At 68.3% G+C, this 45,384-nt stretch carries 35 protein-coding genes; 15 read left to right on the forward strand and 20 right to left on the reverse strand.

Annotated elements, in window-relative coordinates; translation table 11 throughout:
- Positions 1-856: 856 nt before the first annotated feature.
- The 10 genes from HXX10_RS26210 to HXX10_RS26255 form a co-directional block, all read right to left on the reverse strand.
- Positions 857-1,477 (reverse strand): transglutaminase-like cysteine peptidase, encoded by a 621-nt coding sequence (locus HXX10_RS26210; RefSeq protein WP_296526268.1) that lies wholly within the window; start codon positions 1,475-1,477, stop codon positions 857-859.
- Positions 1,478-1,918: 441 nt separating this feature from the next.
- Entirely contained in the window at positions 1,919-3,205 is a 1,287-nt protein-coding gene (locus HXX10_RS26215) for a hypothetical protein (protein ID WP_296526269.1), read from the reverse strand.
- 85 nt (positions 3,206-3,290) lie between these two features.
- A complete protein-coding gene (locus HXX10_RS26220) occupies positions 3,291-5,240 on the reverse strand; it encodes a GTP-binding protein (RefSeq protein WP_296526270.1) in 1,950 nt (649 codons plus the stop codon).
- A 56-nt stretch (positions 5,241-5,296) separates the two neighbouring features.
- A complete protein-coding gene (locus tag HXX10_RS26225) occupies positions 5,297-6,460 on the reverse strand; it encodes an MBL fold metallo-hydrolase (protein WP_296526271.1) in 1,164 nt (387 codons plus the stop codon).
- Between the two features lie 10 nt (positions 6,461-6,470).
- Entirely contained in the window at positions 6,471-7,886 is a 1,416-nt protein-coding gene (locus HXX10_RS26230) for a hypothetical protein (RefSeq protein ID WP_296526272.1), read from the reverse strand.
- A 234-nt stretch (positions 7,887-8,120) separates the two neighbouring features.
- The gene (locus tag HXX10_RS26235; protein WP_296526273.1) at positions 8,121-8,825 is read right to left on the reverse strand and encodes a FadR/GntR family transcriptional regulator; all 705 of its coding nucleotides are present in this window, start codon (positions 8,823-8,825) and stop codon (positions 8,121-8,123) included.
- A 384-nt stretch (positions 8,826-9,209) separates the two neighbouring features.
- Entirely contained in the window at positions 9,210-9,824 is a 615-nt protein-coding gene (locus tag HXX10_RS26240) for a PilZ domain-containing protein (protein WP_296526274.1), read from the reverse strand.
- A 371-nt stretch (positions 9,825-10,195) separates the two neighbouring features.
- Positions 10,196-11,638, reverse strand: coding sequence for a DUF1254 domain-containing protein (locus tag HXX10_RS26245; protein ID WP_296526275.1), 1,443 nt, complete (start codon positions 11,636-11,638; stop codon positions 10,196-10,198).
- Between the two features lie 149 nt (positions 11,639-11,787).
- A complete protein-coding gene (locus HXX10_RS26250; protein WP_296526303.1) occupies positions 11,788-13,293 on the reverse strand; it encodes a DHA2 family efflux MFS transporter permease subunit in 1,506 nt (501 codons plus the stop codon).
- A gap of 116 nt (positions 13,294-13,409) precedes the next feature.
- Positions 13,410-14,564: an HlyD family secretion protein gene (locus HXX10_RS26255; protein ID WP_296526276.1), complete on the reverse strand. Its 1,155-nt coding sequence runs from the start codon at positions 14,562-14,564 to the stop codon at positions 13,410-13,412.
- Between the two features lie 368 nt (positions 14,565-14,932).
- Between HXX10_RS26255 and HXX10_RS26260 the strand changes: the two genes are divergently transcribed.
- A complete protein-coding gene (locus HXX10_RS26260) occupies positions 14,933-15,652 on the forward strand; it encodes a TetR/AcrR family transcriptional regulator (protein WP_296526277.1) in 720 nt (239 codons plus the stop codon).
- Here HXX10_RS26260 and HXX10_RS26265 read toward each other — a convergent pair whose 3' ends face one another.
- A complete protein-coding gene (locus HXX10_RS26265) occupies positions 15,653-16,228 on the reverse strand; it encodes a PAS domain-containing protein (RefSeq protein WP_296526278.1) in 576 nt (191 codons plus the stop codon).
- A 345-nt stretch (positions 16,229-16,573) separates the two neighbouring features.
- Here HXX10_RS26265 and HXX10_RS26270 point away from each other — a divergent pair, with 345 nt between their 5' ends.
- Positions 16,574-17,308 (forward strand): rhomboid family intramembrane serine protease, encoded by a 735-nt coding sequence (locus HXX10_RS26270; RefSeq protein ID WP_296526279.1) that lies wholly within the window; start codon positions 16,574-16,576, stop codon positions 17,306-17,308.
- 211 nt (positions 17,309-17,519) lie between these two features.
- The gene (locus HXX10_RS26275; RefSeq protein WP_296526280.1) at positions 17,520-17,951 is read left to right on the forward strand and encodes a CBS domain-containing protein; all 432 of its coding nucleotides are present in this window, start codon (positions 17,520-17,522) and stop codon (positions 17,949-17,951) included.
- A gap of 263 nt (positions 17,952-18,214) precedes the next feature.
- Here the strand turns inward: HXX10_RS26275 and HXX10_RS26280 are convergent, their stop codons facing one another.
- Positions 18,215-20,194: a methyl-accepting chemotaxis protein gene (locus HXX10_RS26280; protein WP_296526281.1), complete on the reverse strand. Its 1,980-nt coding sequence runs from the start codon at positions 20,192-20,194 to the stop codon at positions 18,215-18,217.
- Positions 20,195-20,484: 290 nt separating this feature from the next.
- Here HXX10_RS26280 and HXX10_RS26285 point away from each other — a divergent pair, with 290 nt between their 5' ends.
- On the forward strand, positions 20,485-21,723 hold the full coding sequence (locus tag HXX10_RS26285; protein ID WP_296526282.1) for a lytic murein transglycosylase: 1,239 nt from the start codon (positions 20,485-20,487) through the stop codon (positions 21,721-21,723).
- Positions 21,724-21,740: 17 nt separating this feature from the next.
- Here HXX10_RS26285 and HXX10_RS26290 read toward each other — a convergent pair whose 3' ends face one another.
- Complete coding sequence (locus tag HXX10_RS26290) at positions 21,741-22,727, reverse strand: TIR domain-containing protein (protein WP_296526283.1); 987 nt, start codon at positions 22,725-22,727, stop codon at positions 21,741-21,743.
- A gap of 188 nt (positions 22,728-22,915) precedes the next feature.
- On the opposite strand from HXX10_RS26290, the gene HXX10_RS26295 reads away from it, so the two are divergent.
- Positions 22,916-24,730: a thiamine pyrophosphate-dependent enzyme gene (locus HXX10_RS26295; RefSeq protein ID WP_296526284.1), complete on the forward strand. Its 1,815-nt coding sequence runs from the start codon at positions 22,916-22,918 to the stop codon at positions 24,728-24,730.
- A gap of 123 nt (positions 24,731-24,853) precedes the next feature.
- The gene (locus HXX10_RS26300) at positions 24,854-25,120 is read left to right on the forward strand and encodes a hypothetical protein (RefSeq protein WP_296526285.1); all 267 of its coding nucleotides are present in this window, start codon (positions 24,854-24,856) and stop codon (positions 25,118-25,120) included.
- Positions 25,121-25,152: 32 nt separating this feature from the next.
- Here HXX10_RS26300 and HXX10_RS26305 read toward each other — a convergent pair whose 3' ends face one another.
- Complete coding sequence (locus tag HXX10_RS26305; RefSeq protein ID WP_296526286.1) at positions 25,153-26,142, reverse strand: ABC transporter substrate-binding protein; 990 nt, start codon at positions 26,140-26,142, stop codon at positions 25,153-25,155.
- 213 nt (positions 26,143-26,355) lie between these two features.
- Between HXX10_RS26305 and HXX10_RS26310 the strand changes: the two genes are divergently transcribed.
- Positions 26,356-26,802 carry a hypothetical protein gene (locus HXX10_RS26310; protein WP_296526287.1) on the forward strand — a complete coding sequence of 149 codons (447 nt, stop codon included), beginning with the start codon at positions 26,356-26,358 and terminating at the stop codon, positions 26,800-26,802.
- A gap of 119 nt (positions 26,803-26,921) precedes the next feature.
- Here the strand turns inward: HXX10_RS26310 and HXX10_RS26315 are convergent, their stop codons facing one another.
- The 6 genes from HXX10_RS26315 to HXX10_RS26340 form a co-directional block, all read right to left on the reverse strand.
- Positions 26,922-27,977, reverse strand: coding sequence for a fumarylacetoacetate hydrolase family protein (locus HXX10_RS26315; protein WP_296526288.1), 1,056 nt, complete (start codon positions 27,975-27,977; stop codon positions 26,922-26,924).
- 32 nt (positions 27,978-28,009) lie between these two features.
- A complete protein-coding gene (locus HXX10_RS26320) occupies positions 28,010-28,987 on the reverse strand; it encodes an MBL fold metallo-hydrolase (protein ID WP_296526289.1) in 978 nt (325 codons plus the stop codon).
- 350 nt (positions 28,988-29,337) lie between these two features.
- On the reverse strand, positions 29,338-31,536 hold the full coding sequence (locus HXX10_RS26325; protein ID WP_296526290.1) for a tetratricopeptide repeat protein: 2,199 nt from the start codon (positions 31,534-31,536) through the stop codon (positions 29,338-29,340).
- A gap of 759 nt (positions 31,537-32,295) precedes the next feature.
- A complete protein-coding gene (locus HXX10_RS26330; RefSeq protein ID WP_296526291.1) occupies positions 32,296-32,703 on the reverse strand; it encodes a phosphate-starvation-inducible PsiE family protein in 408 nt (135 codons plus the stop codon).
- 273 nt (positions 32,704-32,976) lie between these two features.
- Positions 32,977-33,219: a hypothetical protein gene (locus HXX10_RS26335; protein WP_296526292.1), complete on the reverse strand. Its 243-nt coding sequence runs from the start codon at positions 33,217-33,219 to the stop codon at positions 32,977-32,979.
- 214 nt (positions 33,220-33,433) lie between these two features.
- Positions 33,434-35,560 carry a TonB-dependent receptor gene (locus tag HXX10_RS26340; protein WP_296526294.1) on the reverse strand — a complete coding sequence of 709 codons (2,127 nt, stop codon included), beginning with the start codon at positions 35,558-35,560 and terminating at the stop codon, positions 33,434-33,436.
- Positions 35,561-35,832: 272 nt separating this feature from the next.
- Here HXX10_RS26340 and HXX10_RS26345 point away from each other — a divergent pair, with 272 nt between their 5' ends.
- From HXX10_RS26345 to HXX10_RS26380, 8 genes are all read left to right on the forward strand, one after another.
- Positions 35,833-36,675: an energy transducer TonB gene (locus HXX10_RS26345; RefSeq protein WP_296526295.1), complete on the forward strand. Its 843-nt coding sequence runs from the start codon at positions 35,833-35,835 to the stop codon at positions 36,673-36,675.
- A gap of 45 nt (positions 36,676-36,720) precedes the next feature.
- Positions 36,721-36,918 carry a hypothetical protein gene (locus tag HXX10_RS26350; protein ID WP_296526296.1) on the forward strand — a complete coding sequence of 66 codons (198 nt, stop codon included), beginning with the start codon at positions 36,721-36,723 and terminating at the stop codon, positions 36,916-36,918.
- A 7-nt stretch (positions 36,919-36,925) separates the two neighbouring features.
- Positions 36,926-37,015, forward strand: a complete 90-nt coding sequence (locus tag HXX10_RS26355; RefSeq protein WP_296526297.1) for a K(+)-transporting ATPase subunit F — start codon at positions 36,926-36,928, stop codon at positions 37,013-37,015.
- Positions 37,016-37,025: 10 nt separating this feature from the next.
- Positions 37,026-38,729 (forward strand): potassium-transporting ATPase subunit KdpA, encoded by a 1,704-nt coding sequence (gene kdpA, locus HXX10_RS26360; protein ID WP_296526298.1) that lies wholly within the window; start codon positions 37,026-37,028, stop codon positions 38,727-38,729.
- Between the two features lie 20 nt (positions 38,730-38,749).
- Positions 38,750-40,873, forward strand: a complete 2,124-nt coding sequence (gene kdpB / locus HXX10_RS26365; RefSeq protein WP_296526299.1) for a potassium-transporting ATPase subunit KdpB — start codon at positions 38,750-38,752, stop codon at positions 40,871-40,873.
- A 164-nt stretch (positions 40,874-41,037) separates the two neighbouring features.
- Positions 41,038-41,655, forward strand: coding sequence for a K(+)-transporting ATPase subunit C (locus HXX10_RS26370; RefSeq protein ID WP_296526300.1), 618 nt, complete (start codon positions 41,038-41,040; stop codon positions 41,653-41,655).
- 31 nt (positions 41,656-41,686) lie between these two features.
- The gene (locus HXX10_RS26375) at positions 41,687-44,407 is read left to right on the forward strand and encodes a sensor histidine kinase KdpD (RefSeq protein WP_296526301.1); all 2,721 of its coding nucleotides are present in this window, start codon (positions 41,687-41,689) and stop codon (positions 44,405-44,407) included.
- Positions 44,404-45,090 carry a response regulator transcription factor gene (locus HXX10_RS26380; protein ID WP_296526302.1) on the forward strand — a complete coding sequence of 229 codons (687 nt, stop codon included), beginning with the start codon at positions 44,404-44,406 and terminating at the stop codon, positions 45,088-45,090. The genes HXX10_RS26375 and HXX10_RS26380 overlap by 4 nt, the downstream gene beginning before the upstream one ends.
- The last annotated feature ends 294 nt before the right edge of the window (positions 45,091-45,384 follow it).

A 45,384-nucleotide genomic window follows, 5' to 3' on the forward strand; every position in this document is an offset into this window, starting at 1 on the left:
TGCTTCGCAACAGTCTCGGAATCCTCCGAGTCAATCACCCGGAAACCGTATGAGATGGTTCGATTCCCCGCTCGGCGGGGTCCGCATGGCGGCGCTTCGTGCTCAACGATAGAGGCTATTAATTTGCCGCCCTCACCTCAGCGCTCGAACCGCTGCAGGAAGCCCGCGTTGCGGATCCTCCCCAGAGGTCATACCTTACCCGTGACGAGAGGAACTCGGGTCGATGGCGAACGGAGAGTCGCGCCAGTGGCGCAAGAAACTCAGGCCTGACGAGCGCAAGAGAATCCTAGCGCTGGAAAGCCAGATCAGGGATCTGGAAGCTCAGCTCCTGGTCCTGCGGGCGCAGCGACATCGGATCCAGAACACAGCGACGGTACGCGCCGGTTCCCGCGCCGTAACTCGCAAATCGTCAACAACCATGGTCTGACCAGCGAGCCTTCGGCAAAGAGCCTTACAAAAAAGAGCTTAAACTTGGCCGCCCAAATGAACTGGCGGGACAAGCGATCAGCGGAGAGATACGCCCAAGTCGTGCCGCGCGCCGAGTGGCACCGGGTCGACGTCTTCCGAAGGAGCCGAAGAACAAAAGATGATCAGAATCCCCGGATTTTCCCCACCTCACGCCCATATTCGCGCGTCTTTCATCCCCCACTGTCCACGAACGCGCCTGATATACTATTGAAATCGTACGAAAAACTGGCTCAAAAAGTTGCGGCCGGCTCTTGGGGGAGAGCCGGCCGCGCGCAAACCCGGTCTGGGACGGGGAGGGGTGGGGACGTGACCGGGACTGCGAAACTCCTGTCGTTTAGTCGGGCGTTGCCGGAAAAAGGTTCACCGGCAAAAACTCGTTCAAATCCAGCTACCTGGACGTTGCGGTCGAGACCGCCGGACGGGTGTCTCCGAGCGCCACCCAGGTGTTCGGATCGGACTGCGACTGCCGCTTGACGAAGCGGTAGCCGGTCTCGGTCCAGCCGAGGATCTCGTCGACCTGGTTGTCGAGCACGAACTCGCCCTTGTCGGTCTTGACGGTCAGCACGGCGTGGCCCTCGTCCTTGCGGTCGCGCACCACGGTGATGAGCAGCGCCTCGCGGGGCCAGCCGGCGGCGATCAGCATCCGCCGCTTGAGCAGCACATAGTCCTCGCAGTCGCCGTAGCCGTCGTCCGGATAGGACCACTTCTCGACGACGCCCCAGTGGTCGAGATCCGTCAGGGGCTTGACGGTGTCGTTGACCCAGCGATTGACCCGCACGAGGTCACGCCAGGCGCGCGGCGACAGCACGACGTCGCGCGGGGTGGTCGGGGTCGCCGCGCAATCGCGCGGCCGGTCGGAGCAGAACGACACCCAACCGATCGGCGGGCGGGCGACGTCTTGAACCGAGGCGTAGAGCGGACGATCGAGCGCATCAGCCTGCCCGATCAGCGCGCCGAAGGCCGCTGCGGCCCACACGGCCGCCAGTCCGCGCCTGGGACGAACATTCATTGTTGACCCCTCCCGTCCTCACAGGGTCAACTGTCCCATACAACCTTTGAACCGCCGCTAAGTCGATCCGATAAACTTGAAGCAATACTGGCGTTATACATAACTGTATTTGGCTAAAACGCTCGTATAATTCGTCTAAAATCCGATATACTACAAATCGATTCAAATTTTAACGAATACAAGAATTTCCGTTTGAATTGAATGGCTTGGCGCCCTGCCCCAGCGTCGGCCCGAGGCCGCCCGTCGCGACCACCGGCCTTGCGACCCGCCGATTGTCGGTTCCCCGCAACCATCGCGGGCCGCATTCCAGCCGGTCGGGGCCCGGCCGATTGCCACAGTTTGTTTACCAGGGGTGGAAGTCGATACTCCGGAACCGAACGAGACGAGGAGGTTCGCCCTGAAGGCGCCGCCTCCGGACGTGAGCCCGACACGGCGTGCCGGTCAGGCGCCCCCTCGGGGCTCCTCGAGCCGGTTGAAGGCGGCCTCCACGGCCGACAACAGCGGCGCATAGGCCCGGACGTTGCGCTCGGTGAACCGGCCGATCTCGGTCGAGCAGACGATGAAGACGTTCTTGAGCACGCCGCCCTCGAAGAACGGCACCGCGAAATAGGATCTGATGCCCTTCGGGATGAACAGAACCCAGTCGATCGGCTTGATGCTGCGGGAGGTGTCCTCGACGATCAGGTGGTCGAGCCCGAAACGCACGATGTTCTCGGCGATCGATCCCTCGTACGGAAAGGTCTCGGCCGCCGGCATGGCAAGCGACGGCGCCACGCCGGTGACGACCACCCGGTTCTCGGTGATGAAGATGCGCGACCGCATCACCGCGTCGGCCGGAAGGGTCGCCGGCTGATGGTCAAGGAACGCGCGCAGCAGCGCCGGGATGCTGTCCGCCGCGGCGAACGCTTCGACGGCCGCCGGCGAGGCCTCGTCCTCGGCGAAAATGCCCTCCCCCGACCGGTCGTCGCCGCCGGCCGTCTCCGGCATCAGGGACACCCACAGCATGTTCTGGCTGCGATGTGACAGCGGCCGCACCCGCGCCGCGCAGAGGTGCGGCTCGCCGCGCCCGTCCTGCACGGTCAGCGCCCCGCTCCACTGGCCGTGGAACACCAGGGCCTCGAAGACCTCTGCCGCGGTGACGCCGGCGGACGACAGCAACAGGTCGTCGAAGGCGAGCGCCGCCGGACCCTCCAGTCGCTCGCCGAAGAGCGCGCGGGCCGCCGGATTGGCCAGCACGGTGTGGCGGGTTCGGACGCTGACCAGCAGCACCGGGTTGTCGAACAGCGCAATCTTCTCGTCGAGATCGGCATCCGCGGTCGCGCCGAGAACGAGGTCGACGAGCCCCGAGCACTCCGCCAGCAGCCCGACGCACCGCATGGCGGTGCTGGGATCGGGCATCGCCGCCACCGCGATCCAGCGGATGAGCCCGTCGCCGTCGCGGACCCGGACGATCGTCGCGGCCGGATGCACGCCACGGATCCGATCGACGCAATCGAAGAACCGGTCCTGATCTTCCGCCAGAACCGCCGCACGGGCATGGGCCGGGTTCTTCAGGATCAGTGCCGTCTGCTCGTCCAGCGCACCCCTGCTCCCGCCGCCCAGGAAGGTCAGCTCGTTCTTGCGGACGTCGAGCTGCCAGAAGATCGCCGGTACGCCGCCGAGGGCCGTGGCCCACGTGGTCAGCAGGGCCGAGAGCGCCGGAGCGCCGGTGAGAGATCCGATGTCCACGTCCGAACGGTCCTTCCGAGTTCAGCCGGCAAGATGCCGGCTGCCAGGATAACCGGTCCGGCGATTCCCCGCGCGGCCCCGGCCGTCAGGCCGGCTCCATGCGGAGCGCGGCCGGCGCGGCGTCGGCGACCGGCGCATGCCAATGGGCGTGCAGCGCTTCGGCGTCGAGGTCCTGTCCGATGAAGATCAGGAACGGCGGCCCGTCGTAGACCGACGGGAGAGGCGCGAGCTCGCGCCGGTTCCCGACGCACTGCAACGCTTCCGGGAACGGCGAGTCCGCCAGGTCGACGATTCCCTTGATGCGGAACGCCCGCCCCGGCGAGCTTTCGAGTCGCTCGAACAGAACATCGCGCGACAAGCCGTCCGGCTGGGCCAGGCGAATGGCGACGAAGCCGTCGCCGCGGTGATCGTGCCGGCTGCGAGGCTGGTGGTCGTGGGGGTGGCGATGATCGTGCGCATGATCCCCATGACTGTCGCCATGGTCGTGGTCCGCAGCCCCGCAGCCCTGCGCGGGCGCATCGGGAGTCGCGCAGGCGTCCGCCTCGACCTCGCCGAGCAGCAGCGCCGGATGCACCCGGGCGAAGCTCGTTTCCAGGACCGGCGCCCGCGGATTGAGGCCCCGCATGCGTTCGCGGATCCGTGCGAGGGTCGCCGCGTCGACCAGGTCGCACTTGTTGAGGACCAGGACGTCCCCACCCCTGATCTGGTCGCGGGCGACCGCGGAGGCGTCGAGCGCATCGAGGACGTTGTCGGCATCGACGACCGTCACCAGCACGTCGAGCCTCACGATCCCGGACAACGTGGCGAGCTCGTCGATCAGGTTGAACGGGTTCGCCAGCCCCGTGGTCTCGAGCACGATGCGCTCGGGATGGTAGCGATCGATCAGCCGCTGGGCGCCCTTGGCGAGGCTGCCGGCCAGCGTGCAGCACACGCAGCCCGCGTCCAGGCTCTCGACCGAGTCGCTCTCCTCGACCAGATGGGCGTCGACGCTCGCGGCGCCGAGCTCGTTCTGGATCACGGCGACGAAGGAATCGTGATTGCGGTGGTGCTCGATGATCTGATTGACCAGCGTGGTCTTGCCGGAGCCGAGGAAGCCGCACAGCACAATCAGGCTCGGCCGGCGATCCGCCGCCTCCGGATGAGCCCCCTCCCCCAGCAAGGCATCGAGATCGTCGGTCCGCCACCACAGCGCCGACGCCACCGCGTCGGGGCGCGGCGCGCCGGCGTTCCCCTGCCACAGCAGGGTGCGCTCGGTCCCGCCCAGGCAAAATCGTTCCGGCGGAAGCGACTCGCCGTTCCCCCAGGCGAGCGACTGCAAGACGAGATCGTTGTCGTCGCATGGCCGGTGGCTCCATTCCCCGTCGGCCCCGTGGACGACCTCGCCGGCCGGCCGGGCGTCGCACCTCCACAGCCGCGGCGGCTCGCCGACGCACAGCGTGGCGGCGGCGGCCAGCACCTCGAAGAACTGCTCCGCCAATGCGCGCGCCGGAACGTCCTGCTCGAGGCCGCCGGGCGGCACCACCCAGCCGTCGTCCGCCGCCGGGATGCCGGGCAGCGAAACGATGCGATGATGGTCGCAGGTCTCCAGCGACAGCATGAGAACGTCCTTGCGGACGCCGAGCCCGACCGTCAGGGCGCCGATCGCGAACGGCCCGACCAGCTCCGGATGCGCCGGGAAATCGCGGACCTGCTGCCGATAGTCGTCGCCGGCCACGAGCAGCGCCGTCGCCGGGGCGAGACTCTCGAACACCGGCTCGGCCATGGTCGGAAAGTAGTGAAGACCGATGCGCGCGAACGGCACGTCGCCGGCAAGGTCGCAGCCCTCCGGCATCAGCCCAAAGACTCCCGGCCGACGAGTCAACCGGCAGGTCGATGCACCGCCGAGCTCGGGACAGGCGGCAAAGCCCCGCCAGCCGACCAGCCGCTTGAACCGCGTGTCCAGGCAGGCCCGCGCGAGCGCATTCTGGGCGAGCAGGAGGAGATCGGCGGCCTGCGGCGTCGCCCTGCCGGGCGGCAGGAGAGAACCGGTCTGCATGAAGGCTCCTTCTCGGGGCCGCCGCATGCGGCGGCCCCGCTGGTCCGATCGCGAACTCAGAAGACGATCGTGTCACCGTTGCCGAGATAGTCGGCCGTCTTGGAGCGGAACCGCGCCGTGCCCTTGACGACCGGGTAGCCCCGCTCGACGAACTTGTGCGCCGTGATGACGCCGGTGCAGTGATTGCAGCCGATCTTGTCGAACTCGTACTGCTTCAGCGCGATGACGAGATCGTCGTACTTCGGATCCCAGTCCTCGAACGGCGAGATGTGAAGCCCACCGTAGATGCCGTAGAACTTGTCGTTGTCGTATTTCAGGTTGTTCCGCATGTAGGCGGTGCACTGCAGGATGCCCTGGTGATTGCATCCCGAGATCGACAACAGGCCCTTGTCCTTGATGTTGAAGGCGAGCGACGTCTCGCCGAACACCCGGTTGATGATCGGCACGTCGTACTTGACCACGACCATGCCCGGAATGACCCGCTCGACCGGCTTGTCCTGGATGAAGAGCTTGCCCTTGTGGCCGGTGGCGGCCATGTACTGCAGGCCCTCCTTGTAGAAGCCGTTGTGCGTGTAGATCGGGATGCGGTTGTCGTACTTGATCGGCACCGGCAGGCCCCAGAAGTGGTCCCAGTGCTCGTGCGACAGGAACAGCGCCTCGATCTCGTGCGCCGCCAGCATCTGGTCGATCTTCTCGCGCTTGAACGCCTTGTCCATCCAGTCGAACGACCAACCGGTGTCGAGCAGGTACTTGTGCATCGTTCCGTCGAGCGACTCGACCTCGATCAGGCACGAGAAGCCGCCGGGGTTCTCCGGATGGACGCCGAGCTTGGACTGCAGCGCCCAGGCCTCTTCCAGATCGCCCGGGATCATCTTGCGGATCGACTCGAGGCCGGTCTCGAACGATCCGTTGGCGATTCCCTTGCCGTTGCCGAACGGCGGCCAGCCGATCGTGTACTGGTTCACCAGCAGGCCGCCGGCCGCCTGGATGTCGCCCATCAGGGTGGCGTTGTCGAACCAGCTCGTCTCCGAGATGTTGGTGATCTTGACGCTGCGTACCGCGCCGAACTCCTCGCGGTTGCCGCGCGGAACCGAGGCGAAACGCTTGTAGGCGGCGGGCGAGTACGAGTAGAGGCCCATCGCCCCGATCGCACCGGCGCCGACGCCGGTCGCCGCTCCCATCACGAAGTCGCGACGCGACGTGGTTTTCTGTTCGCTCATGATGACCTCCTCACGTCGAGCCTTCGATGATGGTGATGATCTGGCCGAGCCACGGCAGAATGCTCACGACCAGGAAGTAGACGGCGATGCCGCCGACGACACCGACCGCAAGGCCGTATCCGAGCGCGGGCGACCATTTCACGTCGCGGGCGACGATCACCTGGTGGGCCGCCTCGATCTCGGTCGCCGACTTCGGCACCGCCTTCCAGCCCGGCCAGCCGTCCATGAACCACATGTTGATCAGCATGATGTTGATCAGCCAGATGGTCGGGATCATCGGGAACTGCTGCGGATGCGCGTATCCCTGCTGCACACCGAGGAAGAGGTGCGCCGTCTTGTAGTAGGTGACGTAGAGCACGACCGCCGCCACGATGGTGATCAGCGTGCGCAGGGCGACGTTGGCGGGCCGGCTGAACTTGGTCGGCCAGTTGCCGCAGTAGAAGTTCAGGAACAGCATCGGCACCAGCCAGAAGATCGCCATCTCGCCGACATGCAGCCAGCGCCAGTCTGGCGCCATCAGTCGCTTCGTGCCGCGGATGGTCTCGCCCCAGGCGAGGTCCTGGCCGTAGTAGAGGAAGAAGCACAGCGCGAAGGCGATGGCGACGATGCCGAAGAACGACGTGACCCGCCGCAGCCAGTTGGTCTGGATCAGGTTGAACGGGTAACGTTCCCAGATCGTCTCGTAGAGCCATACCGTGACGGTGCAGCACATGATCCAGGCGATGTGGAAATTGCCCGACACCGTGTTGGCGAAGCTCTCCCAGTAGCCCGGCGTGATCGCCGTGTACTGCTGCCAGGGATAGAACAGAATCGCCATGTGGGAGTGCATCGTGAGGAAGTAGACGATCGTGCTGAACAGGAACGTCACCAGCATGATCGTGATGCCACGGGTCGGCTGCGGCAGCTTCGCCCATGGCTCGTTCTCGCAGGCGACCACCCAGGCCGGCGACAGCCAGGAGGCGATCACGGCGAACATCATGATGGCTTCGGTCGCGTATTCGAGCGCGTAGAAGCGGGTGATGCCCATGCCCTCGAGGCGATCGGGGCTCATATAGGAGATGCCGTAGTCGCCGAGGATCCTCATGAAGAAGCCCTCGATGACCAGCAGCATCACGGCGACGCTGAAGGCCGTGAGCACGACGCCCTTCACGAGCGGATTCGTGCGTTCGAGCCAACCGCGCCTGAACGGCCAATAGTCGAAGATGTAGGCCACCCAGATCAGGATGATCAGCAGCCAGCGGCAGTACATGTAGCCGACATAGGGCGTGTAGAGCCGCATGATCCCGCGCGGATCCTGGAAGACCCACCAGGTGGCGTAGAACAACGCCGCCAGCACCAGCGTGTTGGCGAGCACGGGCCAGGGCCCGCTCCATCGTTTGACGAGCTTGCGTGACTCCAGATAACTAGGCGAGTGGTCCGTTTCCATCTGGTACCCCCATTTGGAGATGGCACAAGGGTACCGGGGCGACCGCCAAGTCAGGCCCCGGTACCCGTTCATCTGCCGGCATGCCCGCAAGGACGCGGACCGTGTCGACCGACCGCCGCGCCGACGGCGCGACCGAACGTTTGGAGCATCCGCTCCAGTGGGCGCCCGGGCCGTTCGGCGCCGAATGCACCCCGATGACGGCCCGCAGCAGATTTCGGGATCGACCGGCGCGGGTCATGGGCCCGCTCCCGACGCCGGCCCGACAGAGGTCGGCGTCACATGCACCAGATTGGCGAACGCCCGGATGCAGCGCTGCGCGAGCTTCCCGACCCGGCGGCTGTCGCCGCGCCGCAGCGCCTGCAGCACGTCGACATGCTGGGTGAAGAAGGCTTCCACGGCGCGCTGTTGCGGCACCCGGCTCGAATTCGTCACCAGCCCTTCGTCGGCCTCGATGGCCGTCAGGACGCGGTGCAGGTAGGGATTGCCCGCCAAGCGCCCGAGCTCGGCATAGAAGCCGGTGAATTGCCGGCCGGCCTCCCCGGCGTCACGGTGCAGAAGCGCACGACTCAGCTCCGACGTGATCTCTTCCAGGCGCTCGACATACTCGTCCCGGAAGGCTGTCGCGACGAGTCGGGCGACTTCTGGTCCAACCAAATCGAGCGCCGCCAGAGCGTCCACCGCGCGCGGCTGGTCGCGGGGCGGCGTCGCCGGCTCGTAAGACCCGCTGCGCGGCCGGACCTCGATCATGCCGCGGTCGCGCAACCGCGCAAGCGCCTCTCGGATCGTATTTCTGCTGCAGTTGTGAATTGCGGCGAGCCGCCGCTCGCTGGGCAGCCGTCCGGTGTCGGTCGCACCGAGAGACCGGAGTTGCTCGACCAACTGACGCGCGACGATATCGACGCGGTTGCTGGTAACTTCTGGTCCAACCAAACTGCCCATAATGGCTACTATAGTACAGCTATCCACCTGACATACAAGCTGTCTGCCCTATTTGGAGGCAGAATATTTAGCCTGGTTGGGCCAGTTCTCGCCGAAGCGCGAAAGGACCGGGGCGGAGCCACGACAACGGCAGAACCGCCGCGGGGCGGGCGGCGTCGATCATGGTCTGCGGATAGGGATGGCGACGGAGCCGAAGCCGGGCGCGCCAGGTCCCTGGCGGCGCCCTACGGGATGCACACAAGGCTTGCCATGCATGCGAGCGTCATGCGCGGGCTCGACCCGCGCATCCATCACGTTTCGCAAAAACGCTTTGGTCGCAGCATGATGGATCGCCGGGTCAAGCCCGGCGATGACGGTGAAGGTCGAGGACAACGAAGACTGGTATTACGGCTTCAGGCTGTCCTCGATGAAGTCGGGATGCTGCAGCCGAGTGAACTCGACCGCGAACCCTTCCTCGAGGTGACGCACCACCCTGCCCTGCACCTTGCCGATCATCAGCAGCGCACCGATCGGCGGCCGCTGGTCGGTGGCAATGGCGGCGCCGGACAGTGAGGCGTCGATGACCCGGACCTTCAGATTGAGGCCGTTCGGCATCACGACCTGGGTCACCGGGTTGTGCGGCACGAAGCGGCCGTGGCGGCGGTCCTCGGGCAGGTTCAGGATGTCGCGGTTGGCCAGCCAAGTGAGCTGGGCGGCGAGCTTGTCGCGCTTGCGCGGCGTCGCCGAGAACGTCATGGCGAAGCCGGTCGGAAACACCCGGGTGACGGCGCCTTCGAGCCGGCCGACATGGTCCACATAGGCGACCACGCGCTCGCCCACCTCACCACTGACGGGAGCGATCATGGCGAGCCCGCCGGGCGACATGTCGACCACCTGGCACGGATACTCGCGCCGGTCGGCCAGCATGTAGCGCCCGAGCAGATTCACCGTGACGCGCTGAAACCGACGCCGTTCCTGGGCGAGCGCCAGAAGGCTCGGTTTGCGCTCCGCCAATGCCATGAAAACTCTCCAGAACCCGATCGATCGACCTTAGGCCGCCAGCGTTAACGAGGCATTGAGGAGGTTGGCGGCCGAGGGCTAATACGCAGTCCGGCCGGGTGGAGTCGAAACACCCTCTCGATTTGGTCGACGCGACCGCGGGTTTTCGATCGAATCGATTTTCAACCGGCGGGAAAACCGACCCGGGCGTGTCCTCTCGACCGGCGGCCGGGCCGGTGACGACCGGACGTCCCCCATAAAGCCCCTCGAACGCCGGCTGGTCCGCAAGCCGCCTCGCGGATGTGCCGGATCCGGGACGACGCGGCCGAGAGTTGCAACGGCTGCGACGCGCCCCACCCGGACCTTCAGGGAGAGACATCGGACGCTCGGCGTCACGCCACCCGCTTGATCCCCGGCGGCTGCCAGGTCCCCTCGCCGGCCGGCAGGATCGACGGCGGTGTGGTCCTCGGCAGGTAGATGCGCATGACGATGTACATCGGCCCGTCCGGCGCCGGCAGCCAGTTGGACTCCTTGTCGGCGCCCGGCGACTTGTTCTGGATGTAGAGCGTCAGCGAGCCGTCCTGGCTCTTCTTCAGGCCGGCCAGCATCGGCGAGTTGACCAGGTAGCGGTCGATCGGGTTCCTGATCAGCAGTTGCGTCTTGGCGTCGTACATGGTGACGGACCAGAACGCGTCGGCCGGCGGCAGCCGGCCGGCCGGGAAGGTCAGCGTGTAGGCGTTCTTCGCCCCGTCGAGCGCCTGCCCGTCGGCGTCGACGCGCGCGCCCGGATACATCGCCTCGATCGCGTCGTTGCCGTAGATGCCGGCCTGCGCCGCGGCGGCGCGGAGCAGCCAGTCGCCGTGGAAGTGGACGGCATCGCCGAACGGCGCGGCGACGCGCCAGCCGTTGATGTCCTTGCCGAGCGTCTTGGCGGCCTCCTCGACCTTGCGCTGTCCCTCGGCCATGCCGAGCAGGACCTCGGCCTTGTCCTCCAGCGACAGGTCCCTGAAGCTGAAGGACTTGCCGGGACCGATCCCGATGCGCGCCAGTTGCTCGCGGATCCACACCTCGTCCGGCGACAGCGGCGCGAACTGCAGTGCAAAATCCAGGAACTCGAAGAAATTCCGCTTCGCTAGCTCCTTGTCGATCTTCGGAAAGTCGATGGCCGGCGCGGCCGGCGGGGCCGGCTGTTTCAGGTAGGCGGACAGCGGCTGCGCCCGGTATCCGGCCTGCACCGCCTTGACCTTGTCGATGTCGGCGGCATTGAAGAGCTGGGTGCGGAACAGCGCCAGCGCGAATTGCGTCGTCGAGCGGAAGACGCCGCGGATGCCCGGCGGCCGCGTCCCGGTCCAGTGCGGGCCGACCACCATGTAGTCACCGGAGTCGCTGCCCGTCGCGCGAGTTCCGATGTAGCCGAAATTATACGTGTTCCCATCGCAGAGCTGGACCGAATAGTAGCGCTTCGGATCGACCGCGGGGACGGACAGGACCATCGGCTCGGCGCGCAGGTCCATCCAGACGTCGGAATACGGCGTGTCGCTGTTGGGCGTGACGACCGTCGTGTCCTGCCAGGTGAAGACGCGCGCCTCGTTGTGGATCTGGTTGAACGGCGCCTTGAACTGCGGCGATGTCCTGTCGACCGCGAACTCGTACATGACGCCGTAGTTCATCACGATCGGCAGGCCGTAGATGAACCCGGCCTCGGCGATGTCCTTGGCCTTGAAGAAGCCCGGGCGGCCCGAAAACAACTCGGCCAGCGCGGGTCCCGACCCCAGAGCGGGCCCGGCAACCGCGCCGAGCGCGGCGGTGCGCAAAAGATCGCGTTTGGTCAGCATGATGTCGCCTCCGTGCCGGGCCTTTGTGGAACCCGGGAGAGGCCTCGGTCAATCCGAGACGGGCCACGGAGCGCAACGCGATAGTCAAAACTCCGACATCGCGCGCCGGGCGGCCGCACCTGCATAAACCTGCTCGGCCGGGGCCTGCGCTAATGTGCGCCCGGGGGCGCCGCGACGGCGCGCGGCTTTCGCAGCGTCAGGGTGGCGAGCGCCAGCGCGGCGAACAGGCCGGTGAGCACCAGGAACACGTCGGAAAAGGCCATCACGGTCGCCTCGCGGCGCACCAGCAGCGCCATCCGCTTGATCGCGGCGAGCTGGTCGGCGCCGGCGCCGAGCTCCGAATAGCGCAGCGTCAGATTGGCCAGCATCTCCTCGGCCGCACCCCGACCCCAGGCGACGCTCTCGTGCAGCCTGGCGAGGTGGAGGTCGAGCCGGTGGTTGAGCAGCGTGTTGATGACGGCGAGGCCGACGGCACCGCCGAGATTGCGCACCAGGTTGAACAGGCCCGAGGCGTTCTTGAGCTCGGCCGGCGGCAGCGTGCCGAGCGCCAGATTGGTCACCGGCACCATGCACAGCATCAACGAGGCGCCGCGCAGGATTTGGGGCACGAACAGCTCCCAAAAATCCCAGTCCTTGGTGATGCCCGTGACCATGAAGGTGCCGAGCCCGAAGCCGGCGAAGCCGATCAGCATCATGATGCGGGGATCGAGCCGGCGCGACAGCACGCCGCTGATCGGCGCGGTGAGGAACATGGCGACGCCGGTGACGAACATGGTCTCGCCGATCATCATCGAGTCGTAGCCGCGCACCCGCGACAGATAGACCGGGTACAGATAGGTCAGCCCGTAGAGGCCGACGCCGACCACGAAGGAGAACAGCGAGCCGAGCGCGAAATTGCGGTCCCGATAGGCGCGCAGATCGACGATCGGCTCGCGCGCCACGAACGCCCGCCAGAAGAACAGCACCGATCCGACCGCCGAGACCACGGCGCAGGCGAAGACGGCCGGCTCCTCGAGCCAGTCGTGGTTCGGCCCCTCCTCCAGCACGTATTCGAGCCCGCCCAAAAACCCGGCCATGCCGATCAGGCCGAGCCAGTCGAAATGCCGGAGCAGCTTGTGCTCGGGCCGGTCGAAGTCGATCAGCATCGCGGCCGCGAGCGTCACGGCGATGCCGGGGCCGACATTGATCAGGAACAGCCAGTGCCAGGAGAGCTGCTGGGTGAGCCAGCCGCCGATGGTCGGGCCGATGGTCGGGGCGAGCGTCGCCACGAGGCCGATCACCGGGGTGACGACGGCGCGCTGGCGGCCCGGGAACAGCGTGAAGGAGGCGGCGAAGACGCTGGGGATCATGCCGCCGCCGATGAAGCCCTGCACGGCGCGCCAGACGATCATCTGCTCGATCGAGCCGGCGGTGGCGCACAGCGCGCTCGAGATCGTGAAGCCGGCCGCCGCGACCGTGAACAGCACCCGGGTGGAGAGCGCGCGGGCCAAGAATCCCGACATCGGGATCATCACCACCTCGGCGATCAGATAGGCGGTCTGGACCCACGACACCTCGTCGGCCGAGGCCGACAGGCCGGCCTGGATCTCGGCCAGCGAGGCCGAGACGATCTGGATGTCCAGGATGGCCATGAACATCCCGAACACCATCGCCATGAAGGCGGCGACCCGCTTCGGGTCGATGCGCTCGGCGTCGGCCGGCGCCGCGGGTGCAGCGGCGCTCGCCCGGGCCGGCAAGCCTGCCGCACCGGGTGCCGGGATGGAGGCGGCGGTCACGGCGTGCGGTTGTCGTCGGGCGCCGAGGCCGGATGGCGCAGCGCCACCGACGACGCCGTCGACGGTGCGACCGGCGTGCCCATCGCATCGGTCGCGGTGGCGCCCTGCGGCGCGCGGGTGTCGACATCGACGACGACGGAGAGGCCGGGCCGCAGCACGCCCTCGCGCAACACCTCGGGCGACACCGCGATGCGCACCGGCACGCGCTGGACGATTTTTGTGAAGTTGCCCGTGGCGTTCTCGGGCGGCAGCAGCGAGAAGACAGCGCCCGAGCCCGGCGCGACGCTCGCGACCGTGCCGCGGATGTCCCGGTCCGGGAAAGCGTCGACCCGGATATGGGCGATGCTGCCCGGTTTCACCCCGGCGATCTGGGTTTCCTTGAAATTGGCGTCGACATAGAGCCGGTCGATCGGCACCAGCGCGGCAAGCCGCTTGCCGGTCGTGACATAGTCGCCGACCTGCACGGCCTTGTTGGCGACGACGCCGTCGAACGGGGCGCGGATCACGGTGAAATCGAGATCACGCTGGGCGCGGTTGCGCGCCACGACGAGCTCGGCCGCCGTGCGGGCGGCCTCGGCGCGCTGCGCCGTGAGGACCCTGACGTTGATCTCGGCAGCGGAAAGCCCGCTGCGGGCATTGGCCTCCATGGCGCGGGCGCGGTCGCGCGCCGCCAGCGCGGTGTCGAGGGTCGCCTTGGCACCGGCCTGGCGGGCGTACAGGTCGCGGGCACGCTCGTAGTCGGCATCGGTCCGGCCGGTATCGGCGACGGCGGCATCGAGCTGGGAGCGCGCCTGGTCGATGCCGATGCGGGCCGCCGCGGTCTGCTCGTCGATGCGGGCCAGCGTCGCCTGCTGGGTGGCGAGCTTCGCCTCGGCGCTGGCGAGCGCCAGGCGGTAATCGCCGTCGTCGAGCACCACGATCGGATCGCCAGCCGCGACCCGCTGGTTGGCCTCGACCGGCACGGCCGCGACATGGGCCGCGACCTTGGCCGACAGGGTCGCGTTCTCGGCGCCCACATAGGCGTCGTCGGTACCGACCATGAAGCGGCCCACCGTCCACCAGTGCCAGCCATACCAACCGGCGCCGCCGACGAGCAGCACGGCGGCCGCCGCCAACAGGCGGCGGCGCAGCCGGCCACGGGGGCTCGACACGGTGGAAACGGGGGGCGGCGGAGCGGTCGCCGAGGGGGACTGCTCGGGCATCCGCTCCGCCGCTGGCGCAGGCAACGCCGGACCCTCGAAGGCCGAAGGGTCCGCCCGCGCAACTTCGATCTGGCTGGTCGTCTTCATATTGCCCCGTCACTCGGCCCGGCCGGGCATTGACCGAACCGTTCAGTTCGATATTGACTAATCGATCTCGTACGAGATATCAAGAGCGAACTGAACGGTTCGGTTCGATTTTATTCGGAAGGCTTCGTCGCCTGCCCCTTCCCCGGCGCGAACCGGCCGCGCGTGCGCTAGACTGACCAGCGACGATGGCGACTCGTCGCGGACGGCGCGGCGGCTGGTCGAGGACCAACATGGACGTTGACAGCGACATAGCAGCGGCAACGGTCCCGTCCGGAACGACGGTCGATGCCGGCTGCGACCACGAGGTGCGGCGCGGCCGGGCGCCGGCCGGCACCGACCCGGCGAAGCGCCGCCAGATCATCGACGGCGCCGCCCGGGTGTTCTCGACCATGGGATTCGACGCCGCCTCGATGAACGACATCGCGCGCGAGGCCGGGGTCTCGAAGGGCACCCTCTACGTTTATTTCGACCACAAGGAAGAGCTGTTCACGGCCCTGATCGAGGACCGTCGCCAGACCCACATGCAGGAGCTGTTCGCGCTGGTCGACACCGACGATCCCGACGTGCGGGCCACCCTCACCCGCTTCGGCACCGCCTTCGCCCGCGTCCTCACCTCGGAATGGGCCTTGCGGGCCCAGCGCATCGTGCTCGGTGTCGCCGAGCGCATGCCGGAGGTCGGCCGCGGCTTCTACACCCAGGGTCCCGGGCACTGTAAGCCGCTGATAGCCGACTATCTTGAGCGGATGACGGCGCGCGGCGTCCTGTCGGTCGCCGACGCCGTGCTGGCGGCCTCACAGTTCGCCGAGCTGTGTCAGGCCAACCTGGTGCGGCCGCGGCTCTACCGCTCGGTCGACACGCCGCCGACCGACGCCGAGATCGCCCATGTGGTCGGGCACGCCGTCGAGATGTTTTTGGCGTATTACGGGCGCCCGGCCGCATCGACGCCCTGATCAGCGGCTCCGGCCGCCCTCCAGCACCACCAGCCTGGCCCGCCGGCGCTCCGGATCGAGTGCCGGGACCAGACTCGGCGCCGTCCGCGGCACGAGGTTGCGGAACGTGCCGATGCTCATCGCGGTCACGCGCTCGATGCCGAGCCAGTACGGCGTCTGCAGCGGTGCCAGCACGCCGAGCAGGCGGGCATGCAGCGAGGCCCGATGGGCGAGCGGCAGCAGCACCATTTCGATCGGCAACGGCGGCTCGCCCGCTGTCAGCCCGGAGGCGCCGACCACGACGCCGGCCGCCTCGTCGGCGACGCCGGCGACGAGCGACCGCAGCAGCGGACGGCTCTCCTCGTCCCACAGGCCGACGAACGGCGTCCCTTTCAGCTCGCGGCAGAACAGGCCGCACAGCCGCGTCCCGGCGAGCCGGACCGGATGGCCCGCCCGTTCGTCGAAGGTGATCACGAAGCTGTCGCCCAGAATCTTGCGCAGCGCGCCCGGGTCGATCTCGTCGCGCTCCGGCGCCCGCCGCCGGCCGCGCAACGTCGTCCAGTATTGGAACAGCTCGCGGCTCGACGGGTGCTTCATGGCGCTCGCTCTGCCCGGGTTGCGACAGACGCCGGCTCGCTCTGTCCGGCTTCGGGACGAGCGGCCTCCGGTCGCCGCCGTCGACCGGGTCTGCAGCACCCCCCGTACCGTTCTAGCGCGGGCGGTCGGGCCGCGGGCGTTTACACTAGATCAAGGTTAACGGCCCCGGCGGGCAGCGGTCCGCTGGGGCCTAAATCGGCGAGCTAAATACGTATTTTCTTTTTTTATCAATATATTGCGTGACTCTTCTGGGATGCCGAGCGAACGGTGCCCCGGCCCCTGCAGCGCGGCGCGCTTGCGGCCCGGAGAGGCACGTCCTATCAGTGCGGGCCATCCAGGGACCCCATGTCGCGACGCAACGAGCCCATCCTCAATCTGCCGACCGTGATCGCCGGCCTGATCGCCGCGTTCGGCCTCGTGCACGCGTTCCGCGAACTGGTGCTCACGCAATCGCAGGACGTCGACTTTCTGCTCCTGTTCGCCTTCATCCCGGCCCGCTACGGGTCGATGCCGGGACTCGACATCGCACTGCCGGGCGGCCTCGCCGCCGATCTGTGGACCTTCGTCAGCTACGCCTTCATCCACGGCGACCTCACGCATCTCGGCGTCAACATCCTGTGGCTGCTGCCGTTCGGCAGCGCCGTCGCGCGTCGCTTCGGCAATGCCCGGTTCATCGGCTTCTTCGCCGCCACGGCGGCGGCCGGGGCCGGCCTGCACCTCGTCACCCATGCCGGCGAGCTGCTGCCGATGATCGGCGCCTCGGCGGCGATCTCAGGCTTCATGGCGGCGGCGATCCGTTTCGTCTTCCAGGTCGGCGGGCCGCTCGGCGTCTTCCGCAACACCGACGCGACCGCCTATCTGGTGCCGGCCGCTCCCCTCTCCGAAACGCTGCGCGATCCCCGTATCATCGCCTTTCTGGCGGTCTGGTTCGGGCTCAACATCCTGTTCGGGCTCGGCTCGGTCGGGATGCTCGGGGTCGACCAGCCGGTCGCGTGGCAGGCCCATATCGGCGGCTTCGTCGCCGGGCTGCTGCTGTTCCCGCTGTTCGACCCGATCCCGCTGCCGCGCCCGGCCGACTGACCGCAGACCCCGCTACCATCAGAACGCACGGCGGGACTCCGATGCCGCCCGCCTTGCTCCCCTGATAGAAAACGCGGATGATCTCGATAACGGTCACGCCTTGCGCGGAACCGAGGGCAGCCTGCGGGCTTGTCGCTCCGGTCTCCCCGCCGCAGCGACCGATCAATGGCATATGCGCCGGCTGTCAGGTCTGGCGACAAGGGAGGCGAACGTGACCGTCAAGACGATCCTGGTCCGCAAGGGCAATGCCGTCGTCACCATCGACCCCACAGCGACGGTCACGGCCGCCGCCAAGCTGCTCGGCGAGCATGGGATCGGCGCCGTGGTGGTGACCAGCGCGGACGGCCACACCATCGGAATCATCTCGGAACGCGACATCGTCAAGGCGCTGGCGGCCCGCGGTGGCGCCGGGCTCGACGCCCCGGTGTCGGAGATCATGACCCGCAAGGTGGTGACATGCACCCAGCAGGACACCATCGGCGAGCTGATGAAGCAGATGACCGAGGGCCACTTCCGCCATGTCCCGGTGATCGAGCAGGACCGTCTGGTCGGCATCGTCTCGATCGGCGACGTGGTGAAATCGAGGCTCGAGCAGATGGAGCAGGAATCCGACGCTCTGCGGGACTACATCCGGACGGCGTGAGGCGGGCACGGCCTCGCGGTTGTCATCGCCGGGCTTGACCCGGCGATCCATCGTCCTGCGAATAAAGAGATTTTACGAAACTCGATGGATGCGCGGGTCGAGCCCGCGCATGACGAATCGCATGATTGTGACGCGATGTGTGCATCCCGTAGCGCCTTCGCGAAGCACAACCGGGCGTTTTCTCGTCGTTCCGGAACGCGAATGCGCGGCGCGAGGCCGGGCAATGCTGGTCGTGAATGTTGGAAAGGCGCCGAGGACCTCCCTCAGGCCGCCCGGACGGTGCGCAGGAAGCCTTCGAGCTCCACCTTGAGATGCTCGCTCTCGCGGGTGAGCGAGTTCGCCGCGGTGAGCACCTGGGCCGAGGACGATCCGGTCTCGCTGGCGCCGCGGCTGACGTCGACGATGTTGTTGGCGACCTCGGTGGTGCCGCGCGCGGCCTGCTGGACGTTGCGGGCGATCTCCTGGGTGGCGGCGCCCTGCTCCTCGACCGAGGCCGCGATATTGGCGGCAATCTCGGATACCCGGTTGATGGTGCGGCCGATCTCCTTGATGGCCCCGACCGAGTCGGCGGTCGCCGACTGCATGCCGGCGATCTGGGCCGAGATGTCGCCCGTCGCCTTGGCCGTCTGCGCGGCCAGTGCCTTGACCTCCTGGGCGACGACCGCGAAGCCCTTGCCGGCCTCGCCGGCGCGGGCCGCCTCGATGGTCGCGTTGAGGGCCAGGAGGTTGGTCTGCTCGGCGATCGCCGTGATGAACTTGACGACGTCGCCGATCCGGCTCGCCAGCTTGGAGAGCTCGTTGATGCGGGTGTCGGTGCGGACCGCCTGCTCGACGGCCTGGGCCGCGATGTTGCTCGACTCCTGAACCTGGCGGGCAATCTCGGCGACCGAGGCGGCCAGTTCCTCGGCCGACGAGGCGACCGTCTGCACGTTCGCCGAGGCCTGGGTCGAGGCGCTCGCCACCGTATTGGACAGACGCTGGGTGGTCTCCGCCGTCGCGGTGAGCCGCCGCGCCTCCGACTCGAGCTGGCTCGCCGCCGACGACACCATGCCGACAATGTTGCCGACCGCCGACTCGAAGCCGTCGGCGAGCTTGGCCATCTCGGCCTTGCGGGCGGCGGCGCCGGCCTGATTGGCCGTCTCGCGCTCCTCCGCCTCGCGCTGCGCCTTCTCGACTGCGACCACCTTGAAGCGCTCGACCGCCTTGGCCATCTCGCCGATCTCGTCGCGGCGGCCGAGGCCGGGCAGCGACACTTCCATATGGCCCTCGGCGAGCTCGCGCATCGCCTTGGTCATCGCCTTCAATGGCCGCGCCAGGCTCGAGCCGATCAGAAAGCCTATGCCGGCGACCGCCGCGAAGGCGATGCCGATCGCGATCAGAATCTGCCGACGGGTGTCCTCGCGCGCCTCGGCATTCTTCTCGATCGCCGCGGTGTGCAGCTTGTCGATCCCGGCCTTGATCTGGTCGACCACGGGCGACACGTTGCCGTACTCGACCTTGGTCAGGGTCGAGGCCAGCTCGATCCCCTCGGCGGCCTTGATCCATTCGTTGAAGTCGCGCTCGTAGGCCGCGAGCCGGTCGAGCATCTGCTTCTTGGTCGAGGCCGGCAGCGCGGCCGACTGGAAGGCGCTGACGAAGGCGGCCAGCGCCTTCTTGAAGCTGGTCTGCGACAACCCGTCCTGACGCAGCATGAACTCCCGCTCGTAGCGACGAACCGGATGGATGCCGGCGACCAGGCGAGCGTCGTCGAACTTGTCGAGCTCGTTCTCGATTTGGCGAACCGTGTTGCGCAGCGCCCCCTCGAGACCGCTGTCGCCGGTCAGGCCCATGGTCCGCTTGGCCGCAACCGACGCACCGAAATGCCCGGCGTAGCGCTCCATGCCGGCCCGCGCCTTGCCGGCCTTCTCGGCCAGCTCCGGCTCGCCCATCTCGACCAGCCGCGCCTGCAGATCCTTGAAGCCTGCCAGCATCTTGGTGACCGCTTGCTCGAAGTCGCGCAGGCGCGCCTCCTCGCCCGTGAGCATGAACTCCTTCTCGGCGTCGCGGGCCTGGAACATGGCGGCCGAAACGTCGGTGGCGAGCGTCGCAACGGCATTGGCCCGATCGGCAGCCTGCTCGTATTGCGCCTGGGTGCTCGCCCCCAGAAGGTAGAAGCCGCCGACAAAACACAGTCCGAGCAGGCCGACGGCGCCGATCGCCGCGATCTTGAGCTGCAAGCTGACGCGGAAGGACGGAAGTGACATTGCTGGCCCCGGGGATTCCGAACTAAGACGGACTAGTGCTCACACGATTGGGTTAAAATCCTCTTGCAGAGCGGGAATCCTTTTTTGATGCACGCGCCGCCCCTCACCATGACACCCCCACAAGGAACCCGGAAGGCGCGTCGACGACGCCACGCCGGCTTTCGATTGAAATGGTTGCCTTCTTCGGCCTCGAAACGGCCAAATCCGAGTAATTGCGTTTTCGTCCGGTGAGCCGTCCCATGTCGCCGTGATCCGGCTTAGAATCTCCCCGAATCGCCCGGGAGGATCGCGTGCGCCATCGAGCCGAAACGACCCCTGTGTCCCGCCGCGAGATCCTCGCCGGCGGCGGAGCCGCCGTCCTGTCGCTCGCCGTGACGCCGGCGGCCGCCGCGTCGTTCGAGCAGTGGCGCGCCTCCTTCAAGGCGCGGGCACTGCGCCGCGGAATCTCGGAGGCGACCTATGACCGGGTGATGAACCGCCTCGAGCCGGACACCGGCGTCTACGCCCTGCAGCGGGCCCAGCCGGAGTTCCAGGAGGCCCTGTGGCAATACATCAACCGGCGCGTCTCCGACTGGCGGATCATCACAGGCAAGCAGCGGGCCGTGGAGCAGAAGGCGCTGCTCGACCGGATCGAGCGGGACTACCGGGTCGACCGCTACATCGTTCTGGCCCTGTGGGGGGTCGAGTCGAGCTACGGCGACGTCATCGACAATCGCAAATACATGCGCCCGGTGATGCCGGCGCTCGCCGCGCTCGCCTGGGGCGAGCCGCGCCGCCGCGCCTATTGGGAGCAGGAGCTGCTCAACGCGCTGGTCATCATCGACCGCGGCTGGGGCGACCCGAAGGAGATGATCGGCTCCTGGGCCGGCGCCATGGGCCACACCCAGTGGATGCCCGAGGTGTGGCTCAACATGGGGGTCGACTTCGACCAGGACGGCCGAATCTCGCCGTTCGGCAAGCCGGATGACGCGCTCGCCGGCGCCTCCCGTTATCTCCTGGTGCGCGGCAAGTACAGCCAAGGCGAGACCTGGGGCTGCGAGGCTCGCCTGCCCGCCGGCTTCAACACGAAGCTCGCCGACGGCCGGACCTATCGGCCGTATGCGAAGTGGGCCGCGCTCGGCGTCACCCGCCCCGACGGCGCCGCCTTCGCGCATCCGAGCCACCAGGTCCGGCTGAAGGTGCCGGAGCCGGGCGGACCCGCCTTCCTGATCGGACGGAATTTCCAGTCGATCTACTCCTACAATCCGGCCTTCTCGTATTCGCTGGCGATCTGCCACCTGGCCGACCGCATTCGCGGCGCCGGGCCGTTCGTCCAGCCGTTCCCGGGCAGCGAGCGCTTGCCGACGCTCGCCGAGGTGCAGGAGATCCAGCGCCGCCTGACCGCCGCCGGCTTCGACACCGACGGCACCGACGGCCGGGTCGGCCGCGACACCCAGCGGGCCGTCGCCGCCTTCCAGCGCAAGACCGGCATGGAGGTCGACGGCTATGCCGGCCTCGCCGTGCTGGCCCGGCTGCGCCAGGGCGGGTGATCGCCTGCCCGCGCCGGTCAGCCGGCGTGGCGCTGCCGGGCGCGGCCGGGCAGCAGGCCCCACTCCTCCAGCTTGTCCTCGATCCGCGCCTCGATGTCGGCGATCTTGGAAAACCGCTCGTAATAGATGCCGGACAGGTCGCTCGGCAGCACGGCCGGCTCCTCGAGCAGCAGCACCACCCGGTTGAACTCGCGATACTTGGCGAACAGCAGCCCGGCCTCGAAGATGACGTTCTCGCGGGCACGGGCGACCAGCGGCTCCTCGGTGTCGCGCAGCCGCCCCTCGTCGTCCGGCGTCACCAGGATGAAGCCCGCCTTGCAGATCCGCACCAGGCCCTCGAGCTCGTCCAGGATGGCGTTGGGGCCCTTGCTGGCCTGACCCAGCACCTTCGGGCTGACGCCGTGCCTGAGCAGCAGGAGCTGGAGCTGATCGAGCGAATCCTGCCGGCGGCCGTGGACGATGAAGACGTTCTTCTCCAGATACAGCTCCGGCAGCGGGCTGTGCAGCGCCACCGCGAGGACGTCGACGAAGGCCTCCAGCACCGTCACCTCGGCCGGCCCGAACACCTTGTCGGCGGCGTTGTTGTGGAAGCACACGACCCCGAACGGATCGCCGCCCGCCATGGTGATCGGAATGCAGATCATGTTCTCGATCGGGCTGTCGCCGGTGAAGAACCGGGCCGTCACCGGGGAGGCCTGGACGCGGCAGAACACGACGGTCCGCTTCTGGCGGAAGCAGTAGCCGGCGATGCTCTGGTCGTGCGGAAACTCCATCGGCCAGTCGGCCCGGCGGGCCGGATCGAGCAGCCGGTTCTCGAACAGGAAGTCGTCCTGGTTGAACACGATCAGGCGGCGGCCGCGGGGATCGTTGACCAGCACGGTGCCGTGGTCGGCGACCGGGTCGGCGATCACGGTGGCAATCAGGAATTCCTTGATGATCTCCTCCTGGGACCGCCCCTTGGCGGCGCTCAGGAACCCCCTGATGGGTCCGAAGTCGGTCGGCATCGGCACCTCGATCCCGCTGGTTTGCCACGCGATTGTTCCACCTGCGGCACAGCGATGCAACTCTGACGTTTTTTGTTATAAACCACAACCCAATGATCGCGACCAGCGACGAGCGCCGCGGCGGTTGCGTCCTGGCTGGGGATCGGATTTCCTGTCGCCACCCCCCGTCAGTCAGGATCCCCTCCTCCATGACCCTCGTGAACGATCCCGGCCGGCCCGCGCAGGCCGGAGGCGCCGGTCCCGCCGGCGTCGAGCGCCCCGCCGCGGCCGGCGGCAACGCACCGAAATTCGGCAGCGACGTCGTCGCCGACATGCTGCGCAGCCTCGATATTCCTTGGATTGCGCTCAATCCGGGGGCGAGCTATCGCGGCCTGCACGACAGCCTGGTCAACCACCTGGGCAATGCGGCGCCCCAGATGCTGCTGTGCCTGCACGAGGAGTCGGCCGTCGCCATCGCCCACGGCTATGCCAAGGTGACGGGCCGCGCCATGGCGGTCGCCGTCCACTCCAATGTCGGGCTGATGCACGCCACCATGGGCCTGTTCAACGCCTGGTGCGACCGCATGCCGATGCTGGTGCTGGGCGCCACCGGCCCGGTCGATGCGGCCAAGCGGCGGCCGTGGATCGACTGGATCCACACGGCGCGCGACCAGGGCGCCCTGGTGCGCCACTACACCAAATGGGACGACCAGCCGGCCTCGCCGACGGCGGCCCGCGAATCCCTGCTGCGGGCATGGTGGCTCGCCAACAGCGCCCCGCAGGCGCCGACCTACGTGGTGCTCGACGTCGAGCTGCAGGAGGCGGAGCTGCCCGCCCCGCTGCCGCCGATCGATGCGGCGCGCTTCATGCCGCCGCTCGTCGCCGGGCCGCCGGCCGACCTGGTCGCCCGCGCCGCCGCGCTGCTGCTCCGCGCCGAGCGTCCGCTGATCCTGGCCGGCCGCGTCTCCCGCGACCTCGACGCCTGGACCCGCCGCATCGCGCTGGCCGAGGCCCTGCAGGCCCGGGTCGCCACCAACCTGAAGGCCGCCGCCGCCTTCCCGACCGACCATCCGCTCCATCCGTGGCCGGCCGCGACCTTTCCGGGCGAGGCGCTGACCACGGCGATGCGCGAGGCGGACGTGATCCTGAGCCTCGACTGGATCGACCTCGCCGGCACCCTGAAGGCGCTCGGCGCCCCGCCGGCGGCCAAAATCGTCCAGGTGTCGCTCGACCATCAGCTCCACAACGGCTGGAGCATGGACCACCAGGGCCTGCCGCCCGTCGACCTTTTCATTGCCGCCGACCCGGACGCGACCGTCGCGGCCCTGCTGGCAGCGCTGGATGACGGGCGCCAGCCGGCGCCGGCCATGACCGACCCGACCCCGGTCGACGCGGCGCCTGCGGTGCAGCCCGAGGGGCCGATCGCGGTCGAGCATCTCGCCCGCAGCCTGCGGGCGGCACTCGGCGACCGCCCGGCGGCGCTCGCCCACACGACGATCTCCTGGCAGGGCCAGTGGTGGCCGTTCCGCCACCCGCTCGACTTTTTGGGCTCCGACGGCGGCGGCGGTCTCGGGGCCGGGCCGGGCCTCGCGGTCGGGGCGGCGCTGGCGCTCGCCGGCAGCGATCGCATGACGGTCGCGGTGTGCGGCGACGGCGATTTTCTCATGGGCGTGACGGCGATCTGGACCGCCGTGCACTACCGGCTGCCGCTGCTGATCGTGATCGCCAACAACCGCTCCTTCTACAACGACGAGGTCCACCAGGAGCGCGTCGCCCGCATGCGCGGCCGGCCGGTCGAGAACAAGTGGATCGGCCAGCGCATGGACGACCCCGACATCGACCTCGCCGCCATGGCGCGCGCCCAGGGTGCCCAGGGCTTCGGGCCGGTGACGCGCGGCGACGCGCTCGCCGCAACGCTCGCAACCGCGGTCGCGGCCGTCGAGGCCGGTGCCGTCGCGGTCGTCGACGTGCGGGTCGAGCCCGGCTACGGCGCCGTCGCGGCCGCGCTCACCCGGGCGCCGTGAGGCACCACTCCGCGCGGGCGATGCGCCGGTGCCGTGGAAATCGCCCACCGATTCATTCTTTCGGCGAGTCACCCTTGAGGACTAGGAGGGTTCAGGTAGAATAGTCGTGCAGGGGATGTCGCCATGGAACTGGTCGCAACGACCGTGGTCTCCGAGACGGCTGTTCACGCCCGCTTCTCGGACCAATCCGATCTGGTCGCAGCGACGCATTGGTTCGAGTTCGAGATTCCGCTCGCCGACCTCGACATCGTGGCGTTTCGCACGACGCATCCGCGCAAGTCGGAAGCGCGTTTCATCAATGCCGCGAAGCTCGCCGCGCTGCGTCACCTCTACAAGATGATCGGCGCCGAGATCGTCCGCCTGCAGGGCGAGATCCGCAGCGACGGCTGATCGCCGCGAACCGGGGGTGCCCGTTCCGTTTCTCAGGACTTGAACGACTCGCAGGTCGAGGGGTGGAACAGCTCCTCGACGGCAAGCCGGCGCGGCGACAGTCCCTGGGCGTGGTGGTGGTGCAGGAAGGTGTCGAGATTGGCCCGGTTGGCGGCGACGCCATACGGCCAGAAGTCGTTCCCCATCAGGGCGCGCGCCTCCTCGAGGTTCTTCTCGATGAAGGGCAGCGTCGCCTTGTTGGTGCCGGTCTCGGCGAGCGCCGCCAGCGCCATCTCCTTGGCCAGCGTGAACGCCTTCAGCAGCGCCGACGGCAGCCACGGATGCTTGTCCACCAAGCTGCGCCGCACGCCGAGCAGATGCATGATCGGGAACATTTTGGTGCGGGCGAAATAGTCCTTGGCGGTCACGGCCGGATCGGCGAACAGCCGACCGACATGCGGATGACCGCTCAGGGCCAGCGCCGGCTGACGCTGCGCCATGAAGCCGTCGATCTCGCCTGCGGCCAGGAGCGACGAGATGGTGGTGCCCTCCGGCGCATCCTCGATATGCACGTCCGCCGGCAGCTTGACGGTGACGCGCTCGGGCCGGCCCGGCTCCGAGATGCCGCCCCGCACCCACAGGATATCGGAGGGCTCCACGCCATAGTCCTCCTGCAGCATGGCGCGCGCCCAGACATTCGCGGTGATCTGATACTCCGGCACGCCGACCTTGCGGCCTTTCAGATCCTGCGGGGTCTTCACCCGGTCGGTGCGCACATAGAGGCCGTTGTGGCGGAAGGCGCGCGACAGGAAGGCGGGCACGCCCACATAGGGGCAATCGCCGGCCGCCACCCTGATGCAATAGCTCGACAGCGACAGCTCGCACACGTCGAAGTCCTGGCTGCGGAAGGCGCGGAAGAAGATCTCCTCCGGCGACAGCAGCAGCACCAGCGGATCGACGCCGTCGATGCGGACGGCGCCGGAGGCGATGGGACGGGTGCGGTCGTAGTCGCCGACCGCGATGGAGAGAGCCAGGGGGGTCATCGGCAACACTCTTGCTGAAAGGCGAGGATGAGGGAGGCCACAAGCGGAATCATGCGGATGCGGATCTCGCGAGAGCAGGCGGGAGCCGGAGTATGCCAACCGGCGCGCGGCCGCGATAGCGCCGCATTCACCATCCGGCCGAACGCCCTGCCCCAGCCGCAGCCTCGCGGCTATGATGGCGTTGCCCCGACCCAGAATCGGAACACGAGCGCGATGCGATCCCTCCCCGCGATCCTACTGACGCTGGCACTGGCGCTGACGAGCCCCCCGGTGCTGGCCGCGCCGTCGGTCGGCGGCGAGGACGAGATCGCCGTCTACAACGCCGCCATCGACGAGGCCGAGTTGCACAACCGCGCTGCCCTGACGGCGATCGACGCGCAGGACCCCGAGCGCGTGCGCGCCGAGCTCACGGCGCTGCGCGACGCCTTCGGCCGGCTGGTCGAACGGTTCGGCAAGACGCGGCTGGTCGCCATGAAGGGCGATCCCGACGGCGTGACCATCATGGTCGACGTGCCGATGCGCGTCGTCACGGCCCAGATGATGATCGATTTCGGCCGCCCCGCCATCGCCACCTCGTCGCTGGTCGCGGTGTGCCGGCTGCTCGCCACGCTGCATGTGCCGGCCACCCCGGACGCCGCGGCGGCCTGCGACCGCGAGTAGGGACCGGGCGAGAACTCAAAAATTCACTCGGCCGGACGCCTACCAAAGACCGCTTTGGCCCGAACGCGACGACCCGCCATCTCGGGCCTCGATGTCGCGATGTGCCAAAAGCAGCCTTATTAACTGTCTCCAGCATGGCCGAAGGACTGCCCGTGGTATTTCTTCAGCGGCTCGCGAACCGGCCAGCGGCACGGCAGCAACTTGCCGTTTGGTTCGGCAAACCGGCAGCGCAGCGTCCCGAGCCGCTCGATAGTTATCTCAATGTCCGAACCCGGGTCGATGAAGTCGTCGATGTCCAAGCCGGTGCAGTCAGGGATGGTGCCAAACCCCATCACGGAGCCGGACTTGATCGGACAGATGAACCCCAACCAGGCGAACATGTCTTCGGCCTTGTGGTCGATTTCGGATGTCGAGCCCTGGTACTTGACCGTCCCGTTCACCACGACCTTCACTTTGAGATTGTAGGGATCGCCAACCTCATCGAGCGTGACCAGGAAAGGCCCAAGCTGGTTGCCCTTCGCCATGTCCTTCGTCATGCAGAATCCGCCGATGAACTCCGTCGCCTGAACATCGCGGGCCGAGACGTCGTTGAAGATGCAGAAGCCCGCCACCGGCTGCTTTTCGTTCCCATACACGACGGCCAGTTCAGGTTCGACGTCGAGGAATGACGAATAAGGGGGCCACGGAACGGTTTCCCCGTCACCGACGATCGCGTTCATGTTGGACTTGTAAAACGCGAGCCGCTCGGGCTGTCCAGGGACCGGTGTAGGTTTCGGGGCTAGTACGAGTTTAGCGAACGCCTGCAACAAAGGAGCGGTCTGAGGATTGTCTTTTTCATACTTCATCATGGTGTCGGAAGAGTTCTTGAGATGCCGCGGCGTCAGGCCGAAGTCGAACAGAGCGACGACCTCTACCGGTTCCAGCAGGCGGACGGCGTTGAGAGGGAAGCGTTCACCATCGCCGAGTTCTCCGAGGTGCTGTTCACCCCAGGCGAGCAACTGCTTCGCCACCCGCTCGCTGTCGGGAAGGTTGGCAAGGTAGGATCGGCTGTCGGCCACGTAGGGGGAAGTCCCTGCTTTGCTTTGGAGCACGGCGAACGGGACAGCCTGGTCTCGGACGACGACGCCAAAACAAGGTTTCGGCAATTTTGCGCTGGCGAAGCGGATCAATTTCATGGCAGTGCTTCCTGGACTTAATCTGGACCTAATCAGTATTCGACTTCGATCCCCTTCGCCTTCGCGACCTGGTAGATGGCGTCGAAGGTGCCGGGTGTATCCCAGGGCGCGTCAGGGGGTTCGTTGCGGAACTCGCGATATGCCCGTTCGACATTCATGTAGAGCCGCGCCGGTGCCCGCCACTCGCCGTAGGGGCCAAACTCGATCTTCTTGGCGGCATCCAGCGACGTGAGACCGGCATCGAAACACTTCTTCGATTCGTCACGGAGGTACTGCAGATACGCCTTTTGCTCCCTGACCCCTTCGAGCCCGCAGAGCGGACCGTGGCCAGGCACGATGACTTCCGGGTTGAGCTGGGTGATCAGATCGAGGCACTGGAACCACTTTTGGTATGATCCCGTCCAACCCATCGGGGTGCACTGCCTGAACAGCACGTCGCCTGCGAATACCACGCGCTCCTTGGGAACGTGGATGATGGTGTCGCCGACCTGGTGGCATGGCCCGACGTAGATCAGGTGGACCTCGGTGCCGTCGAGATCCAGCTCGTACCGCGTGTCGAACAAGGTCGTCGGCAGAACCAACTCGATCCCGTCGAAGTCGTAATCCTCCAACAATTGCTGCCCAGCCGCTACAATGCCGGGGTGCAGCATCTTGAGGACCACGCGCGTGAGGAGACCGCGGACGCCGCGCAGCAGCTTCTGGCTCTCCTCCGGATTGGCGACTTGCTTCATTCGTTCCGGCACCGAGCGGTGGGCGATTATCTCGGCACCCTCGAAGAGCTGGTTGCCCCAGACATGGTCGGCGTCTTCGTGCGTGTTGACGACGCGCCGCGGCATTCCGGGCCATACTTTGCTGAACATGTCGATCATCTGCCGCGCGTGAGGCAGGTCAGACTGGGTGTCGATCACGACGCCGCCCCCCCGATTGATGAGGCCGGAGTTCGCGTCACATACGCGGTTCTTCTCGTTCAGGACCGCAAAGCACTTGTCGCTGACCTGCTTCATTTCCATCGGGTCAGATTCCTCATGAGGCACCTATGGTCATCTTCTCTAATTAGGGCCTTTGTGTTGTGTAGCGTTGAGTTCGATCAACTATCAGCCAGAGCACCGCATGCACGCCGCAAGATGCGTGCAATAGTGATTACCGGCTGCAGTCCGGCTCATGTCTATTATGAGTCATTCGCGACCGGGACGAGCAAGCAGCAGGTACGACCATGTCCGTCGTGCTCCGAAAGCGGAAGCGAAAAGACATCGCCGCGATCGGCCCTTTGGGAATGAACAGGACCATTCTGCACATCGACACTTAGCGATGGCCTGACGGACGCCGGAGCAATGACGGCGAGGTCGTTTGCCGGTCCGCGCTACGAGAAGAATGATCGCGGCCGCGTCACCAGGGCGGCTGGAGGTGGCGACCGGCCGGTCGCGAAGGTGCCGCTCTGCAAAGCGCCGGCCCGGCTCCACATGGCAGAGGTCGGCCGCGTCGGGGTGGTGGCGGACGGCGCCCCGCGTGATGTCGTTTCCGGGGTCGCGGCGGCCGGTACCGCCGCAGCATGTGCTGCCGCAGCGTGGGCGGTCGCGGCCGGTGCGGCCCGGGGCGGTGACGGCCGCGGCGCAGCCCGGACCGCCGTGCGACCACGGCGGGCGAGCAGGATCGCGATCACGACGATCACAAAGACGGTCGCGCCGGCCGTGACGAGACCGGACAGATCCTGTCGCGCCAGCTCCTGCCGCAGCCAGACGCCGTACCAGCCGGCGGCTTCGGGCCAATCGTCGGCGCCGCCGGGGCCGGCGAGGAGGCGGTTCGCCAGGGCCAGGACCGCATCGGGATTCTTCTGCGCCGCCGCCTTCTTCAACCAAATGATGGCGTCCTGGTCGCTCGCCGGAACGCCGCGCCCCTGCGCGTAGCTCTCGGCGAGCGCGAGCTGCGCCTCGACGAGACCACGGTCGGCCGCCCGCTTGAACCACAGGGCCGCCTGGACATCGTCGCGGGCAATGCCGTCGCCGGTCCGATAAGCCTTTGCGAGGGCGAGCTCCGCCGCGCCGTGGCCCTGATCGGCCGCCTTGCGCAACCATGCGGTCGCCTGCGACCGGTCGCGGGCGATGCCGTCGCCGGTGTCGTAGCGCAGCGCCAGCGCGTGCTGCGCCGCCGGCAAGCCCTGCTCGGCCGCGTTGCGCAAGAACACCATCGCCTGCAGCCGGTCCTGCGCCACGCCCTCACCCTTCTCGTAGAGGGTCACCAGGGCGAACGAGGCGCCGCGATGGTTCTGGTCGGCGGCCTTGCGGTACCACGTGACGGCCGCGGCCGGATCCGGCTTGACGCCGAGACCGCCCGCATAGGCGCGGCCGAGATTGTACTGGGCCGCGGCGTTCCCCTGATCGGCCGCCTTGCGGTACCAGCCGGCCGCCTTGACGAGGTCCTTGGGAACGCCCTGCCCGTTCTCGTAGGCTTGGCCGAGGCCGTTCTGGGCGACCGTATGGTTCTGATCGGCGGCGCGGCGAAACCATGCGGCGGCGATCTCGGGATCGCGCGGCACGCCGCGTCCGTCCGCATAGGCGGCCGCGAGGCCCGCCTGCCCGCTCGCATAGCCCTGCTCGGCCGCCTTGCGAAACCAGCCGACCGCCTGCGCCGGATCGCGCGCCACGCCGGTGCCCCGCTCGAGCCGCTGGGCCAGATTGACCTGCGCCACCGCGAGCCCCTGCTCGGCGGCGCGGCGATACCAGCGGACGGCACGATCCTGATCCTGAGCGACCCCGATGCCGCCGGCGAAGCACAGGCCGAGATTGTTCTGCGCCGTGGCGTAGCCCTGCTCGGCGGCGCGCGTGTACCAGGCGAAGGCTTGCGCGGGATCGCGCGCGACGCCCTCGCCGCGCTCGAGCTTCTGGGCGAGATTGTTTTGCGCAGCGGCGTACCCGAGCTCCGCCGCGCGGCGATACCAGGACACGGCGAGCGCCCGATCCTGGCCGACGCCGCGCCCCTGCTCGAGCTTCTGGGCGAGGCTGTTCTGAGCGGCCGGGTAGCCCTGCTCGGCCGCCTTGCGGAACCAGACGACCGCCTCGGCGTCGCTGCGCGCGATGCCCTGGCCGCGCTCGTAGCGCAGCGCCAGCGCATGCTGGGCCGGCGCGAAATCCTGCTCGGCCGCCTTGCGCAGCCAGGCGATCGCCTCGTTCTCGTTCGGCGCCAGGCCCTGCCCGGCCGCGAATTTCTGCGCAAGCGCGAACTGCGCGGCCGCGTCGCCGCCGTCGGCGGCGCGCGACAGCGCCCGCACGGCGCCGACCTGATCGTCGGCCGCATCGAGGGCGAGCCCCAACCGATAGTGCAGCCGCGCCGTCTGCGGCGCCGCCGTGAGCGCGGCTTCGCAGATGGGGACGGCCCTGGTGTCGGTGGCGGCGATCAGGTCGCAGTCGGTCGCAGGAGACTCGTCGGCCCGCGCGCCTGTGATCACCAGCACGGCGAGCGCGGTCGACGTCATCGTCACGAGGAGCCGGCGAGACGGAATGGCCTCGATCGACATGCGGGTGAGCCCCGGCGAGTGCGACGACGACACGATAGGACGCGCCACGACGACTCCGTATTGACCGTCGTCAAAGGATCCCCTCGTGCCGCGAAGAACGGCGCGCCGATGCAGGCCCGACGACGATCCGCGACCGATCAGGCTCCGTCGCTCCGGCACGGTCCCGGACGTGTCGGGGCGCGCGCCACGCGGGCGCGGCGCCGCGGCAGCAGGCCGCCGGCGAGGCGCCGGGGCGACAGCGCCGAGGACACCACCTCGCCGCGTTGGCGGCGACGGCCACCGGTCCCCACGATCGTCGGCGGATCGGGGAAACGCCGCTTCAGCCGGCGCATGATCTCGCCGACCAGCAGGTCGAGAATCGATCGGGCGATCCGCGATCGTTCGGCGGCGGCACGCCGCCCTCCGGCCCCGCGCCGCGGCGCCGCCGCGCCCTCGTCCATCGCACGGCCTGAATCCGGCCGGTCGTCGCGACGGCCGTCACCGGCGTCTGCATCCCGGTCGTCGGACCCCGACATCACAAGCCTCCTCGGCGAGCCTCCTGAACAAAATTCCCGGGGCATGTCGTCTGACGCATCTCTCCCGACGGCAGGCGAAATTGCCGCCGCCGGCGCCAAGCGCCGCATCTCATCGCATGGCATCGAACGGATTCAGGCGACGGTCGGGTCGTCTGTGCAATGATCCCGTCGGCCATCGAATTTGATCATACTAACGTTCACGAGATTGCGATGGATACCCATGCCATTGCGACGTGGCGTCGCTGTGCAACGCAACAGCCGCATCGTCGCATCACCCGGGGGGTTCGGTCAGCTAACCCGGACTTCCGACGTCGCGGTCCGTCGTGGGGAGCCTGTAATTGATCACGACGCTCGCCACCGCGAGAATCAGGATCGCGCCGCTCTCGTAGAGCAGATTGATCGGCGGCTGGTCCTTGCCCTGCAGGATGACGAGGCGCGCCAGCGCCGTGATGGCGATGAACAGCGGCAGCGTGATGGGGATCTTCTTGCTGTCGTAATAGACGCCGACCATCGCCAGCACCTCGACATAGATGAACATCAGCAGCAGATCCTGCAGCGCGACCTTGAGGCCGAGCACGATGCCGTAGACCTCCTGGCCCATCGCGACCACGGTGAACACCGCGATGCCGAGCAGGAAGATGTTCTCGACCTGATGAATGATGCGGCTGGTGAGCGGATCCTGAAAATCGGTCTTGCCCATAACGGTCTGCCTTTCGGCGGCACTTTCAAAAAAATGGATGGCCACGGCGAGTCGGGCCGGCGACACCGAATGGTGGGGCCACGGAGCCCGGCGGACAAGCGCGCCCGCGGTCGCAGGGGCCGTGACGAAGGACCGGGAGGGCCTGTCTGGACGGCGGTGGCAATGCCGCGGCCGCAGCGTCGCGGGCCGCGGCGGGTGGAATCGATGCCGCCTCGCGGCGGCCGGCGACATCCGGCCGCACCCGCAGGGCGGTCGGGCCGAGGCGTCGTGCCCCTAACGCGCAGCCATGCGAAGCGCGTGGGCGCGCCGACGCGTCGGCCGCACCCGCATCACCACGCCGAAATAGTCGCCGTGGCGTCGACGCGGATGGGTCTGCCGGGTGCCGCAGGCGGCGCAGACGAACAACGCGGCTGCCGGGCCGCGCGGGTCGACCGCGCAGGGCGTCGGCACGTGGATCAGCACGTCGTCGCAGACGCCGCAGGTTGCCGTCGGCATCGTCTCGTCGGGGGTCGACATCGAGGATGTCCTTTCGTGCTCACCGCCAGCCGGCAGCAATCGAGTCGATAGTGGATCATCCGCGACGTTCGGCCGAAATCGGGAAGAGCCCGGTTCGTAGGATTGCGAATTAGGGTTCTTGCTTCGTCCGTTGTGACCAGCTTACCTTTATGGCACTTGTGAGCAAACTGGCCACTTTGCAGACACTGTTCTGCCCGTATCGACGGCACGCTGCTCAGAAACGCAGCGTCGCAAAGGCCCGGAAGCTGCGGCCCGGCAGCAGCACCTCGTCCTTGCGGAACGAGACGCTGTTGCGGATGTCGTCGTTGAGCAGGTTGTCGCCGACACCGCCGACCGTGAAGGACGTGAAGGGCGAGCCCGGATCGCGAATCGCGCCGGTGTAGCTCAGCTCCGCCTTGAGCAGATTGTAGCCAGGCGTCGGCGTCTCGTTCTCGCCCGGATCGTTCTGCGCGAAGGCATGGATGAAGTTGACCCGCGCCAGCCAGTTGGCGTCACGCCACGACAGGCCGCCGCCGGCCCGCATCGGCGGAATACGCGGCACATTGGCGCCGTCCGTGAAGGTGGCGCGCAGATAATCGTACTGGCCCTCGACCGTGACGACGCCGCCGTAGAGCCGCGCGACGTCGAGCTGCGAGTAGAGCTCGACACCCCGGAACGTCGCGTCGAGCTGACTATAGGTGACCTGCAGGAATTCGCCGCCGGGTCCGGCCCGGCAGGACTCGAAGTCCCCGTCGCAGGTGTTGCCGGTGAACTGGCGGAAGATGTAGCCGTTGAAGCGGCGGTAATAGGCGTTCGCCTCGAAGCGCCAGTCGCCGAGGGCACGCTTGAGGCCGAGCTCGACGGCATTCATCTTCTCCTTCTGCAGATTGACGTCGCCGATCTCGAACGTGCCGGTGGCGTCGTGCGAGCCGTGGGCATAGAGCTCGAGCGGCCCGGGAGCGCGCTCCTTGTGCTCGGCCGTCAGCGTCGCGGTCAGGTTCCATGGCAGGTCCTTCACCAGCGCGCCCGAGACGCTCATCGGCACGAAGCGGCGCGACGCATCGGTCGAGGTCGGATCGGTGCCGTCCGGCAGCAGGCCCGGAAACGTCACGGCGACGCCCGAGATCGCCACATGCTCGATGCGACCGGCCGCGACCAGCGACCAGGTCGGCGCGAAGCGGAGCTGCTCCATCACATAGGCGGCGGCGCGGTTGGTGGTGCTCGGCCCGATCAGGCTGCCGGCCTCGCCGGAGCTGTTGATGTCGCGGTGGCCGGTATCCGCCCCGAACACGCCGGTCAGTTCGCCGAGCCCGGTCGCGAGCGGCACGTGGCTCGCCTCGACCCGCGCCTCCTGCTGGCGGTTGACGAAGGTCGCGCGCACGCCGTCGGTGCCGTCATCGCCGAGGCCGATCTCGTTGTGCTGGTAGTTGGTCGCGCCCATCCAGTAGCGGAACGCGTCGAACGGCCCGTCGTTGGGACGCCATTCGCCGCGGCTCGTCACCTTGGTCTGCTCGAGCGACAGGCGGGTGTTGTTGATGGCGCTCTCGGTGCCGGGGACGTGATAGAGGCTCTCATAGTGCTGCACGGCCATGCCGGCGAAGCCGTTGTCGAAGAAGCGCGTCACGCCGGCCGCCTCGCCACCCGCCCGGAGCTTCGAGTTGAGCTGGACGCCGCCGGGGATCTGATAGTCGAGCGCGCGCCGGCCGAACGCGTCCATGTGGACGACCGTGTTGCCGTTGACGGCATCGACCAGGACGGCGCCGTCGTAGCTCTTGTCGACCGTCGCGGTGGCGCCACGGATCTCGCCGTGAATCCCCTGCGCCGGCAGCACGTCCGGGATGCGGTCGTTGCTGGCCGAGGCGATGCCGCCGATCGCCTGCGAGGAGTAGCGCAGCGTCCCCGGGCCGCGGATGATCTCGATCTTCTTGGCGGCGAGCGGATCGATCGGCACCGCATGGTCGTCGCCGAGATCGGAGACGTCGTGGGAGCCGATGCCGTTCTCCTGGACGCGCACGCGCACCGACTCGAGACCGCGGATCACCGGCCGGCTGGCGCCCGGCGCGAAGGTGGTCGAGGTGACGCCCGGCCGGGTGAACAGCGTGTCGCCGACCTGGGCGGTCGGATCGCGGGTGATCTGGTTGTCCGTCACCGTGGTGGCGGCGCCGGTCGAGGTCGCCTGGATGCCGGCCGGCGTTCCCTGCAGGGCCGTGGTGACGGGCTCGTTCCAGCGCGGCCCGGCGGGCGCCGCGACCGCGACCGGGGGGGTCGCGGCCGCGGTCGCCGACGGCGCGGCCCGCGGGCGGGTGCGCGCGCGCGCCGTGGGGGGCACCTTGGGCTTCGGCTTGGGCTTCGCCACTGTCACAGGCGGCAGATCAGCGGCCGGTTGCGCAATGGCTGGCGCGCCGAAAACCAGGACACTGGCGGCGCCGAGGAGCCAAAGCCGACGAAACTTCATTTTCCGGGTTCCCTGCTGCAAATTTGTTATGTTATTACATTTCGTATGGAGATCACTGTCAATCCACCCCTGCCCGCCTCCGACCGATCCCGACGACGTTGTGGCCGGCACGACACAAATGGCCGCCCTCGCACCGGCAATCGGGCCCTGCTGGCTGACGGAGATGTCGCGCGCCCGGCTTGTCACACCGCACGGTCGCCCAGCTCATGACGCTGACGGCGCAGCGCGACGAGCCGACCGGAACCGCGCGACCAGGCGACGCCACGCGATGGCGCGCCTGCGTTCTGTTGGCGGCGACCCTGCATGTCGCAGGCGCAGCGGCGCTGGTCGCGAGTGCGGCCGTTCCGGAGCCGGAGCAGGACGGCGGCGTGCCGGTCGTGATGGTCGAGATCGCGCTGGTCGCGGCAGCACCCGAGCCGGCGCCGGCCGAACTCGCGCCGGGCCCGAGCGCCGTCTCGGCGACCGAGCCCGACCGGACGGAGGCGCCACCGGAGACACCCCCAGCCGAGGCGCCAGTTCCCGAGCCTGTCGCCGCACCGGTGCCGCCCCCCGACCCTACGCCGCCGATCATCGAGCCAGATGCGCTGCCGGCGCCCACGCCCCCACCGCCGAAACCGGCCGCGATGGCAGCCGCCGAGGAACCGCCGGTCGCGACCGCGCCGCCGAGCGCCGCGGCCTCGGCGCCGAAGCCTGCGGTCGCCGCCGCCGGCACACGCACGCAAGCTGCGCCGGCCACCATCGCGCACTGGCAGACCCGGCTGCTCGCCCTGCTGCATCGCCACAAGCGCTATCCGGCGGCGGCCGGCGGCCGCACCGGAGTGACCCGTGTCGCCTTCACCATCGATCGCGAGGGCCGGCTGCAGCGCCGCGCGATCGCGACGAGCTCGGGCTCGGACGCGCTCGACGCCGAGGCACTCGCCTTGATCGACCGCGCCGGCCCCTTCCCGCCGCCGCCGGCCGAATTGCCCGACGCGGCCCTCTCCTTCGTCGTGCCGATCCGCTTCACGGCGAGCGGCGGCTGACCAGACGGACGACGCGCGCCCCGCCCGCCCGGATGCCGCGTCTTTATGAGATTCCTACACGCGCGGTCGTGGGGCCGTCTCGAAAACCTATGCCCCCGGTGGCACCTGTGGCATGGCCGGACACCCGATCGCTCCGGCCCGAACGATACGGAGACCCCCATGATCGACATCGTGCTGCTGGCCCTCGGGCTCGCCTTCTTCGCCGCGTCGGTCGGCTACGCCGTCGTCTGCGAGCGGCTGTGAGGACATCATGATCATCGACTACGTGCTCGGCGCCATCGTGACGGCCGCCCTGTTGGCCTATCTGGGCTACGCCCTGGTCCGGCCCGAGCGATTCTGAGGACACCACCATGACCATCTCGGGCTGGGCCCAGATCCTGATCTTTTGTGCCATCGTCGTCGCGCTGGTGCCGCCGCTCGGCTGGTACATGACGCGCGTCTTTTCCGGCGAGCGCACGCCACTGACGCCGGTGCTGCGGCCGGTCGAGATCGCCTTCTACCGGCTCGCCGGAGTCGACGAGACCCGCGAGCAGGATTGGCTGACCTATACGATCGGCATGCTGCTGTTCCACGTCGCCGGCTTCCTGCTGCTCTACGGGCTGCTGCGCCTGCAGAACCTGCTGCCGTTCAATCCGCAGGAGATGGCGGCGATGCCGCCGGACCTCTCCTTCAACACCGCCGCGAGCTTCCTCACCAACACCAACTGGCAGAACTACGGCGGCGAGAGCACCGTCTCGTACCTGATCCAGATGGCCGGCCTCACGGTTCACAACTTCGTCTCGGCGGCGGCTGGCATCGCCATCGCGATCGCGCTGATCCGCGGCTTCGCCCGCGCGTCGGCCCGCACGGTCGGCAATTTCTGGGTCGATCTGGTGCGCTGCACCCTCTACGTGCTGCTGCCGATCTGCGTGATCATCACGCTGTTCCTGGTCTGGCAGGGCATGCCGCAGACGCTCGGCCCATATGTCGAGGCGACCACGCTGGAGGGCGCCAAGCAGACCATCGCGGTCGGCCCGGTGGCGTCCCAGGTGGCCATCAAGATGCTCGGCACCAATGGCGGCGGCTTCTTCAACGCCAACGCGGCGCACCCGTTCGAGAACCCGACGGCGCTGTCGAACCTCGTCCAGATGGTGGCGATCTTCGCGCTGGGCGCCGCGCTGACCAATGTGTTCGGCCGCATGGTCGGCGATCAGCGCCAGGGCTGGGCGATCCTCGCCGCGATGGGCGTGCTGTTCCTGGTCGGCGTCGGCGTGACCTACTGGGCGGAGGCGGCCGGCACCCATACGCTGAACGCGCTCGGCCTGACCGGCGGCAACATGGAAGGCAAGGAGACCCGCTTCGGCATCGCCCTGTCGGCGCTGTTCGCCGTGATCACCACGGCGGCCTCCTGCGGCGCCGTCAATGCCATGCACGACTCCTTCACGGCGCTGGGCGGCATGATCCCGATGGTCAACATGCAGCTCGGCGAGATCATCGTCGGCGGCGTCGGCGCCGGCCTCTACGGCATGCTGATGTTCGTCGTCATCGCGGTCTTCGTGGCCGGCCTGATGGTCGGGCGCACGCCCGAATATGTCGGCAAGAAGATCGAGGCGCGCGAGGTCAAGATGGCGATGCTGGCCATCCTCTGCCTGCCGCTGATGATGCTCGGATGGACCGCCGTGGCCGTCGTCTACCCGCCGGCCGTCGCCTCGATGGGCAATGCCGGCCCGCACGGCTTCTCCGAGGTGCTGTACGCCTACTCGTCGCAGACGGCGAACAACGGCTCGGCTTTCGCGGGCCTCACCGGCAATACGCCGTTCTACAACCTGACCGGTGGCATTGCCATGCTGGTCGGGCGCTTCTTCGTGATCATCCCGGCGTTGGCGATCGCCGGCTCGCTCGCGGCCAAGAAGATTGTTCCGGCCTCGGCCGGCACGTTCCCGACCGACGGCGGCCTGTTCGTCGGCCTCCTGGTCGGCGTGATCGTGATCGTCGGCGGCCTCACCTTCTTCCCGGCACTCGCGCTCGGCCCGGTGGTCGAGCAGGCCGCGATGTCGGCCGGCGACCTGTTCTGATCGGACCCCCGGAGCAATCCATGAAAACCTCCCCCATCCGCAAGCGTGCGCCGGCGTCGACGCTGCTCGACTGGAAGATCGTCGCTCCTGCGCTGGTCGCGGCGGTGCGCAAGCTCGACCCGCGCATTTTGTACACGAACCCGGTGATGTTCGTGGTCGAGATCGTCGCCGTGCTCGCGACACTCCTCGCCGTTCGCGATGCCGCGACCGGTGCGCCGGGTCTCGGCTTCACGGTCCAGATCGTCGCCTGGCTGTGGATCACGGTGCTGTTCGCCACCTTCGCCGAGGCGGTGGCGGAGCGCCGCGGCAAGGCGCAGGCCGACTCGCTGCGCGAGACCCGCACCCAGACCAAGGCGAAGAAGCTCTTGTTGCCGGACAATCGGGAGCTGCACGAGCTGGTTTGGGCCGACGATCTCGCGCTCGGCGACCGCGTGCTGGTCGAGGCCGGCGACCTCGTGCCCGGCGACGGCGAGGTGATCGAGGGCATGGCCTCGGTCAACGAGGCGGCCATCACGGGCGAGTCCGCGCCGGTGATCCGCGAGTCCGGCGGCGACCGCTCCGCCGTCACGGGCGGCACCACCGTGATTTCCGACCGGATCGTGGTGAGGATCACGGCCGCCAAGGGCTCGTCCTTCCTCGACCGCATGATCGCCCTGATCGAGGGCGCGGCGCGGCAGAAGACCCCCAACGAGATCGCGCTGAACATCCTGCTCGCCGGCATGACCATCATCTTCGTCTTCGCGGTGGCGAGCATCCCGAGCTATGTCGCCTATGCGGGCGGCGCGGTGCCCATCGTCGTGCTGGTGGCACTGTTCGTCACCCTGATCCCGACCACCATCGGCGCGCTCCTGTCGGCCATCGGCATCGCCGGCATGGACCGGCTGGTGCGCTTCAACGTGCTCGCCATGTCGGGCCGCGCCGTCGAGGCGGCCGGCGACGTCGACACGCTGCTGCTCGACAAGACCGGCACCATCACGCTCGGCAACCGGCAGGCGACCGCCTTCCGGCCGATCCGCGGCGTCTCCGAGCAGGAGCTCGCCGACGCGGCGCAGCTCGCCTCGCTGGCCGACGAGACGCCGGAGGGCCGCTCCATCGTGGTGCTGGCCAAGGAGAAGCACGGCATCCGCGGCCGCGACCTCGCCGAGCTGCACGGCCGCTCGATCCCGTTCACGGCGAACAGCCGGATGAGCGGCATGGAGGTCGGCGGCTCCTGGGTTCGCAAGGGCGCCGTCGAGTCGGTGCTGGCCTATCTCAGCGCACCGCCGGCTGCCGCCGCGGCGGCAGCCGGCGCCGTCGCCCCGGCGCTACGGCCCACCGTCAGCCCGGAGGCCGTGCGCGAGGTGACGGCGATCGCCGAGGAGATCGCCAAGGCCGGCGGCACGCCGCTCGCCGTCGCCAAGGACGGCCGGCTGCTTGGCGTCATCCAGCTCAAGGACATCGTCAAGGGCGGCATCCGCGAGCGCTTCGCCGAGCTGCGCCGCATGGGCATCCGCACCGTTATGATCACGGGCGACAACGCCATGACGGCGGCTGCCATCGCGGCCGAGGCCGGGGTCGACGACTTCTTGGCCCAGGCGACCCCGGAGGACAAGCTGCGGCTGATCCGCGAGGAGCAGGCCAAGGGCAAGCTGGTCGCGATGTGCGGCGACGGCACCAACGACGCCCCGGCGCTCGCCCAGGCCGATGTCGGCGTCGCCATGAACACCGGCACCCAGGCGGCCCGCGAGGCCGGCAACATGGTCGACCTCGACTCCAACCCGACCAAGCTGATCGAGGTGGTGGAGATCGGCAAGCAGCTCCTGATGACGCGCGGCGCGCTGACGACGTTCTCGATCGCCAACGACGTGGCCAAGTATTTCGCCATCCTGCCGGCGATCTTCCTGGCCGTGTATCCGCAGCTCGGCGTGCTCAACGTGATGGGCCTGTCGAGCCCACAGAGCGCCATCCTGTCGGCCATCGTGTTCAACGCACTGATCATCGTCGCGCTGATCCCGCTGGCGCTCAAGGGCGTGCGCTACCGCCCGATCGGCGCCGGGCCGCTGTTGCGCCGGAACCTGTTGATCTACGGCGTCGGCGGCGTCGTCACGCCCTTCATCGGCATCAAGGCGATCGACATGGTCGTCGCCGCCCTGCACCTGGTCTGAGGAGACTATCGAATGCCCAGCACTCCGTCATTCCGGGACGACGCGAAGCGTCGGACCCGGAATCCAGCGGCAGACTCGGAGTTCGGGTCTGGATTCCGGGTTCGCACCTTCGGTGCGCCCCGGAATGACCAAAACAACAGAATCCATTCCGAGGACGACTGACCATGCTGAGAGAACTTCGCCCCGCTCTGGTGATGACCGTGACGCTCACGGTCCTCACCGGCCTCGCCTATCCGCTGGCCATGACGGGCCTCGCCGGCGTGCTGTTCCCCAGCCAGGCGGCCGGCAGCCTCGTCGTCGTCGACGGCAACGTGGTCGGCTCCAGCCTGATCGGCCAGAGCTTCACGGGCGAGCGCTACTTTCACGGGCGGCTCTCGGCCACCACGGCGGCCGACCCGGCCGACGCGACCAAGACGGTGCCGGCGCCGTACAATGCGTCGAACTCGATGGGCTCGAATCTCGGCCCGACCAGCAAGGCGCTGGCCGACCGCCTCGGCGACGACTTCGCGGCCCTGCGCAAGGAGAATCCCGCAGCGCGCGTGCCGGTCGACCTGGTGACGACCTCGGGCAGCGGCCTCGACCCCGAGATCAGCCCCGACGCCGCCCTGTTCCAGGTGCCCCGGATCGCCCAGGCCCGCGGCCTGCCGGAGGACCAGGTCCGCCGGCTGGTCGAGGCGCAGGTCGAGCCGCCCCAGCTCGGCCTGATCGGCGAGCCGCGCGTGAACGTGCTCGCCCTCAACCTGGCGCTGGACCGGGCCGGCGCCCGCGCCGCCGCGCGGTGACCGGCCCGATCCGGGCTGGTATGATGAGGGCATGAGCGACCTGAGCCGCGACCCGCCGCGTCCGTCGCCGGAGGCCCTGCTCGAGGCCGCCCGGCAGGAGGAGGCGCGCGCCGGCCGGCTGAAGATCTTCGTCGGCGCCGCGCCCGGCGTCGGCAAGACCTACGCCATGCTGGAGGCGGCCCGCGCCAAGCTGCGCGACGGCGTCGACGTGGTGGTCGGCGTCGTCGAGACCCACGGCCGCGCCGAGACCGAGGCGCTCCTCGCCGGCCTGCCCGTGGTACCGCGCCGGGTCGTCTCCTACCGCGGCCACGACCTCGCCGAGATGGATCTCGACGCCGTGCTGACGCGCCGGCCGGCGCTGGTGCTGGTCGACGAGCTCGCCCACACCAATGCGCCCGGCAGCCGCCATCCCAAGCGCCATCTCGACGTCGCCGAGCTGATCGACAACGGCATCGACGTCTACACCACGGTCAACATCCAGCACATCGAGAGCCTGGTCGACGTCGTCGCCCAGATCACCGGCATAAGAGTCCGCGAGACCGTGCCGGACGCCGTGTTCGACCGCGCCGACGCGATCGAGCTGGTCGATCTCACGCCGGACGACCTGATCCAGCGCCTGAAGGAGGGCAAGGTCTATGTCCCCCGCCAGGCGGAGCGCGCGTTGGAGAATTTTTTCGCGCCCGCCAAGCTGACGGCGCTGCGCGAGCTGGCGCTGCGCCGCACCGCCGAGCGGGTCGACGAGCAGCTTCTCACCCAGATGCAGGCGCGCGCCATCTCGGGTCCCTGGGCGGCAGGCGAACGTGTGCTGGTCTGCGTCGGCACGGATCCGCGCGGCGCCGCCCTGGTGCGCTATGCGAGGCGCCTGTCCGACCGGCTGCACGCACCGTTCACGGCGCTGCATGTCGAGAGCCGCCGCGTCCGCCGGCTCGACGACGAGAAACGCGACCGCATCGCCGACACGCTGCGGCTCGCCGGCACGCTCGGCGCCGAGACGATCACGATTCCGCCCGGCGACAAGCGTGCGGCCGACGACATCGTGCGCTTCGCTCAGGCGAACAACATCACCCAGATCGTCGTCGGCAAGTCGACGCGGTCGCGTTGGGCCGAGATGCTGCACGGCTCGGTCGTGCACGACCTGATCCGCCGCGCCGGTACCATCAGCGTCCATGTCATCGCCGGCGACGACCTCGTCGGCGAACCGGTGCCCAAGAAGACCGTGAAGGCCGCGGCCCGCAGCACCGACCTCGATCTCGCGGCCTGTGGCGTCGCGCTTGGCGCAGTCGCTCTGGCGCTCGCGGTCGGCATGCTGATCCATCCCTATTTAGGGATCGAGAACGTCGACCTCGTCTTTCTCACCGCCGTGGTCGGTGTCGCGGTCCGCTACGGACTGCTGCCGTCGCTGGTCGCCAGCGTCGCCGCGTCGCTGTGCTACAATTTCTTCTTCCTACCGCCGATCTACACCTTCACGATCGCCGACCCGACCAATGTCGCGGCGTTCTTCTTCTTCACCGTGCTGGCGATTCTGGTGTCCAACGTCGCGGCGCGCGTGCGCACCCAGGCGGTCGCCGCCATGGATCGCGCGCGAGAAACCGGCCAGCTCTACAGCTTCAGCCGCAAGCTCGCCGGCGTCGGCGCGCTCGACGACGTGCTGTGGGCGACCGCCTATCAGATCGCCCTGATGCTGAAGGTGCGGGTCGTCGTGCTGCTGCCCGAGGACGGCACGGTCACGGTCAGGGCCGGCTATCCGCCCGAGGACCGGCTCGACGACAAGGATCTCGCCGCGGCGAGCTGGGCGTGGGAGAACGACCGGCCGGCCGGGCGCGGCTCCGACACGCTGCCCGGCGCGACGCGGCTGTTCCTGCCGATGCGCACCGGGCGCGGCGCCGTCGGCATGATCGGCATCGACAGCGACAAGCCCGGACCGCTGCTGACCCCGGACGAGCGGCGGCTGCTCGACGCGCTGATCGACCAGGGGGCGCTGGCGATCGAGCGCGTCCATCTGGTCGAGGACATCGACCAGGCCAAACGCAGCCTGGAGACAGACCGGCTGCGGGCCGCCCTGCTCACCTCGATCTCGCACGATCTCAAGACGCCGCTCGCCGCCGTGCTGGGCGCCGCCAGCACGCTGCGCGACCTCTCCGGCGCGCTCGATGCGCGGCAGAAGACCGAGCTCATCGCCACCGTGATCGACGAGTCGGAGCGCCTCAACCGGTTCATCGTCAACCTGCTCGACATGACGCGGCTCGAATCCGGCGCAGTCGCCCCCAACACGGCGCTGCACGATCTCGGCGAGATCGTCGGTAGCGCGTTGCGCCGTGCCGCGAAGATCCTCGTCAGGCACAAGGTCGAGGTGATGCTGGCCCCCGACCTGCCGATGCTGGCGCTCGACGCCGTGCTGTTCGAGCAGGCGCTGTTCAACCTGCTCGACAATGCCGCCAAATACGCCCCCGAGGACACCACGGTGCACATCATCGCGGCGCGCCAGAACGACCAGGTGCGCATCGAAATCGTCGACGAGGGGCCCGGCATTCCGCCCGCCGATGTCGAGCATGTGTTCGACAAGTTCTTCCGTGCCCAGAAGGGCGACCACGTGCGGGCCGGTACCGGCCTCGGGCTGGCCATCGCGCGCGGCTTCGTCGAAGCCATGAACGGCACCATCACGGCCGGCAACCGTACCGACCGGTCGGGCGCCGTGCTCGCCATCACGCTGCCGGTGCCCCCCGCGTCGACCCGCCTGGACACCGCCGCATGACCACGCCCCTGACCGTGCTGGTGATCGACGACGAGCCGCCGATCCGCAAGCTTTTGCGCATGGGACTCGAGACCCAGGGCTACGACGTGATCGAGGCGAAGGACGGCAAGTCGGCGCTGGCGCGCCTCGCCGAAAAGCCAGGCCTGATCATCCTCGACCTCGGCCTGCCCGATATCGCCGGGCTCGACCTGCTGCGCAGCATCCGGGCCCAGGACCCGAACGTGCCCGTGGTGGTGCTGTCGAGCCGCGACGACGAGGCCGGCAAGGTCCAGGCGCTCGACCTCGGCGCCGACGACTACGTGACCAAGCCGTTCGGCATGGAGGAGCTGTTGGCGCGCATGCGCGCGGCGCTGCGCCACCAGCTCCAGGTCCAGGGCGCGCGGCCGGTGTTCCGGCTCGACGAGCTCTCGGTCGACCTCGTCCGCCGGATCGTCAGGGTCGGCGACCGCGACGTGAAGCTGTCGCCCAAGGAGTACGAGCTGCTGCGCCTGCTGGTGCAGCACGCCGGCAAGGTGCTGACCCACAAGTTCCTGCTCGGCCGGCTGTGGGACGACTACACGGACGCGCAGTATCTGCGCGTCTATGTCCGCCAGCTCCGGCAGAAGATCGAGGCCGATCCGGAGCGGCCGCGGTGGATCCTCACCGAGACCGGCATCGGCTACCGGCTGCGCGCCCCGGAGTGAGCCGGGCGCGACCCTCACACCGCCTCTGCATGCCTCGTGCTCATGGCAACCCCGTCGTGCTCCGCGAAGGCGGAGCACCCAGTACTCCGCAGCGTTTCAAATGAAACACTCTACGGCCGTGGTTACTGGATCGTCCGCCTCCGCGGACGATGACGATCGATAGGCTGTGCCCCGGGTCCTATCTCAGGAACAATCGGGACAAACCCGGCCATGACCAGTGGTGAAGCGAAAAAGCCGGGATCATACGGTTTCCGGGTGATCAGCTCGGATTTATGATGTCTGACCACCAATGGA

Origin of the sequence: Rhodoplanes sp. (genome assembly GCF_013377085.1) — a bacterium.
Classification (GTDB): domain Bacteria; phylum Pseudomonadota; class Alphaproteobacteria; order Rhizobiales; family Xanthobacteraceae; genus Rhodoplanes.

What these genes read in the sequence shown, in the direction of transcription:
- HXX10_RS26210 (WP_296526268.1), bottom strand. Translation starts at nt 1,477, where the DNA reads ATGAATGTTCGTCCCAGGCGCGGACTGGCGGCCGTGTGGGCCGCAGCG.
- HXX10_RS26220 (WP_296526270.1), bottom strand. Translation starts at nt 5,240, where the DNA reads ATGCAGACCGGTTCTCTCCTGCCGCCCGGCAGGGCGACGCCGCAGGCC.
- HXX10_RS26225 (WP_296526271.1), bottom strand. Translation starts at nt 6,460, where the DNA reads ATGAGCGAACAGAAAACCACGTCGCGTCGCGACTTCGTGATGGGAGCG.
- HXX10_RS26230 (WP_296526272.1), bottom strand. Translation starts at nt 7,886, where the DNA reads ATGGAAACGGACCACTCGCCTAGTTATCTGGAGTCACGCAAGCTCGTC.
- HXX10_RS26235 (WP_296526273.1), bottom strand. Translation starts at nt 8,825, where the DNA reads ATGGGCAGTTTGGTTGGACCAGAAGTTACCAGCAACCGCGTCGATATC.
- HXX10_RS26240 (WP_296526274.1), bottom strand. Translation starts at nt 9,824, where the DNA reads ATGGCATTGGCGGAGCGCAAACCGAGCCTTCTGGCGCTCGCCCAGGAA.
- HXX10_RS26245 (WP_296526275.1), bottom strand. Translation starts at nt 11,638, where the DNA reads ATGCTGACCAAACGCGATCTTTTGCGCACCGCCGCGCTCGGCGCGGTT.
- HXX10_RS26250 (WP_296526303.1), bottom strand. Translation starts at nt 13,293, where the DNA reads ATGGCGATGGTGTTCGGGATGTTCATGGCCATCCTGGACATCCAGATC.
- HXX10_RS26260 (WP_296526277.1), top strand. Translation starts at nt 14,933, where the DNA reads ATGGACGTTGACAGCGACATAGCAGCGGCAACGGTCCCGTCCGGAACG.
- HXX10_RS26265 (WP_296526278.1), bottom strand. Translation starts at nt 16,228, where the DNA reads ATGAAGCACCCGTCGAGCCGCGAGCTGTTCCAATACTGGACGACGTTG.
- HXX10_RS26270 (WP_296526279.1), top strand. Translation starts at nt 16,574, where the DNA reads ATGTCGCGACGCAACGAGCCCATCCTCAATCTGCCGACCGTGATCGCC.
- HXX10_RS26280 (WP_296526281.1), bottom strand. Translation starts at nt 20,194, where the DNA reads ATGTCACTTCCGTCCTTCCGCGTCAGCTTGCAGCTCAAGATCGCGGCG.
- HXX10_RS26290 (WP_296526283.1), bottom strand. Translation starts at nt 22,727, where the DNA reads ATGCCGACCGACTTCGGACCCATCAGGGGGTTCCTGAGCGCCGCCAAG.
- HXX10_RS26295 (WP_296526284.1), top strand. Translation starts at nt 22,916, where the DNA reads ATGACCCTCGTGAACGATCCCGGCCGGCCCGCGCAGGCCGGAGGCGCC.
- HXX10_RS26300 (WP_296526285.1), top strand. Translation starts at nt 24,854, where the DNA reads ATGGAACTGGTCGCAACGACCGTGGTCTCCGAGACGGCTGTTCACGCC.
- HXX10_RS26305 (WP_296526286.1), bottom strand. Translation starts at nt 26,142, where the DNA reads ATGACCCCCCTGGCTCTCTCCATCGCGGTCGGCGACTACGACCGCACC.
- HXX10_RS26310 (WP_296526287.1), top strand. Translation starts at nt 26,356, where the DNA reads ATGCGATCCCTCCCCGCGATCCTACTGACGCTGGCACTGGCGCTGACG.
- HXX10_RS26315 (WP_296526288.1), bottom strand. Translation starts at nt 27,977, where the DNA reads ATGAAATTGATCCGCTTCGCCAGCGCAAAATTGCCGAAACCTTGTTTT.
- HXX10_RS26320 (WP_296526289.1), bottom strand. Translation starts at nt 28,987, where the DNA reads ATGGAAATGAAGCAGGTCAGCGACAAGTGCTTTGCGGTCCTGAACGAG.
- HXX10_RS26330 (WP_296526291.1), bottom strand. Translation starts at nt 32,703, where the DNA reads ATGGGCAAGACCGATTTTCAGGATCCGCTCACCAGCCGCATCATTCAT.
- HXX10_RS26335 (WP_296526292.1), bottom strand. Translation starts at nt 33,219, where the DNA reads ATGTCGACCCCCGACGAGACGATGCCGACGGCAACCTGCGGCGTCTGC.
- HXX10_RS26350 (WP_296526296.1), top strand. Translation starts at nt 36,721, where the DNA reads ATGAGATTCCTACACGCGCGGTCGTGGGGCCGTCTCGAAAACCTATGC.
- HXX10_RS26355 (WP_296526297.1), top strand. Translation starts at nt 36,926, where the DNA reads ATGATCATCGACTACGTGCTCGGCGCCATCGTGACGGCCGCCCTGTTG.
- kdpA (WP_296526298.1), top strand. Translation starts at nt 37,026, where the DNA reads ATGACCATCTCGGGCTGGGCCCAGATCCTGATCTTTTGTGCCATCGTC.
- kdpB (WP_296526299.1), top strand. Translation starts at nt 38,750, where the DNA reads ATGAAAACCTCCCCCATCCGCAAGCGTGCGCCGGCGTCGACGCTGCTC.
- HXX10_RS26370 (WP_296526300.1), top strand. Translation starts at nt 41,038, where the DNA reads ATGCTGAGAGAACTTCGCCCCGCTCTGGTGATGACCGTGACGCTCACG.
- HXX10_RS26375 (WP_296526301.1), top strand. Translation starts at nt 41,687, where the DNA reads ATGAGCGACCTGAGCCGCGACCCGCCGCGTCCGTCGCCGGAGGCCCTG.
- HXX10_RS26380 (WP_296526302.1), top strand. Translation starts at nt 44,404, where the DNA reads ATGACCACGCCCCTGACCGTGCTGGTGATCGACGACGAGCCGCCGATC.